The 57671-nt window shown below is 48.9% G+C and carries 51 protein-coding genes, 3 tRNA genes and 2 pseudogenes (1 of these 56 running past the window's edge); 12 read left to right on the top strand and 44 right to left on the bottom strand.

Annotation, left to right across the window (positions count from 1 at the left end; all coding sequences use genetic code 11):
* The 11 genes from DW769_RS04875 to DW769_RS04830 all read right to left on the bottom strand — a co-directional run.
* A protein-coding gene (locus DW769_RS04875; RefSeq protein ID WP_118750042.1) for a metallophosphoesterase family protein crosses the window boundary here: on the bottom strand, positions 1-388 show its 5' portion. 302 nt of this gene lie to the left of the window's left edge; only the first 388 of its 690 coding nucleotides appear in the window; the start codon lies at positions 386-388; its stop codon lies off the left edge, out of view.
* 125 nt (positions 389-513) lie between these two features.
* Positions 514-2343, bottom strand: a complete 1830-nt coding sequence (locus tag DW769_RS04870) for a DUF2201 family putative metallopeptidase (RefSeq protein ID WP_118750041.1) — start codon at positions 2341-2343, stop codon at positions 514-516.
* A gap of 19 nt (positions 2344-2362) precedes the next feature.
* A complete protein-coding gene (locus tag DW769_RS04865) occupies positions 2363-3418 on the bottom strand; it encodes an AAA family ATPase (protein WP_118666513.1) in 1056 nt (351 codons plus the stop codon).
* Between the two features lie 136 nt (positions 3419-3554).
* Entirely contained in the window at positions 3555-4337 is a 783-nt protein-coding gene (locus DW769_RS04860; RefSeq protein ID WP_118750040.1) for a metallophosphoesterase, read from the bottom strand.
* An 18-nt stretch (positions 4338-4355) separates the two neighbouring features.
* Complete coding sequence (locus DW769_RS04855) at positions 4356-5012, bottom strand: metallophosphoesterase (protein WP_118750039.1); 657 nt, start codon at positions 5010-5012, stop codon at positions 4356-4358.
* 194 nt (positions 5013-5206) lie between these two features.
* Positions 5207-5926: a metallophosphoesterase gene (locus DW769_RS04850; protein ID WP_055220179.1), complete on the bottom strand. Its 720-nt coding sequence runs from the start codon at positions 5924-5926 to the stop codon at positions 5207-5209.
* Positions 5927-6007: 81 nt separating this feature from the next.
* Positions 6008-6109 (bottom strand): DUF6783 domain-containing protein, encoded by a 102-nt coding sequence (locus tag DW769_RS17395; RefSeq protein ID WP_442857760.1) that lies wholly within the window; start codon positions 6107-6109, stop codon positions 6008-6010.
* Positions 6110-6583: 474 nt separating this feature from the next.
* Positions 6584-8071: an FGGY-family carbohydrate kinase gene (locus DW769_RS04845; RefSeq protein WP_117509783.1), complete on the bottom strand. Its 1488-nt coding sequence runs from the start codon at positions 8069-8071 to the stop codon at positions 6584-6586.
* Positions 8072-8390: 319 nt separating this feature from the next.
* Positions 8391-9323, bottom strand: a complete 933-nt coding sequence (locus tag DW769_RS04840; RefSeq protein WP_118750038.1) for a transketolase family protein — start codon at positions 9321-9323, stop codon at positions 8391-8393.
* Positions 9320-10153 (bottom strand): transketolase, encoded by an 834-nt coding sequence (locus DW769_RS04835; protein ID WP_118750037.1) that lies wholly within the window; start codon positions 10151-10153, stop codon positions 9320-9322. The genes DW769_RS04840 and DW769_RS04835 overlap by 4 nt, the downstream gene beginning before the upstream one ends.
* A 5-nt stretch (positions 10154-10158) precedes the next feature.
* Positions 10159-11559, bottom strand: coding sequence for an L-fucose/L-arabinose isomerase family protein (locus tag DW769_RS04830; protein WP_118750036.1), 1401 nt, complete (start codon positions 11557-11559; stop codon positions 10159-10161).
* A 351-nt stretch (positions 11560-11910) separates the two neighbouring features.
* Here DW769_RS04830 and DW769_RS04825 point away from each other — a divergent pair, with 351 nt between their 5' ends.
* The 4 genes and pseudogenes from DW769_RS04825 to DW769_RS04820 all read left to right on the top strand — a co-directional run bounded on the left by DW769_RS04825 (position 11911) and on the right by DW769_RS04820 (position 14856).
* Positions 11911-12924 carry a LacI family DNA-binding transcriptional regulator gene (locus tag DW769_RS04825; RefSeq protein ID WP_118700031.1) on the top strand — a complete coding sequence of 338 codons (1014 nt, stop codon included), beginning with the start codon at positions 11911-11913 and terminating at the stop codon, positions 12922-12924.
* Positions 12925-12934: 10 nt separating this feature from the next.
* A pseudogene (locus tag DW769_RS17390) lies at positions 12935-13024 on the top strand (DUF6783 domain-containing protein); the annotation flags it as partial.
* Between the two features lie 22 nt (positions 13025-13046).
* Positions 13047-13172 (top strand): DUF6783 domain-containing protein, encoded by a 126-nt coding sequence (locus DW769_RS17385; protein WP_416822207.1) that lies wholly within the window; start codon positions 13047-13049, stop codon positions 13170-13172.
* Positions 13156-14856, top strand: coding sequence for an ABC-ATPase domain-containing protein (locus DW769_RS04820; protein ID WP_118750035.1), 1701 nt, complete (start codon positions 13156-13158; stop codon positions 14854-14856). Before DW769_RS17385 ends, DW769_RS04820 begins: the two co-directional genes overlap by 17 nt.
* Positions 14857-14965: 109 nt before the next feature.
* Here DW769_RS04820 and DW769_RS04815 read toward each other — a convergent pair whose 3' ends face one another.
* From DW769_RS04815 to DW769_RS04780, 8 genes are all read right to left on the bottom strand, one after another.
* On the bottom strand, positions 14966-16375 hold the full coding sequence (locus tag DW769_RS04815; protein ID WP_118750034.1) for a Sapep family Mn(2+)-dependent dipeptidase: 1410 nt from the start codon (positions 16373-16375) through the stop codon (positions 14966-14968).
* A 101-nt stretch (positions 16376-16476) separates the two neighbouring features.
* Entirely contained in the window at positions 16477-17235 is a 759-nt protein-coding gene (locus tag DW769_RS04810; protein WP_117802335.1) for an ABC transporter ATP-binding protein, read from the bottom strand.
* Positions 17236-18018, bottom strand: coding sequence for an ABC transporter ATP-binding protein (locus DW769_RS04805; protein ID WP_117802393.1), 783 nt, complete (start codon positions 18016-18018; stop codon positions 17236-17238).
* A gap of 28 nt (positions 18019-18046) precedes the next feature.
* Positions 18047-19624, bottom strand: coding sequence for an ABC transporter substrate-binding protein (locus tag DW769_RS04800; RefSeq protein ID WP_118750033.1), 1578 nt, complete (start codon positions 19622-19624; stop codon positions 18047-18049).
* Positions 19625-19642: 18 nt separating this feature from the next.
* Positions 19643-20506 carry an ABC transporter permease gene (locus DW769_RS04795; protein ID WP_118594801.1) on the bottom strand — a complete coding sequence of 288 codons (864 nt, stop codon included), beginning with the start codon at positions 20504-20506 and terminating at the stop codon, positions 19643-19645.
* Entirely contained in the window at positions 20503-21447 is a 945-nt protein-coding gene (gene nikB / locus DW769_RS04790) for a nickel ABC transporter permease (protein WP_118750032.1), read from the bottom strand. Before nikB ends, DW769_RS04795 begins: the two co-directional genes overlap by 4 nt.
* Positions 21440-21703 (bottom strand): hypothetical protein, encoded by a 264-nt coding sequence (locus tag DW769_RS04785; RefSeq protein WP_118594800.1) that lies wholly within the window; start codon positions 21701-21703, stop codon positions 21440-21442. Before DW769_RS04785 ends, nikB begins: the two co-directional genes overlap by 8 nt.
* 43 nt (positions 21704-21746) lie before the next feature.
* Positions 21747-24215, bottom strand: a complete 2469-nt coding sequence (locus tag DW769_RS04780; protein WP_118750073.1) for a methyltransferase domain-containing protein — start codon at positions 24213-24215, stop codon at positions 21747-21749.
* Positions 24216-24359: 144 nt separating this feature from the next.
* Between DW769_RS04780 and DW769_RS17380 the strand changes: the two are divergent.
* Positions 24360-24515 (top strand): annotated as a pseudogene (locus DW769_RS17380) (electron transfer flavoprotein subunit beta); the annotation flags it as partial.
* Between the two features lie 120 nt (positions 24516-24635).
* Here the strand turns inward: DW769_RS17380 and DW769_RS04770 are convergent.
* From DW769_RS04770 to DW769_RS04755, 4 genes are all read right to left on the bottom strand, one after another.
* The gene (locus tag DW769_RS04770; protein WP_082424953.1) at positions 24636-25910 is read right to left on the bottom strand and encodes a transglutaminase domain-containing protein; all 1275 of its coding nucleotides are present in this window, start codon (positions 25908-25910) and stop codon (positions 24636-24638) included.
* Entirely contained in the window at positions 25807-26598 is a 792-nt protein-coding gene (locus DW769_RS04765) for an N-acetylmuramoyl-L-alanine amidase (protein ID WP_070103232.1), read from the bottom strand. The genes DW769_RS04770 and DW769_RS04765 overlap by 104 nt, the downstream gene beginning before the upstream one ends.
* An 82-nt stretch (positions 26599-26680) precedes the next feature.
* Positions 26681-27688 (bottom strand): hypothetical protein, encoded by a 1008-nt coding sequence (locus tag DW769_RS04760; RefSeq protein WP_055228103.1) that lies wholly within the window; start codon positions 27686-27688, stop codon positions 26681-26683.
* Positions 27689-27748: 60 nt separating this feature from the next.
* Positions 27749-29449, bottom strand: a complete 1701-nt coding sequence (locus DW769_RS04755) for a glycosyl hydrolase family 18 protein (RefSeq protein WP_158579795.1) — start codon at positions 29447-29449, stop codon at positions 27749-27751.
* 695 nt (positions 29450-30144) lie between these two features.
* Between DW769_RS04755 and DW769_RS04750 the strand changes: the two genes are divergently transcribed.
* Positions 30145-30894 (top strand): adaptor protein MecA, encoded by a 750-nt coding sequence (locus DW769_RS04750; protein WP_055220132.1) that lies wholly within the window; start codon positions 30145-30147, stop codon positions 30892-30894.
* A gap of 68 nt (positions 30895-30962) precedes the next feature.
* On the opposite strand, the gene DW769_RS04745 is transcribed toward DW769_RS04750, so the two are convergent.
* Positions 30963-31133 carry a DUF362 domain-containing protein gene (locus tag DW769_RS04745; RefSeq protein ID WP_022461616.1) on the bottom strand — a complete coding sequence of 57 codons (171 nt, stop codon included), beginning with the start codon at positions 31131-31133 and terminating at the stop codon, positions 30963-30965.
* A 206-nt stretch (positions 31134-31339) separates the two neighbouring features.
* Here DW769_RS04745 and DW769_RS04740 point away from each other — a divergent pair, with 206 nt between their 5' ends.
* Positions 31340-31543 carry a DUF1858 domain-containing protein gene (locus DW769_RS04740; RefSeq protein WP_022461615.1) on the top strand — a complete coding sequence of 68 codons (204 nt, stop codon included), beginning with the start codon at positions 31340-31342 and terminating at the stop codon, positions 31541-31543.
* Between the two features lie 63 nt (positions 31544-31606).
* Here DW769_RS04740 and DW769_RS04735 read toward each other — a convergent pair whose 3' ends face one another.
* From DW769_RS04735 to srtB, 10 genes are all read right to left on the bottom strand, one after another.
* The gene (locus DW769_RS04735) at positions 31607-32203 is read right to left on the bottom strand and encodes a MerR family transcriptional regulator (protein WP_055220134.1); all 597 of its coding nucleotides are present in this window, start codon (positions 32201-32203) and stop codon (positions 31607-31609) included.
* 157 nt (positions 32204-32360) lie between these two features.
* On the bottom strand, positions 32361-33695 hold the full coding sequence (gene dnaB, locus DW769_RS04730; protein WP_022461614.1) for a replicative DNA helicase: 1335 nt from the start codon (positions 33693-33695) through the stop codon (positions 32361-32363).
* 4 nt (positions 33696-33699) lie between these two features.
* On the bottom strand, positions 33700-34146 hold the full coding sequence (gene rplI / locus DW769_RS04725) for a 50S ribosomal protein L9 (RefSeq protein ID WP_022461613.1): 447 nt from the start codon (positions 34144-34146) through the stop codon (positions 33700-33702).
* Position 34147: 1 nt separating this feature from the next.
* Entirely contained in the window at positions 34148-36193 is a 2046-nt protein-coding gene (locus DW769_RS04720; RefSeq protein ID WP_117802327.1) for a DHH family phosphoesterase, read from the bottom strand.
* 189 nt (positions 36194-36382) lie between these two features.
* The gene (gene rpsR / locus DW769_RS04715) at positions 36383-36631 is read right to left on the bottom strand and encodes a 30S ribosomal protein S18 (RefSeq protein WP_022461611.1); all 249 of its coding nucleotides are present in this window, start codon (positions 36629-36631) and stop codon (positions 36383-36385) included.
* A gap of 20 nt (positions 36632-36651) precedes the next feature.
* Positions 36652-37113 (bottom strand): single-stranded DNA-binding protein, encoded by a 462-nt coding sequence (locus DW769_RS04710; RefSeq protein ID WP_055220137.1) that lies wholly within the window; start codon positions 37111-37113, stop codon positions 36652-36654.
* 11 nt (positions 37114-37124) lie between these two features.
* The gene (gene rpsF / locus DW769_RS04705) at positions 37125-37412 is read right to left on the bottom strand and encodes a 30S ribosomal protein S6 (protein WP_022461610.1); all 288 of its coding nucleotides are present in this window, start codon (positions 37410-37412) and stop codon (positions 37125-37127) included.
* Between the two features lie 147 nt (positions 37413-37559).
* Positions 37560-37751, bottom strand: coding sequence for a DUF951 domain-containing protein (locus DW769_RS04700; protein ID WP_022461609.1), 192 nt, complete (start codon positions 37749-37751; stop codon positions 37560-37562).
* Positions 37752-37783: 32 nt separating this feature from the next.
* Positions 37784-38518 (bottom strand): NAD-dependent protein deacylase, encoded by a 735-nt coding sequence (locus DW769_RS04695; protein ID WP_117509769.1) that lies wholly within the window; start codon positions 38516-38518, stop codon positions 37784-37786.
* Positions 38519-38544: 26 nt separating this feature from the next.
* On the bottom strand, positions 38545-39396 hold the full coding sequence (gene srtB / locus DW769_RS04690; protein WP_118750030.1) for a class B sortase: 852 nt from the start codon (positions 39394-39396) through the stop codon (positions 38545-38547).
* A 207-nt stretch (positions 39397-39603) separates the two neighbouring features.
* On the opposite strand from srtB, the gene DW769_RS04685 reads away from it, so the two are divergent.
* Positions 39604-40668: a PTS transporter subunit IIC gene (locus tag DW769_RS04685; protein ID WP_117509767.1), complete on the top strand. Its 1065-nt coding sequence runs from the start codon at positions 39604-39606 to the stop codon at positions 40666-40668.
* Positions 40669-40755: 87 nt separating this feature from the next.
* On the opposite strand, the gene DW769_RS04680 is transcribed toward DW769_RS04685, so the two are convergent.
* From DW769_RS04680 to DW769_RS04650, 7 genes are all read right to left on the bottom strand, one after another.
* A complete protein-coding gene (locus DW769_RS04680) occupies positions 40756-42639 on the bottom strand; it encodes a serine hydrolase domain-containing protein (protein ID WP_158579794.1) in 1884 nt (627 codons plus the stop codon).
* Between the two features lie 176 nt (positions 42640-42815).
* On the bottom strand, positions 42816-44438 hold the full coding sequence (locus DW769_RS04675; protein ID WP_118750028.1) for an extracellular solute-binding protein: 1623 nt from the start codon (positions 44436-44438) through the stop codon (positions 42816-42818).
* Between the two features lie 21 nt (positions 44439-44459).
* Positions 44460-45359, bottom strand: coding sequence for a carbohydrate ABC transporter permease (locus tag DW769_RS04670; protein ID WP_022461726.1), 900 nt, complete (start codon positions 45357-45359; stop codon positions 44460-44462).
* 11 nt (positions 45360-45370) lie between these two features.
* A complete protein-coding gene (locus DW769_RS04665; protein ID WP_243030545.1) occupies positions 45371-46357 on the bottom strand; it encodes an ABC transporter permease in 987 nt (328 codons plus the stop codon).
* Positions 46358-46609: 252 nt separating this feature from the next.
* Positions 46610-48322 (bottom strand): sensor histidine kinase, encoded by a 1713-nt coding sequence (locus DW769_RS04660; protein WP_117509764.1) that lies wholly within the window; start codon positions 48320-48322, stop codon positions 46610-46612.
* Complete coding sequence (locus DW769_RS04655; protein WP_118750027.1) at positions 48300-49796, bottom strand: response regulator transcription factor; 1497 nt, start codon at positions 49794-49796, stop codon at positions 48300-48302. Before DW769_RS04655 ends, DW769_RS04660 begins: the two co-directional genes overlap by 23 nt.
* A gap of 66 nt (positions 49797-49862) precedes the next feature.
* A complete protein-coding gene (locus DW769_RS04650) occupies positions 49863-51494 on the bottom strand; it encodes a glycoside hydrolase family 13 protein (RefSeq protein WP_118750026.1) in 1632 nt (543 codons plus the stop codon).
* Positions 51495-51595: 101 nt separating this feature from the next.
* Between DW769_RS04650 and DW769_RS04645 the strand changes: the two genes are divergently transcribed.
* From DW769_RS04645 to DW769_RS04635, 3 genes are all read left to right on the top strand, one after another.
* Complete coding sequence (locus tag DW769_RS04645; protein ID WP_055220149.1) at positions 51596-52558, top strand: AraC family transcriptional regulator; 963 nt, start codon at positions 51596-51598, stop codon at positions 52556-52558.
* A gap of 150 nt (positions 52559-52708) precedes the next feature.
* Positions 52709-52780 (top strand) — tRNA-Glu (locus DW769_RS04640).
* Positions 52781-52783: 3 nt separating this feature from the next.
* Positions 52784-52855 (top strand) — tRNA-Cys (locus DW769_RS04635).
* A gap of 110 nt (positions 52856-52965) precedes the next feature.
* Here DW769_RS04635 and DW769_RS04630 read toward each other — a convergent pair.
* Both DW769_RS04630 and DW769_RS04625 read right to left on the bottom strand, forming a co-directional pair.
* Entirely contained in the window at positions 52966-53850 is an 885-nt protein-coding gene (locus tag DW769_RS04630; protein ID WP_118750025.1) for an SH3 domain-containing protein, read from the bottom strand.
* Positions 53851-54047: 197 nt separating this feature from the next.
* Positions 54048-56243: an alpha-galactosidase gene (locus tag DW769_RS04625; RefSeq protein WP_118750072.1), complete on the bottom strand. Its 2196-nt coding sequence runs from the start codon at positions 56241-56243 to the stop codon at positions 54048-54050.
* Positions 56244-56368: 125 nt separating this feature from the next.
* Here DW769_RS04625 and DW769_RS04620 point away from each other — a divergent pair, with 125 nt between their 5' ends.
* Positions 56369-57226 (top strand): AraC family transcriptional regulator, encoded by an 858-nt coding sequence (locus DW769_RS04620; protein ID WP_118750024.1) that lies wholly within the window; start codon positions 56369-56371, stop codon positions 57224-57226.
* 158 nt (positions 57227-57384) lie between these two features.
* Here the strand turns inward: DW769_RS04620 and DW769_RS04615 are convergent.
* A tRNA-Asn gene (locus DW769_RS04615) sits at positions 57385-57456 on the bottom strand.
* Positions 57457-57671 lie beyond the last annotated feature (215 nt).

Here is a 57671-nt window from a genome sequence, read left to right as displayed (position 1 = left end):
CCGCGCGGGACATTTTGTCGATGCTGTAAGCACCTCCGAAGGTAAAGAATTTCAGCCCGTCAATCGTAAAGATCTGGCCGCGCATCAGATGGATCATGTTGTCCTCAATGATATGCACCTTTCCGCCGTTCCACTGCTCCACGGCGTAGGAGTTCAGCTGTTCGAAGTTCTCATGATTTCCGTCGATAAACAGTGTCGTCACCGGCAGACTTCGGAAAACGGCTCTCGTATTCGCCTCGTATGCTGCAGAAAAGCCGCAGATTCCGACATCTCCGCAGATGATCAGATAGTCATCCCGGGTGTACTCGTCTTCGTGCTCGTTAAAATAGCGTACAACTTTTCCAATATCAAAGGTGCCATGGGTATCGCCTGTAATGACAATGCTCATTCTCAGCGTCTCCTCTCGTGTTCTCTGTTTCTGTTCTCTAAAGTATCGCAAAACATCATCCGCAAATTCTGTCCGCTTTCTCTGCCGCTGCTATCGTTTCTTGCAGAGACACAGACTACGCCGCACTATTCCCGAAAATAAAACACTTCTCCCCGTGCCCGGAACGGCAGCCGGTTTCCTCTCGGAAGCAGAAATGCATGCTCTCGTCTTACCTTCAGGTCATTCTCAATCTCCCCGTCCGTAATAATCAGAATCGGCCCGTCCTTTGGAAAATCGTTCGCCTGTTCCAGACAATCCACGCCCGGCTGCAGTATGGTTCCTCCTCGTCCCGTGACTTTTACCCGGCCGGCAATATCTTCCGGTGCCAGATATCCCGCATCCGTCGCTTTGGCATCGCAGAAAATGATTCTCACGAACGGAACATCTTTCGCCGCGGCATAGCTGGCGATGGAGCCGAGTGCCATACCGATCTGTTTTGCACTCATGGAACCGGATGTGTCCACGACCACACCGAAGGTCCGGCTCTCCAGATCCTGCTCGTAATACGCATATCCTGGCCTTGGAATATCCGGCGTGGCACCCTGCCGTCTGCTCGGCCGCGCATAGGTGCGGTGTTTTTCCAGCGGTGGAAACTGTACGTCAAACCACTTCGCCAGCGCGGCATCCCAGGGAATGGCCGGCATCGCAAGCGCCCTGATTTCCTGTACCAGCCCGGCCGGCAGGAAACCACGATTGTGCTCCTGATGGTAATCCAGTCCCTCCCGCAGTGCGTTTTTCAGCAGTTCATCCAGGCTGACCCCGTTTTCTCTTCCAGTAAAATGCGGTCTGTTTCCGTTAAACATATCACCTCTGCCAAAGCCCCGGAAGGTGTTTAGTTTTTTGTACTTTCGGATCTCTTTCACGATCAGATCATAGATACTTTCTGCCGATTTGTTGTGAAGTGTTTCATCATACAACAGCCCATCCGGCGGCATTCTGCCGATCTCCATTTCGTGCAGCCAGTCGTTGATGACGTAGTCGCAGGCGATGTTCCACAAAAAGAAGTCACGCCCATTGCACCGTTTCTGGTGCTGCAGTCCGGCATGGAGATATTCATGCGCGAGAACAAAAATCCACTCTTCCTCCGAAAATCCGCACGACGGATTGGCATAAATGATTCCCTGCTCTGCGTCAACCGCGGCAATGTGGATTTCATACCGATGGCACAGTTCAATGTCCTCCACAATTTTAAATGTAGCTGCAAGACCTCCGAGCAGCGGATAATGGGACAGGAACCATTCTGCTGCTCTGGAAATGACGGTATTCTTTTTCGTTTTAAGATCGTATCCTCCCGCATCGCAGAGTGCAGATTTGATGGAATGAGTAACTGCATAGGAAAATTTTTCAGCATATGCATTTCTTTCTCCCTTTTTATAAACGATCGGCCGTTCTACCCCGATCATATCCTTTAATTTTTCAGAGTTTGTCCCGCAGATCTGCGCACCATTATCCTGGTGCTTCAACAGATATTCATAAATTTTCTGCTCGCTGTTCAGTTTGATCGGATATGCTTCCGCCGGATCTGCGCAGATCGGCTCGCCGAGGCGGATGTCATAAAGGAATCTGGTAATGTAGATATCACAGGCTTTGTTCCAGAGTGCCGGAACAAATTCGCAGTCGGAAGGGATGCTCGCTTTGTCAAAGTGGCCGAACGCCAGGTGCAGAAGGTTGTGTGCCATCACATAGCACCATTGTTCCGGCGACAGGTTCGCCCGCATGTTGACGTAGATATTTCCATCTTTCATAACACAGGCCAGACTTCCTTTTGCATTCAGATGGGAGGGCTTTGCAGTGATGTACCCATCCAGTTGATGAAACAGTGTATTTTTTTCCAGCAAACCAAAGCCGGCCTCCACTCTGCGGTACCCGGCCGGCTTTTCTTCTTCGCGGTAATACCGGCTTCGAACGTATGGCATCCTTTTCTCCTTCCTTTTTTCATCCGACGAGCCGCGGCAGATCGCGGATGATTTCCATCATAAACCAGTCCGGCAGTGCCTCCGCTCCATCAGCTGCGACGGTCATCTGGGCGATTTCGAAATTGATGACTGCGAGTTCTTTGATCATGCCCTTGGCGCGGTACGCAAAGGAAAGCATGCCGCCGGAAATTCCCTGTTTGCTTTTCGGCAGTTCTGCAAGCAGTCTGGCGCGGAAGGACTGTGCGAGAAAATACAGCACATCCCGGTTTTCCGGCTTGTCCGGCCATTTTGCTTTCTGCGCGATAATGTCATCCAGGAGATGTGTGTTGCGCAGTGTTTTTGTGTAAGCAAGAAACATCCCCGCATGCTGTTCCAAGAGGCAGGCGTACGCCATCATTTTTAATGTTTCCTGCGAAATATTCTGCTCCCCGGCCCGGTATTCCTTCAACGCATCGCTCAGCATGTGCCAGGAACGCGGGGTGGAAAACGGTTCTTCGGTTTTCGGCGGTTCGGAAAAGAGGTGATCCGGCCGCTGGATGATATAGTCAATGACCCACGGATGGAGTCCTTCTGCCTGCGCCCACTTGATCCACTGTCCCACATCCGCTTTCAGCTGCACATGGAACATACGGTTTAAAAGGGCGGACGACATCGTTTTTACGATCGCGCTGTCCTCGGCACGGTTTCCTGCTCCGATCACAATGCTTCCCTCCGGAAGATGGTATTCTCCGATCCGCCGCTCATGGATCAGAGAATAGAAGGCTTTCTGCACTTCCTGCGTACAGGCGTTGAGTTCGTCCAGGAACAGGACATATGGCTCTTTTCTGGCGATCATTTTCGGCGGAAGGAATTCCGATGTCTCGCCCCGGATCTGCGGAATGCCGATAATGTCCTCCGGCGCGAGCTGGCTTCCGAGGAGCGACACGCACGGCAGGCCGACTTCGTCTGCGAATTTTTCCACTAACGCGGATTTTCCGATGCCGGGTGCACCCCAGATAAAGACCGGCCGTACCGGCGCAACCTGAAGCAAAACTTCTAATAATTCATCCTGTGTCACACTGATTGGTAAATGCATCTGATGTACTCCCTTCTGTTTCGATCCTGTATCTTTTCAAAGCGGATATCCGCAATCCACTTTACCACTTGCTTAATTTGACTAAATCACTTTTTCTGCCCTGCCGTGATCTTACTGTACTGCATTACAACGTGTCTCACCATATTTCTCTGTATTTTTCAGTTTCACTGTCATATTCCAGCACCGGAATTTTTCCACTCCGCCAGGTGGTTCCGTCGAGATAATAATGACTCTGACCGTCATGCCAGATACCGTCATATATTCTGTTTCCACTGATTTTTGCCGTGGAAATGTGGCCCGCAATCACATCCTTATAGAATGCTCCGCGGCTTACCGTTCTTTTCCCCACCATCAGCTCCTCGCTGGTCACGCACAGCCAGTCTTTACCGCCCCATTCGGCAATTCCGGCGTGCACCAGAATCTGGCGCTCTGTTTCATAAAAATAAGGAAGATGGCACATCCAGGTAATCAGTTCCCCCGCATCTTCGAGCATCAGCCGTACTGCTTCTGCATTTCTGGAATCCTCTGAGAGGTGTGCTTCTTTTTCCAGAAACTCTTGAAAATGTTCTTCTTTCAGAAAGCTGTGCAGCGTTTCATAGTCTCCATCTGCATCCGATGCCAGCCATTCCCGGCTGCGATATCGCTCCACACTGCCGATATGCCGGTTGACATCCGCATATTCTTCCAGCCAGTCCAGCAGTGCTTTTTCATGATTTCCCATCAGGGCAATGACTTTTTCCGAACCATATTTTTCCTGCAATGCCCTGACTTTTTCCAGCACCGCCCGGCCATCTGGCCCATAATCTATGTAATCGCCCAACAGAATCAGCTGGTTTTTCCCTGAAAGGTCTGTTTTTTTCAGAGCTTCCTCGAACGCCTCCAGAAATCCGTGAATATCTGACATCATATATCGCTTCATTGCTTTTCCTCTGTTTGTTTATACATAGAAAGTTTCTTTCGTTTCCAGGCAAAGGCATCCCAGTCTTCCATTCTCAAAGCCGCAGCCACAATCACACAGATAGACGTTTCCTTTTTTATTTTTCCAGATGGATCCATTTCCCATGTTCTGATGGCCGCAGACGGAAATATATCCATGCACTCCCTCATGAAGAAAAACCTTGTACCACAAATCCCCCATCAGATAATAGTTGTCCAGTTTCCATTTTCCCGGTTCTGCCGTACAGGCATGAGCAAGCAGATACGGCTGACCGTCCACCTCGATTTCCACCTGTACCGGCCAGGAAAGGATGCGCTCTGCGAGCTGCTTTAAATCAACTTCCGTCAGGCGTTCCTGTAAAAGATGGAAGGAATTGTACGGATACGACTGCAGGAGGACGCGGTCTCTCTCATCCATCCCGTAATAGCGGAAAATGTAATTGGCAAGCCAATGATCGTGGTTGCCGCGGATCACAGTACATTTTTTCCCCAGCTTCAATACCTGAAAATACACGCCCGCCGGGTCTGGATGATCCATGCAGCGGTCAAACAAATCACCAAGCAGATACAGGTGATCGTCCTCTTTGAGATCAATTTTTTCCAGCAATTTCATGAACCGCCAGCTGTCGTTATGTATATCAGTAATAATATAGTGCATCCAAAATCTCCTTTTCTTTCGCAGCTTTCGTGTCTGCTCCTGCAATCTTCAAAGCTTCCGTAATCCGCCCATTTTTCCAAAACGGCTTTCCTGCTTGTGTTTTGGCATGTCCTGTTTCAAAAATCTTCCCGCTTGTTCTGCTGGTTCCGGATTTCGGTCTTCTGATACTGGCATCATGGAACGTCTAAAATCTTTCACCCATTGTTGTCCGAACTGTAAAACTCTTCCCCCGTTTCCAGACAGATTGCCGCCAGCCTCCCTCCCGGGAAGCATGCGCCGCAGTCGATGGCGATGTGGTGATATTTTTTATAAATATACCCGGGATTATCATTTTCCGGAATCGTCTGCGTCGGTGTATGTCCTGTTACCAGATTTGTATCCGCAAAGTATTCCTTCTGATAATCTGGTCTGGCCCATACAAGATCGTGCAGGGAATATTCCTCGATCCTCTTTTCCGGTGTGAATCCACCCAGCCCTCCATGCACCAGCAGATACTGTTTTTCTCCCACTGTAAGCTCCTCATACAGACTGAAATCCTCCAGAAAATTCAGTACTTCCTCCCGCATCTCGGGATCCAGCGCCCGAAATTCCCGGATCGTAGCATCACCGCCGTTATACTTCCAGAGAACCAGATTGTCCAGCAGTTCAGCATCCACTTCCTCAATGGCAAGATCTGTGATTTCCTGACAGAGAAACCGCAGACATTCCAGCGCCATCACCTCATGGTTCCCCACGATACAGAACGCATTCGGCATTTCCATCAGTTTCAATATCACCTTAATCGGATGCTCACCCCGGTCTAAAACATCACCCAGAACATAGAGCGTATCTGTATCTTTCAACTCGATTTCTTCCAGCAGCTCCATAAATCTCTCATACTCACCATGAATATCCGAAATAACGTAAGTAGCCATAAACAGAATCCTCCCTTTTTCATCCATACGAATCTGCATACGTTCTCCATTACCAGCTTATCTTACCATACTTCCTGTTTTTTACCGGACAAACTCTTGTCCCTCCTCTTTTTTCATAATGTACTCTCTAGAGCGTGTCTGAAAAAGGCTTTTCGTAAGCTGCGAGTCCCAGTTTGTGGAAATGATTTTTCAGACACGCTCTAATACATCTTCTATTGAACTTTCCTTCATGCGAAATCCCTTTTTCTTGATACTATACCACATCTATTTTTTTCTTCATTGAACTACAAGTTTAATCCTCTTTTTCTTGCTGTTTTCTCGCATTCTATCAGCATTACGCGCTGTTTATACAGCGCCTTTTATTTCTGTACAATTTATTCTCTATATGCAAAAAAGGAACGTTCTATCCAAATCGTTCCTTTTTGTTTGTAGATTATTTTATTTTTCAAATTTCTCAATCACGCACGTATGCGTCTTCGTTTTCTTATCGCAAACGCGTATTTGCCGAGTGCACAGTAATGCCCGCGTCCCCCCTTCGTCATCCCACCGTCAGGCGCAAAAAATCTCCCGCCGCACAGAGCCTCTTGCCCTCCGAAACAGTGCCTGTCCGGGGACTTGTGCTCTGTGGGGCGGGAGGCCTTTTACACCGTCCGTCCCCTATTTACTTAATACCCCGTCGACCGCCGCTTTCCATCCGGCATATTTTTTCTCCCGGATTTCATCGTCCATCTTCGGTTCATACACACTTCGTTTCATATTTCCCGCGAGCTTCTCCAGATCATACACACCTGCCGAAATACCCGCCATATAAGCCGCTCCAATCCCGGAAAGCTCCTCCGCGTCCGGAATATTTACGCGTTTATTCGTAATATCACTCTGGAACTGCATCAGATATCCGTTTCGTGTCGGGCCGCCGTCTACACGGAGTTCCTCGATCCGCATGCCGGTATCCTGCTCCATCGCACGGACAAGGTCGGTGATCTGGTAGGCAATGCAATCGAGTGCCGCTTTTACCACCTCAGCTTTTCCTGTGGTGCGGGTAATTCCGCTGATCGATGCCGTTGCTTTCTCATCCCAGTACGGCGCGCCAAGCCCGGTAAATGCCGGAACCAGATACGTGCGGTCTGCCGGATTTGCCTCCCCTGCCAGTCCTTCCGTCTCTTTTGCCGAAGAAATCAGCTTCAGGTCATCCTTCAGCCAGGTAATCACAGCTCCGGTGTAGTTCAGGTTGCCTTCCAGCACATAGTCCACCTTGCCGCCTCTTCCCCACGCAAGCGAAGTCACAACGCCGTGGCTGCTCTGAATCGGCTTGTCTCCAATGTTCATCATCAGCGAAGAACCCGTTCCGTACGTCGCCTTGATCATGCCCGGTTTTAAACAGCCCTGTCCGAACAGAGCCGCATGAGAGTCGCCTAATACACCACAGATCGGAACCGGCTCGGAAAACAATCCTTCCATCGTCGTGGTTCCATACACCGCATCGGAATCACACACCCTGGCCAGCGCACAAGCCGGAATCCCGAACATCTCGCAGATCTTCTCATCCCACGCCAGTGTTTTCAGATTAAACAACTGCGTTCTCGACGCATTTGAAAAATCCGTCTTAAATGCATGATCCCCCGTCAGCTTGTAAACCAGCCAGCTGTCGATGGTGCCAAGGCAGAGCTCCCCGTCTGCAGCACGTTTCTGTCTTTCTTCTCCGCCGTTTCGAAGCAGCCACGCCATCTTTGCAGCAGGAAAATAAGCCGAAAGCTGCAGACCCGTCGCCTCGCGGATCTCCTCTGCGTGCCCCTGCTCCGCAATCTCCTGCGCAATCCCGCTTGCGCGTCCGCATTGCCATACAATGGCCTCTTCCAGCGGTTTCCCGGTCGCCTTGTCCCAGATCGCCGTCGTCTCACGCTGATTGCTGATGCCGATTCCGGCGATTGTTTCCGGTGCAACACCGGACTCTGCCACCAGCATTTTTACCGTCTGTACGGTATTCCGGTAAATCTCATTCAGATCATGGGACACCCATCCCTTTTCATTGACAATCTGCCGGTGCGGCAGGTCGGTACGGCGGAGTAAATGTCCCACCCCGTCAAAGAGCAGCGCTTTCGTTCCCTGCGTGCTCTGGTCAATTCCGATGATATACCTTTTCTCCATTTTTTCAGCTCCATTCCTAAAATTTTATAAATATCCAGATTCCCATCTCGAATAACGCTGAATACACCCTGTTTTTCAACACACCATGCGTCATTTTCTATTGTCGCAGCATTCACCCTGCCCCTATAGGCAAGATCTTTGGCGATTACCACACATTCCAACATCTTCCGCAGAACGATTTATTCCTGATTATATAGAAAAAGTTCCTGCGTTCCCGGATTTTCTTCCGCCCGGGCACGCAGGAACATGGCATACGCAGACCTGCGGCAGTTTACAGTTCCCTGCGGGCTATCACATTCACCGCTGATTCCATTTCTGGTTAAGCCAGTAATTCTTTCGCTTTTTTTGCAATGCCCTCGGCATTCAGTCCATAATAGTCAAATACTTCTTTGGAAGTTCCCGTGATCACCGGCGCATCCGGCAGAGACATAGGAACGACTTTGCGCGGGCACTCCGCACCGACCACCTGGCTCACCATCGATCCAAGACCGCCGAATGGAGCGTGCTCTTCGATCGAAATGACAACTTTTGCCTTCTTTGCAGCCTCTACCAGACCCTCTTTGTCCAGCGGTTTCACACAGTACATATCGAGCAGTCCTGCGCTGATTCCCTCTTCTTTCAGCATAGCAGCTGCATCGAGCGCCGGGCGGACCATCTCACCGCAGGCTATCAGTAAAACATCGGTGCCTTCCGAGAGAACCGTCGCCTTATCCATCTCAAACGGGGTATTTTCTTCGCTGTAAATATCCGCAACGGCATTTCTTCCCACCCGGATATAAGCCGGTTTTTCATCGGTAAGAAGCGCCTCAACCAGTTTTGCTGTCTGGAAGCGGTCGCTTGGCAGATAAACGCGCATGTTCGGAATAGCTGCCATTGCTGCGATGTCCTGTGCAGAATGATGGCTCATACCGAGTGCGCCGTAGCTCACACCGCCGCTGATGCCGATCAGCTTTACATTGGTGTTGGAGTATGCACAGTCAATTTTCGCCTGCTCATAGCTTCTTGTAGAAAGGAAGCACGCCGGAGATGCCGCAAATGCTTTCTTGCCGCATTTTGCAAGACCGGCAGAAACGCTGACCAGATCCTGCTCTGCAATACCCATCTCCACAAACTGCTCCGGATACGCATTTGCAAACGGTGTCAGGGAAGCACTTCCCCTGGAATCGCTGCAGAGCACCACGATATCTTTATCCGTCTCGGCATGTTTCATTAAAACCTCGCAAATGGCCTGTCTGTTTGGAATCTTATTCATGACAGTGCCTCCTTTCTCTCATCCAGATCCTTCATGATCTGTTCTACTTCCTCCGGTGTCGGCACTTTATGATGCCACTCCGCCTTATTTTCCATCACGGAAGAACCACAGCCCTTCGTTGTGTTTGCAATAATAACCGTCGGTTTTCCCTTGCAGTGTTTCGCCAGCTCAAACGCATGAACGAGCGCGTCCATATCGTTGCCCGGTACGGAAAGAACATTCCATCCGAACGCTGCCCATCTCTCCTCCTGGCTGTCCTGTTTCATGACATCCTCGGTATTTCCGGAGATCTGCAGACGGTTGCGGTCTACAACGGCACACAGGTTGTCCAGCTTGTAGTTTCCTGCGGACATTGCGCCCTCCCAGACAGAGCCTTCTGCCAGCTCGCCGTCACCCATAACGGTGTAGACACGGTAATCTTTTTTATCCATTTTTCCTGCCAGCGCCATTCCCACGCAGACCGGAAGTCCGTGGCCGAGAGAACCGGAATTCATCTCGATGCCCGGCAGTTTATTGTTCGGATGGCCGATGTACGGACTGCCGAATTTGGAGAATTTTTCGATGACCTCTTCTATCGGGAAGAATCCCTTTGCCGCAAGTACTGCATAATATGCCTCAACGGAATGACCTTTACTCATTACAAAACGGTCGCGGTCCGGGTCGTCCATGTTCTTAGGGCTGATGTTCATCTCTTTAAAATACAGCGCTACAAGCACATCAATGACACTCATGTCACCGCCAATGTGGCCGCCCTTGCCGGAAACTACCATTTCCACTACTTTCTTCCGCAGATCATACGCCAGACAACTCAATTCCTTGTATTCACTCATGATTTTCATTCTCCTCTTAAATATGCTTTGACATCTTCCTCAATCGGATCATATAAATCCGGGGCAATGCCGATGTATTTGCATGCTTCATACAGAACCGGCACAACGTTCTCGTGGATACCGACACAGTGGTGGATGTACGGTCCTTCCACGATTTTTGCCTCCAGGCGTTTCAGGTTCTGTACCTCAACCCATACGTAGGTTCCCTTCGTATAAGGTCCCTCGACACCTTTTGCATTTCCAAGCAGCAGGGAGTACTCTCCGTTGTCTCCGTCGAAACGCGCCAGTGTCATTTCGCCTAATTTTGCCTGCGCCTCTACAGCGCCCGGATGGCTGAATGCCAGAGGATAACCGATCGTCGGTTTTTCCTGTGCAACAGAAATCGGCCACGGTCCGCAGTGCTGAAGCAGCTCGCCGTTCTCGTTGTCCGGGTGGCGCACCGTCCAGTCGGCAAAGAAGCTTCTCTTATCGTTTCTGCCGGCAGCCTCCACCATCAGAGCGGTAATGGCGCCATGGATATCGGTCTCACAGACAACCGGAATTCCCTCTTCGTTCAGCAGGGAGTTTGCCGCACACGGCATGATGCCGATCTCACCCTGCAGTGCGTTCCAGCACTGGATCGCGATAGCATTGCAGGAATATTTTGCAGCCAGATTCTTCATCGCAACCTTCAGAGCCGCTACATTTTCCAGCTCTTCCAGTTTGATCTTTACACACATATTAGTGTCGCAGTAAGCAACGACTTTTTCCACCTCGCTGCCCTCTGCTTTTACTTTTTTCATCTCCGCAGTCAGTTCCGGAAGCGGAATCGGGGAAAGCTGAATGTTGAATTTTTCCAGCAGCTCGCCCTCATTGCACATGGTGGACCAGAAATCGAACGGACGCGGTCCGATCTGAAGGATTCTGGTGTGGCGGAAGGTATCTACCACATTACATACAGCAAGGAAATCCTTGATGCCGCGCTCAAATTCCGGATCGGTCAGACGGCAGTTCGTCATATAGGTGAACGGAACACCAAAACGGCGCAGCACTTTTCCGGTTGCAAACAGGCCGCACTGGCTGTCGCGGAGACGCACACCGTTTTCATCCGGTCTCTCATCGCGCGGTCCCCAGAGGAGTACCGGAAGCCCCATTTCCTTTGCCAGTCTTGCACAGACATATTCCGTTCCGAAGTTTCCGTGCGGGAAGAAAATTCCCTTTACGTTTTCACGGCGGAATTTCTCCTGGATTTTCTCACGGTCCGCCTCATCGTAAAACAGACCCTCCTCATTGATGTCTGTGATATCGACAAATTCAACGCCGAGCTCTTTTAAACGCTCTCTCGTCAGGTTGGCGTATTTTACGGCATCCGGGGCACTGAAAATGCTTCTTCTCGTAGGTGCAAATCCGATCTTAATTGATTTCATATTCATTTCCTCCACTTAATTTTCTTTAAACTCTGCTAAATTATGTCTTGAATTTCTCTGTTCTTTATGGCTCTTATATTACTAAATTCTTTTGAACTTGTCAACATCTATTCAGCTTTATTAAATCTTTTTTAGTAATTTATACAAAAAAGAATGGCTGTTTTTATGCATTTCTTCATATTTCATTTTTTTACAGTTCAGAAGTTGACTTCTTTTTTAATTCATATTAAAATCAATGCATAAGTTTAATATTTTTCAGATAAATACTGAAATAAATTTCAACATCCCGCATGCACAAAACAAACGAAAGCACCATGCGGGCTGATTTTATCGAACAGGAGCTGAAATCTTATGAATATTTCTGCGAAAGAACTGGCAAAGCTGATCAACGTATCGCCTGCCACGGTTTCTATGGTTTTCAATAACAAACCCGGCATCAGCGATGCCACAAGAGAGCTGGTTTTAAAAACCGCAGCCGAGTATGGCTATGCGCCGAAAAAAACTGAAGCCTCCGGCGCTTCCTCCCGCATTATTCAGCTGGTCAATTATAAAAAGCACGGAAAGGTCGCTGCCGACACGCCGTTTTTCTCCCAGCTGACCGAAGGAATCTCCACCGAATGCACCCGCCAGGGCTGTGCGCTTCATATCTCCTATTTTTATGAGACCATGGATATTGACAGCCAGCTCGATGCACTCCGCGCTGTGGACTGTGAGGGCATTCTTCTTCTTGCAACCGAAATGGCTCCGTCCGATTTCCGCAAGTTCCGCGATTTTTCTGTTCCGATCGTTGTCGTGGACTGCTATTACGATGAGCTCGATTACGACTGCGTTCTGATCAACAACATCCAGGGGGCGTTCAACGCCACGAATTATCTGATTCAGTGCGGACACAAAAACGTGGGCTACTTTCACTCGAGCCTCGACATCAGCAACTTCTCCGAACGCGCCGACGGCTACTACAAAGCGCTCCGTGCAAACGGTATCAGCACCTCACATCCATATGTCCACCCGGTTTCCCCGACCTCAGACGAAGGCTACCGCGACATGCTGCGCCTTCTCGAGTCGAAAGCGCCGATCGCGGATGCTTACTTTGCCGATAATGACATCATCGCGGCGGCCGCCATGCGTGCACTGCGTGAAAACGGCTACCGCATCCCGGAGGATGTCTCTATCATCGGCTTTGATGACGTTCCGATGTGCGATATGATGGTTCCGCCACTTTCCACTATGAAGGTCAGAAAACGCGAGCTTGGAGCCACCGCTGTCCAGCGCCTGCTTGACCGCGTAGCCGATCCGAAACGCGAATGTCTGAAAATGTGCATGGCAACCAAGCTGGTGAAACGCCAGAGTGTTTCCAGACGTTAAAGCTTTTTGGATGAGGCTGTCGTCCAGCGCGTGTCTGAAAAATCATTTCCGCAAGCTGCAAGCCCCACTTTGTGGGAGATTTTGCCCTCATTCGGTTGCCGTAGCGGGTTTAAGCCGCCCTCATTCGGACAAAATCTCCCACCACCTGGAACTCGCAGCTTGCGAAAAGCCATTTTCAGACATGCTCTGTACGGCAGCCTCACCTTTTTTATTTTGAAAGGAGTTTTTTTCATGCAATCTGCAAATGACCTGAAACAGCTTTTATTCAGTATCAATCACAAAAGCTATCCCGCCTATAAATCTACCCGCGGTGCCTATCAATTTCCGCGCTACACACTCTCCATCGACCACGTGCAGGGCGATCCGTTCGCCGCTCCATCGCGCGTCAGCGTTCATGTGAATGGAAGATCTGCCGCTTTCCCGGCATCACTCTATGATACGTATGAAAAGCGCGTCGCCCTCCAGGATTACCTGCTGCGCCAGTTTGCGCGCACCATCGCACCGTATTCGTTCCGCGCAAAGGGCTCCGGCAAAAGTGGTCTGCTTGGGATAAGCCGCTGCGGGCAGGAAATTCTTGAGCGTACTGCCTGTGTTCTGAATCCTTCCGACGGCAGTCTTATCGTCAACATGGAAATCGGCTTTCCAGCCAACGGCCGCACCATCGCCTCGCAGGAGCTGATCCGCATTCTTTTCGACTTTCTGCCCGGCTGCGTAGAAAAATCGCTGTTCTACCGTGCTCTGGATCCAAAAGCATGTGCCAATGTCGCCTATCTCTGTGAGGACCAGCAGGCGATCCGCGCCGCATTAAAAGAAAAAGGACTCACTGCCTTCATCGCCGACGGCTCCATTCTCCCGCGCGAGACCGGTGTTTCCGATCTGCCGATGAAGCACGCCGTTCCGTTTATCTCACCGGAATCCCTGCGCATTACCCTTGATCTTCCGAACCGCGGACCTGTTTCCGGCATGGGAATTCCACTCGGTGTCACACTGATCGTAGGCGGAGGCTTCCACGGAAAATCCACCCTGCTGCAGGCGCTTGAGCGCGGCGTATACAACCACATCGCCGGGGACGGCCGTGAATATGTCATCACCGATGCAAGCGCCGGAAAGCTCCGCTCCGAGGACTCCAGAAGCATCAGCAACGTCGATATCTCCCTCTTCATCCACAATCTTCCCGGAAAGAGTGATACGACTTCATTCTCGACCGCCGATGCCAGCGGAAGCACCTCGCAGGCTGCCAACGTGATCGAGGGCATCGAATCCGGCACGAGCCTCTTTCTGATCGATGAGGATACGTCCGCCACCAACTTTATGGTGCGCGATGAGCTGATGCAGCGCGTCGTTGCCGACAGCGAGGAACCGATCACACCGTTTATCAGCCGCGTAAGGGATCTGTATGAGAAGCTCGGGATCTCGTCCATTCTTGTTGCCGGAAGCTCCGGTTCTTACTTCCACGTGGCAGACACTGTCATTCAGATGAAAGAATACGTTCCTTATGACATTACGGATCGCGCAAAAACCACAGCCGCAGAATTTCCGCCGTTTACTGCCTCCGTGCGCCCCTTTTCCGTTCCAGCCTTTCACCGCTGCCCGCAGCCGGGTAAAGGCCTGACGGGAAGTGACCGCACGAAAGTCAAAGTGATGGGACGAGAATCCATCCTCATCAACAAATCTCTGACGGATCTGCGCGCCGTGGAACAGCTCACGGACAGTGAACAGCTGAACGGGCTGGCTGCGCTTCTTTTAGAAGCAGCGGAGCACAAGATGGACGGTAAGAAAACACTGGTGCAGGTGGTGGATCTGCTGGAAAAACAGATGGATGAAAAAGGCCTTGCTTCTCTTCTCGCTCCTGGAAGACCCAGCGACCTGGCACGGCCGAGACGGCAGGAAATCTTTGCATGTCTGAACCGGTGCAGGGAACTGCGGTTCTGAGAAAATTTTTAGCAATTCAGAGCCATAAAAAATCTTCAGGCAAACCTTGTTCTTTTCAGAATCTATCGGTTTGGCTGAAGATCTTTTTTATCTTTTATTTTTCAATTATTTATTCCCCGCAGATCCGCAGAATCGCCTCCGCGAAGATCACAACGCATTCTTTCAGGCATTCGATTTCCACGAACTCGTCTGCTCCGTGCATACGGTTGTCGACTTCAAGGTCTGCGCATCCAAACGCAACGCCGTTTTTCAGATGATGCACATACGTTCCGCCGCCGATCGCAAATGGTTTGCCTGGTTTTCCAGTGACATCCGTGTAGCACTGCAGCAGGGTCTGGACAAACGGGCTGTCGGCCGGGACGTGGTGTGGTGGGAACATTCCGCTGCCTTCCATGGAGAAGCTGCCTTTTTTCATGTTCTGCCCGGCGGTATCGTACAGGCTTTCTTTTGTCGCGCAGATCGGGGCGCGGCAGTCGTAGGAACCGGTCAAGGTTTTACCGTCGTAGTTCATAAGGTCGAGGCTTAAGGTGAGCTCGCCGGACTCTTCATCTGACATGGCGACACCGAGGCCTGCGCCTTTGCCGTCGCCGTGCGGGTAAACTTTTGCAAGGAAACTGATGTCGTTTTTCAGTTCACTCTCTTCCATTCCAACAGATGCGAGAAGCTGCAGCAGTGCGGTCAGTGCGTTGTTACCCATTTCCGGGGTGGATGCGTGGGCGAAGGCACCGCAGGCGGTGATTTTTATATTGCCGTTTTCGGTGTCTTCCAGAACGAAGGAAACGCCGGTCTTCTGCTCAGTCTCGTCAGCGCAGGCTTTCAGGTCTTCTTTTGCCATGCCGGCAAGCTCTGCATATGCTTTGCCTGGTACAACGTTCAGTTTGGTGCCGGCCTGTAAGGATACGAGGCGCACGCCTGTCGTTCCGGCATCGGATGTTTTTTCGAAGTGGCCGCGCATGCCGCCTTTTTCAATGTTGATGACCGGGAATTCGGCATCCGGTGAGAAGGTGCATGGTGCTTCCACTTCTTTCTTATAATAATATTCGAGGTCAGAGCTTCCACACTCCTCGTCGGAACCGAGGACAAGACGGACATTTTTCTTTAATGGGTAACCGAGTTCTTTGACAGCGCGCATTGCGTAGATAGCTGCGATCGCCGGTCCTTTGTCGTCTGCGGTTCCGCGGCCGAACATTTTTCCTTCTTTGATGAGCGGGGTGAATGGATCGGTCTCCTGCCAGCCTTCGCCTGCCGGTACGACATCGAGATGGGCGAGAATATCAAGGCCCTTTTCTTCCTGATTAAAGTCAGCTGCAATCGCGTAGTTGTCGTAGTTGGTTACGGCAAAGCCGTATTTTTCCAGAATTTCGATTCCCTGCGCCAGTGCTTCTGCCGCCGGTGCGCCGAATGGTTTGCCTGGCTCTGCCGCCTGTTTTTCGCTTGGAATCCGGATCAGGCTTTTCAGGTCTTCGATCATCTCCGATTCATGGTTTTCGATATATGTTTTTAACTCTTCTTTTCGCATCGCAAGTTTTCTCCTTTTCTTTTCCGGCGCTCTTGCCGCTTTTCTCTATCATAACGCAGAAAGAGCAGAAAATCCACATTTTCTGCTCTTCCTTTCCAAACTTATAACACGGAATCTACCAGTAATTTGGTATACGGATGTTTCGGATGCCAGATCACTTCCTCCGGTGTTCCTTCTTCTACCATTTTTCCCTGCTTCATGACGAGAATCCGATCGCAGAAGGACTGTACCAGTGCCAGATTGTGACAGATAAATAAAATTGTCAGATGTTTTTCCTTCCGCAGCAGATCCAGAAGCTCCATGATCTGTTTCTGCACGGCGACATCCAGTGCAGACGTCGCCTCATCACAGATCAGAATCTGCGGCTCGATCGCCAGTGCTCTTGCAATCGCTGCACGCTGGCACTGACCGCCGCTTACCTCATGCGGATATCGTTTTGCAAACTCTTCCGGAAGACCGCACTGCTCCAGCAGCTGCCTTACCCTCTTCTCTGCTTCTTTCCGGGGAACTCCGGCATTTCTGAGACTTTCCCCGATCCCTTCCCCCAGCGTCCGGCGCGGGTCGAAAGAGCTGACCGGATCCTGAAAAACCATTTGAATTTTCCGGCAGACCTCTCGATTTTTTTTTCGTTTCGTATCTCCGATCTCTTGGCCGCACAGGGAAAGTACGCCGCCGTCCGGCTTTTCAAGACAGCACAAAAGTCTGGCCAGCGTACTTTTCCCGCTTCCGGATTCACCCACAATTCCAAGCGTCTGCCCCGGCATCATCTGAAAGGAAACATGATCTACCGCATAAAATTTTTCCTTTTTTCTGTCTTCAAACGTTTTGGTCAAATCGGAAACTTTCAAAATTGGTTCCATTTATTTCCTCCAAAGTCTGGGAACTGCCGCCAGCAGATTTTTGGTGTACTCCCGGCGCGGTTCCTTTAGCACCTGTTCTGCAGTACCATACTCTGCCACGCAGCCGTCTTTTAACACAAGCACGGTATCTGCCATGGCTGATACAACCCCGATATCATGTGTCACCAGAACGATTGCGGTTCCAAATACTTCCCGCAGATGGAGCATCTCCTCTGCCACCTGTTTCTGTACGGCCACATCCAATGCGCTTGTCGGTTCATCGGCCAGCAGAACCGGCGGCTCCATCAGCATGGCAAGGGCAATTCCCACTCTCTGCTTCATGCCTCCCGAAAGTTCAAACGGATAGCTTCTCCAGATTCTTTCCCCGTCTTCCAGGCCAATCTTTTCAAACAGCTGCAGTGCCTGCCTTTTCGCCTCTGCTTTCGTTATTTTTTTATGGACGGCCATGCTCTCCCGGATCTGCGCACCAATGGTACGTATGGGACTTAACGAAGCGCCCGCATCCTGGAATATCATGCCGATTCCTGCTCCGCAGATGGTCCGCAGCTGTTTTTCCGGCAGATCCGGTATGTCCTGCCCGCGGAAAAAAATATCTCCCCGGGTTACCATTCCGTCCCTTCCAAGTAAACCCATTGCAGCCTTCAGCAAGGTACTTTTTCCGCTTCCGGATTCGCCCACAATGCCAAGAATTTCTCCCGGATGAAGTTCGAAACTGACGTCATGTACCACGGTGTTTCCCCGAAAAGCGATATCGACATGCGAATAAGACAGCAGTTCTTCCATTCTTTCTCCTTTTTGCTCTTCCCACATATTATTCTGCCGGTTTCAGGTCTGCGGTAATCTCATAGAAATCGCAGGGATGCGCCGTCAGTCCGGTTATATCTGACCGTGAAATCATGCTCATTTTCAGATGTGAACAGAACACAAAAGCATGATTGTCCAGGATCGTCTGCTGCATCTGGACCGCCAGTTCTCCTCGTTTTTCTGTATCAAAGGTAACTGCCATTTCTTTTTCCAGCTCTTCCAGCCTGTCAGAATGGTAATGTCCGTTGTTGACCGCCGAACTGTCCAGACAGTGTGTCGTAAAGAAATACTCCGGATCTCCCGTCGGCGCCGTTACCATTGCACTTGCATAAACATCCCATGCCGTCGGATCTTTTCGCAGACTGTTATGATTTGCCGTGCTGTTGATGGACACATCGATTCCGATTTCTTTTAAGGTTGCCTGAGCCGATTCTGCAAGAAGCGGCAGTTCCTGACGGCTTGGATACGTCAGCCAGCGGATCGACAGTTTTTCTCCGTCTTTTTCCCGGATTCCATCTCCATCACGGTCCACCCATCCGGCATCCTCCAGCACTTTTTCGGCTCCCGCCGGATCATAGGATTCTGCCTGTACGGCATCTCCTCCAAAAGAGAAATTATCCGGATACGCACCGACTGCCGCATAACCGTTTCCATCCAGAAGCGTCTCAACAAACCCTTCTTTGTCGATTCCCATTGCAATTGCTTTCCGCACTGCCTCATCCTGGATGATCGGGCTTTCAAAGTTCATATGGGCAAAGAACGCACGGCTTGTGGCACAGCTCGAAAATGTGTAATCATCATTCTCAAACAGCGGGTAGCTTGCATACGGCATTCCATAGGCGCCATCAATCTCTCCGGACTGAAGTGCCATGGTAAGTGTGTCGCCGTCCGAGATGGTGCGAACCGTAATCTGATCAAATCCCGGTTCCCCATCCCAGTAGGTTTCATTTTTTTTAAGCTCCAGTTTTTCCCCGGATGTAAGAGATACGACTTGATACGGTCCGGTTCCTGTTACGATGCCATCCTCTGTAATGCCCGCCTGCATATCAATGATACATCCATACGGGTCGGAAAGATAGTTCAAAAGCGTCGGTTTTGGAACCTGCGTTTTGATTGTGACTGTCTGACCTTCTGCCGTAATGGAGTCAATCATCAGATCTCCTCTGGCACGCTCATGAACCTCGATCAGATGTTCCAGACATTCTTTTACTGCTTCTCCATCCATTTTTCGTCCGCTGGAAAACGAAACATCGTCCCGCAGTGTGATGATCCAGGTCAGATCATCCGGATTTTCATATTCGGTTGCCAGCCATGGCTCAATTTCCATGGCATCGGAATAATGAAACAGCGTTTCCCCAATTCCATATCGGATACAGGCCCAGCCGGCATAGGTATTATGCGGATTGACATCGGCTTCCTCATTTTCCGGGTTAAAAGTGGTATCACCAAATACAAATGTTTTTTCGCTGTTCTCTGTCTGCGTACTGTCCGCACTTTTCTGACTTCCACATCCGGCAAGCAGACTGCCGCTTAAACAGACTGCCGCTAAAAATGATATCGTTTTTTTCCAGTATTTTGTTTTCATGTTCCTCTCTCCCTTTCTTTATTGTTTCCGCCCATTGTGTGGATCCAGATAATCGCGCATGGCATCACCAAGCAGATTAAAAATAACAACCGCTGTAAAAATAGCAAGTCCCGGGCCAATTACAACCCATGGATACGTCTGCAGCATACTTCTTCCGCCGCTCATCATATTTCCAAGCTCCGCTGTAGGTGGCTGCGCGCCAAGTCCCAGGAATGACAGTCCGGCAAGCTCCATCATCATCGTTCCGATATCGAGCATCGATGTTACCAGAATCGGTCCGGCAATATTCGGCAGGATATGGCGCCAGATCATCTGCGCCGCAGTACATCCGGCAAGCTGGCTGGCCGCCATATAGTTTGTATTTTTTACCGTCAGCGTCTGGCTTCTTGCAATTCGGGCATACTTCGGCCAGCTGATTAACGCCAGCGCCAGAACTGCATTACTGATTCCTCCATTTAAAAGAGCTGCGATTGCCATTGCAAAAACCAGTCCGGGAAACGCAAGACAAATATCGGAAATCCGCATAATAACGGTGTCTGCAATTCCGCCGAAATATCCGCAGATCAGCCCCAGAATACTTCCCGTCACGGTAACGACAACCACCAGAATCAGTGTAGAAGTAACACTGGTTTTTAAACCCACCAGAATTCTGGACAGCATATCCCGCCCGAACCGATCTGTTCCGGCAAGATGTCCCGCTCCCGGCGGCAGTAACGCAGCCCCTGTATCCTGCGCATTGGGATCATAGGGACAGATCTGCTCCGCAAAAACAACTGTCAGCAAAAGCAGTGCCGTCAGAAACACAAAAAAACACAAACGTTTTTTGGTCCGGTCCGGCTGAATTTTCTGTCTGCGCACGGTAATGGTCTTTTCTTTTTTCATCCTTCCATTCCTCCCAGGCGAATTCTCGGATCCAGAAAACGATACGCCAAATCCGTAAGCAGGTTAACCCCGACATAAATGATCGCCATCCACATCACATATGCCTGGATCATCGGATAATCACGCATACTGATAGCATCCACCGCAAGTTTTCCAACTCCGTCCCACAGAAAAATAGATTCTACAATCGCTGTTCCTCCAAGAAGGCTTCCGATGGACAGCGTAAGCAGAGTAAGAATCGTCACAAGCGAAGCGCGGAGCACGCTCTTTACCAGCGTGGTCGAAAATGGAATACCTCTTGCTTTTGCGCCGGTTACATAACTTTGCCCCAGCTCATCCAGAACAGTTGCCCTTACCTGCCGCAGATACTTGGCAGACATGGCGATCGCAAGGGTCAGTGCAGGCAGTGCCACGCTTTGCAGACTGACTCCGTCCGAAATAACCGGAAACCACTTCAGGCGAATCGCAAAGAACAGCATCAAAAGCAGTGCCACGAAAAAATTGGGCATGCTGTTTCCCAGAAAGCTGCAGAACCGAATCAGGTAGTCAATCATCCGATTCTGTTTTACCGCCGCAAGCACGCCAAGCGGGATGGAAATGACAATCGTCAGTCCAATCGAAACGACGGTCAGAAGCAGGGTCGCCGGAAGTTTTGCCAGAAAGGTATCAAAAATATCTTCTCCTGAGATATAGCTTACGCCCATGTCCCCATGCAGCAGATTTTTCAGCCATACAACGTACTGCACCAGAAACGGCTTGTCCAGTCCAAGCTCCTTTTGTGCCTGTTCGATCACATCCTGTGACATAACCATGCCGGTATTTTCCATCTTCTGAAGTACCGCATCGCTTCCTGCCAGCCGCATCATTCCAAAAGACAAAAAGGTAATCACAAAGAGAATCGGTATCAGCTGAAGAAGCCTTTTCATCACATAGTTACGCATCTTTTTTTACTCCTTCAACCAGGAACATCGGGGTGGAAGCATTATTGATCCGTTCTTCTTTTGTCCAGACCGCTTTCCAGATTTCGGGATCGGCTTTGGCTTCCATGCCCGCCACCCGCAATACGGTAAGATCCCATTCCGGTCTCTGTTTTTCTGACAGCAGTGTCTGCCGTGCAATTGCCTCCATTGCTGCCACATCGGTTCTTCCGGTCCAGTAATGAATATTTTCTTCCTCAAAGTTTTGAAACTGTTTCATATCCTTTTCCTCCGCAAATCATTTCTTTCCGGTATGAAAACCTTCATTTTTTTACTGCACAGATCGAAAACATCGGTGCAGGATTGTAAAATTCATCTTTTTCCAGATAAATCCGTTTTCCAAGATCCGGATCAATGTGAATTTCCCCTCTGGTATTCTCACACAGAACGGCCACATCATATGCCGGCCGGTTTTTCCGGCTGATTGGAAGCTGTGCTTTGATCCGTTCGCACTCTTCAAGCATTTCATTTCCAACTTTAAAATGGGCGTGCTGTTCCGGCAGATCTTTCGTGTCAGAAGCATCGTCTTTTCCGTAATTGGCGTCGAAGTTCAGCAGGATACCGCCCGTTTTCAGCACACGCATCCATTCGCTGTAGGCATGCTCCGCATTCGGCAGGGTCCATGTCAGATTTCGGGAAATGACAACATCAAACGTTTCATCCGCAAATATCGGTTTTTCCGCGTCCATAACCTGGAACCGGCAGTCGGCGTTTTCCTCCTCGGCAAGCTGGATGGCATTCTCAATCATCTCCGGTGTCAGGTCGATGCCGAAGACCTCGTGGCCCTCTTTTGCCAGCAGGATCGAGAAAAATCCGGCTCCGCAGCCGACATCAAGGATTTTTAACCGTCTCTTTTCCGGAATCTGTTTTTCGATCTCTTTCATCCAGCGCTTCGCAATCGGGTTGGCAAGCTCCGCGCGTCTCTGCTCCAAAAAGCTCTCACTCCGCTTTTCCCAGTAATGGACAATCTGTTCTTTGCGGTCGTCATATTCCGGCTCGCGCACGATCCGTCCGTAGGCAACAACAGATCCTCCCTCGATTACCTGCAGGCTGCCCGTCTGGTACAGCACAACACCGGTGTATTCGGCGCGGCATGTCTCCCGGAGTTTTCCATTATAATCACGGATGGTTCCAAGCAGTGCACCCTTCGCAACCATGTCTCCCGGTTTCGCCGCCGGATACCACAGGCCGCTTTCCGAAGCCGCCTGATAGCGGACATCCGTCACTTCCATCGGCACGTAGTTCCGCACATCGCGGCGGATCTGATACATCCCGAGGCTGCTTAGGATATTGCGCACATCGCGCTTGTCCGAATTGACTTCCTCGGATGTCCATGCGCCCATGCCGCCGCGCTCCAGGAGAATACTTGCAATTCCTCTGGATGCCGCATAGTTGTAAGCTCCGCCCGATGATACCATGGAGCGCACCATGTACGGTACATCCACCTGCTCCGCCATTTTCCGCGAAGTCTCCATCACTTCCTGCGCCGCTTTTCCGGCGTAATAGACGTACGGCGTCAGATCCTCAAAATCGTCGCCGCTGTGGAGGTCGATATAGTAATCTACTTTCGGGAAAACTTCCTTTGTCATCGCCCACGCCAGCCGCTCCATCTCGGTTCCGTTTGGATTGCCCGGAAATACACGGTTCAGGTTTTTGCCATCGGAAAGTCCGAGACTGCCCGCACGGTTTTCAAAAGCAGGACGGTTTAAGACCTTTAAAATCACGATCGTTCCAACCGTTTTTTCCGGCTGAAGCTCCGCTCCCAGTTCCACACACGCCTGAATGCCGACGTATTCCCCGGAATGAACGCCGCCGGTGATCAGCATTGTTTTTCCCGGAAGTTTTCCACAGATAATCGTTCCCGGAAGCACGATATCCCCATTCGCAAAGGAGATATCCCCCTGATATTTTTCGCCGCGGCGGACAGTCACATCACCAAGCTGGAAGGGCTGCTCTGCGCTTTTTTCCGCACGCACCAGAAACATCGGTGTCGATGCATAGTTCAGTCTCTCTTCCTCGCTCCAGACGCGCTTCCAGATTTCGGAATCGGTCTGGATGGAACAGACGCCGAGGGATTCGAGCACCTTCGTATCCCACGCCGGCCGTTCCATCGCAGAGAGCGGCACCTGGCGCGCAATGTTTTCCATGCGGTCAATGTCCGTGCACAGATAATGGTCGTCGAGCTGCTGCTCTTCCACTTTCTTCCGGTCTGCCTCGTACGCTTCTTTTTTCTCCTCGTCATAGAGATAACCGTACCAGTTCGCATCAAAATTGAGCAACACGCCGCCCGGTTTCAGGACACGCATCCACTCTTGGTATGCCTGCTCCGGCTTTTCCAGATTCCAGGTCAGATTTCTGGAAATGACAACATCAAAGGTCTCATCCGCAAACTCCAGATTCTGTGCATCCATCCGCTGCAGCGTCACGCGCTCCAGACCGTATTTCGTATATTTTCCCAGATTCTCTTTCGCCTTTTCCAGCATCTCCTCCGTGTAGTCAACAGCCGTCACCGTATAACCTGCCTCCGACAAAATCATCGGGAAGAATCCCGGGCCGGTTCCGATATCGAGAATCTTCATCTCTTCTTTCTTTTTCTCTGGAAACTGCTCCTCTAATACATGCAGCCACGCTTCTCTCTGGCTTCCCGCCAGTTCTTTTTCATTGACCTCAGAATACCCCTCCGCACGGGTTCCCCAGTAGGAGGCAATTTCCTGTAATAATTCCTGTTCCATATCTTCCGCTTCTTTCTTCTTTTTCTTAACTTTCCCGGCGCGGCCGTTTTCCAACCGCTCAAATATCCCTTTACTCTACCAAAAATCGGCCTTTTTCACAAGCCCCCACGGGGGATATTCTTAACGCCGGCGCAGGGTATTCAGGTGATCGGCAGCGCGGATCTGATTATCTGCGGACGTCAGACAACCGACGGCGATACCGCGCAGGTCGGCCCTTCGATTGCGGAACATCTGATGATCCCGCATGCCGCCTGGGTCGCAGAGGTTACCGATGTCACGGATCATTCCATCACCGTCCGTCAGGATCTTGTGAGTGTTTCCCAGGTTTCCGAACTCCCTTATTCGTGCCTGATTACCATCGAGTTTCGCGAGCGCGAGCTGATCGACATTTTGTTTCCGGATATTTTTAAAGGAGAACCGTCATTCACTCGGTTCTCCTTTATATTGCCAGAATACCATCAGCTTTCTTGTCGCCGTATCCTCGCTGTATGTATATTTTACGGACCCGAGCCCGTAATAGCTGCAAAGATAGCCGGAAGCCTTATCGAGAAGCTCCGGTCGGGCTTCCATGACCTGTGCCATCAAATCATCGGTGGCAAATTTAAATTCGGAATACTCTTTTGTCTCTTCAATATCCGTCTCCATTTCCCACAGAATCTGCGTCGCATCAAATGTATCCATGTACCGGCCGATCTGGCGGTAATACTCGAGGTCATCTGCATTGCACGCCGGGAGCGGCAGATTCGCATCCGCCTGATGCGTGTCCGAAAATTCCGCATCGGAAACGCAGAGAAAATCGTAGTAGATCAGGTCGTCCGGCAGATTGTACTCGCCGCTCTCGCCCTCTGCGAATACCGGATCGCCCCAGGTTACATCGACGTTGTAATAATTGTCTCCGCACTTTACGATATTCCAGCCGTGCGCCTCGCCGGTGTCTGTCGTTCCCGTCACATAAATGACCGGGATGTCCAGGCGGTTCATCAGATACTGGAACGTTCTGGCATAGCCTGCGCAGACCGTCTGTCCGTTCACAAGTCCGCTGTAGAGTGTCTGATTCTCCGGCGCATCTTTCACATAATCAATCTGCCGGATACATTTTTCAAAGACAGCCTTAATCTTCCCATAGTCATCCATCGAACGGTCGATATCACTTAAGAAATCATTTCCCGCCCCTTTGACCTGGGTCTGGCGGCCTGTGATCTCCTCCGCAAAAATCGTGTATTCTGGAACTACCTCACAGTAGTTTTTCGGCTCACCGTATCCCGTGACATGTGATGCTCCGTTGATCCAGCAGTACTCCGGGTAATCCATATAGACCCATCCGTAAACCTCCGCCGTCACATCGGGATCGCCGCCTTTTGTGATGATGGTTTCCTGGTGTTCCGCGATTCCCTGCACCAGTTCGCGGTAAATCATCTGTCTGTTTTCATCGAGCTGGCTGTAATAATACCGCTTCGCCAGCTCCTCCTCATCTGTATTTTCCGCCTGAAACTGTGTTGCGCCATTTTCTGACAGACCATTGTTTTCGTCTGCCGTCTGTGAAGCAGTGCTGCTGTCCGCTCCGCTTCCGTTCTGCGCGGGATCGCTCTCATCAAATTCTCCGAATACCAGATAAGCCGCCAGCAGGGCAAGCATAAGCGAAAGCAGCGCCCGCAGCGGTCTCTTCCGTCTTCGTCTGTGTCTTCTCTTTGCCATTCTTCTTTTCTCCCAGATACGTTAAAACGCCGTCACACAGTGCATCCGCCACCTTTTTCTGGTACTCCTTTGTGTTCAGGAGCGCTTCCTCCTCCGGATTTGAGAGGAATCCGCACTCGCAGATCACCAGCACTGCGTCTGTCTTCTTCAGCATGTAATACGTTTTGTTTCCCTTGGCTTTCCTGTGATTCGCCGGATCGAGCCCCGCGACCAGTGCAGCCTGCATGCAGAGCGCCAGTTTTTCGCCTTCTTTTGAATCCGTATAATAAAACACCTGCGCCCCTTTGACCGCCGCATCCGGGTAGCTGTTCTGGTGAATGCTGATCACACAGTCCGGCTTTTTTTTATGAATCAGCTGCACGCGCCGCTGCAGATCCTGCACTTTCGCATTCACGGCTCCCGGATCGGAGAGATCATCCTCCCCTTCCCGCGTCATCACCACAAGGATTCCCTGCTTTTCCAGCTTCTTTTTCAGCAGACGGGCAATCGCAAGGTTGATGTCCTTTTCTTTGACACCGTTTGCCCCGATTTTGCCGGGATCGTCGCCGCCGTGGCCGCTGTCCAACACCACTACTTTTGTGGCTGCCTTCTGTGCTGCCACCAGCCGTGCGCCCTCGCGGGACAGAACATACGCCGCCGAAAGCAGAATCACCGCCATCAGCCATTCCAGTTTTTTCCCTTTTTCCAAATGAAAAGCCCCCTGCTGCAAATTTCCTTTCTTGGTCATTTTATGCAGCAGCGGGGCAGGTTACAACTCTTATTGCTTCCGGTTACTCTTCCTCATCTTCTTCATCATGCGCGCGATTCGGGATTTCATCCTCTTCTTCGTCGTTGTCATCATCGAGATAATCCGGCTCATTTTCGAAATCGATGACTGCGGAATTTTCGACGATTTCGTCTGCTTCTTCTGCGGTATCTTCACTGCCTGGCTCTGCGGCTGTTTCTTTTGCCTCTCCGGGAAAGATACTTTTTACCGGATCTTTCATGAAGGTTTCCACTTCCGACGCAGAACGTTTCATCTCCTCACGCATTTTTTCGATGCCGGCAAAAGTCTCCTCAAAAATTCTGCGGTTCTTCTCGAGTACACTTGTCATGGTTTCCATCTCGGCGTAAATCTTCTGGTATCTGGTGTTGGCTTTCTGCAGTTCCGCGTCCATATGGCTCTGGATTTCTTCTGCTTCGGCCTGCAGTTTTTCTTCATAAACAGCAGCCAGTTCCTCGCCCTTCTGACGTGCGCTCTCTACCATGTATTCGCACTGTTCCTTCGTCTCGCGGCGCTGCTTTGCACAGGATTCCTTTGTCTCCTCCCTCTGTTTCCGGCAGGACTCGTTTGTCTCCTCTTTCTTTTTGCAGCACGCCTCATCCGTTTCCTCCGTTTTCTCGCGGCAGGACTCGTCCGTTTCTTCGGTTTTCCGGCGGCAGGCTTCCTCGGTCTCTTCTTTTAGCTTTCTGCAGCTCTCCTCTGTTTCCTGTGTCAGTTTTTTCGCTTTCACCTGTGCCTCAAACACAAGGCCGCTGATGCTGTCATAATTGTCGATATAGCTCTGGTATTTCTCATGAATGTTTTTTTCGAGCTCCTCGATTTTATCCTCACGCTCGCGGATCTTGCGGTTCAGCTTCTCGATTTCCTGCTCTTTTTCCTCGATCTTCGCTTCCAGTTTCTTCTGAGCGGCATACGCCTGATCTTTCAGGTTCTGCACTTTCGTCATAACATCGTCCTTATCGAAACCGCCCATCAGCGTTGTTTTAAATAATTCTTCGTGATTGTTTTCTGACATGTATACTCCTCCTTCGTGCCCGGGCTTTTATCATTCCCCTTATCCTTCCCGGACTCCTCGTCAACTGTTTGTTTCAATATATTTTGAAATCAGACTCCAGACGTCTGCGCACTCGAATCCGAGCTTCCACTCTGCCACTCCGGCGAGATCGGCACTTTGGATCACTTTCAGTTTTTCCTCCATGGACTGCTCATCCTCCATCCAGATCGTGTATCTGGCATCGGAAGTTTCTACCGTTGCCACATTCTGGCCAAGGGATGCATCCCAGGTTTCTGTCATCTGATTCTCTTTGGCATAGTTTTTGGCGCCATCCATGCCCAGCACCTCGCTGGTAATGGCGCTCTGTCCGAACTTTTCCGTCCAGACACGGGTATAAAACGGGATTCCGCAGATCACCTGATCGGCAGGCATCACCCGCGTCATCTCCTCCACGGCCTGCTGTACGAACGGGAGGGATGAAACAGAGCCTGCCTCCTCGCTTCCCGCGAAATGCTCGTCATAGGCCATGACAATCATATAGTCCACAAATCTTGCCTGCTCGCCGCGCTGATAATACATCGTGTAAGCCTGCGGTACCGGCGTATCGACCGACACCACAAGATTCTGTGCATGCGCCGCGCTCGTCAGTTCCCGCAGAAACTGCAGGTAATGCGGGATTCCGGCCTCTTTCAGATTCTCGAAATCCACGTTGATGCCGTCCATGCCGCACGATGCTGCCTCGGCGAGCAGCTGCTCAATGATTCTGCTGCGCACGGATGCGTAGGCAAGATCGGTTGTTTCGTCAAATGCTTCATTAAAGTTATCAATCAATCCCCAGACTTCCCGTCCCGCGTCATGCGCCAGTTTCACGTAATCGGCGCTCGCAAGGCTGGAAATCGTACCGGTTTCGTCTGTCACGGAAAACCAGGTCGGTGAAATCACGTTCACGCCGGTCATTTCTGCTGTCATCTCTGCCATCGCGTCGTTCGACTCGGTCGATGTGCTCTGATGCCAGACCAGATTGATTTTGTGATCCCGTGTAATTCTTTCATAGGAATCTTTCTTTGCCGTCCGCGCTTCGATGGCCTCCGGCTCGGAGATATCCTCTGTCTGGATGTAGCCGGTATAGCCGTCCGCCGTCATGACTTTGCACCAGTTGTCCAGATTTTCCAGATACAGCAGGGTGTCTCCCTTCTGTACATCCGCAAGAATCAGACTCTTGATGCCGCCTTTCTGGCGCACCTGCGCGGTGTCTGACTGTACCGTCGCCTGCTCCACGCCGTCCCATTCATTCCGGATTACAACACGGTTGGGATCGCTGTAATATGCATAGTCGAGATCTGTGTATTCTTTTACGACATCCAGCGAAATGTAAACCGTTCCGTCGCTCTCCTGCTGTACGGCAGGCTGTCCGCCCGGTGTTTTGGCAACGGCCGCATCGCCCGGAAGCAGTGTCTGCACGCCGCCGCTCGTTGTAAGCAGGATTCCTTTTGTTTCTTCATCCCAGTAGAAGCAGCTGTTCAGCTGGGATTCTACATATGTGTACGCCGCATACGGCTCTCCTCCGATAAGAACGGCCTGCTCTTCCAGAAGTTCTCCGTTCTGGATCAGCGCAACGCTGTTTTCGTCTGTCAGGTTAAAATATTCGTTCCCGGCCATGTATTCGGTTCCGGGTTTATATCGGTTTATCAAAAATGAAACAATGCCTGCTGCACCGACTAGCACGATCAGAATCAGTACGACCAGTACCGGCGCTGCTTTTTTCTTCTGTTGCTCCTTCATGTGTTCTTTTCCCCTTTTCTTCGCTCTGAAGATCTCCCCACTTGCGCCCATTATAACAAAAAAAATACCCAATAGCAACCGTTATGCGCAAGGGAACCGCATGCGAGTCAGAAAGTATCGTTACAGTTCACTGGTTCCCAGCGAACTGTAACATTCGCAGCCCTCATTTAAAGTTTTGCTTCGCAAAAGGAGGGCTGCTCACACCTGAATCATGTTCTTACGCAGCGAAACAGCAGGTGTTTCACTGCTGATTGAACAGTAACGAAAGTATCGTTGCTTTTTGCTATTGGGTATTTTTCAAAAAATCTGTTTAAAAAGTTTTGTCGATTGTTTGTTTCATGGCTTATTTGCAGTTGTGACGTACAAAAAAGAAAGCCCCATAGATCCGTATGAAATACTTTTGTTTTTAGTTTCAATGATCATGTTTCACGGGGACGCCTTCTTATCCGATCCGTTTTTTCTGTGCCTGCTTCTGGCCGGAGTATGCACCCTCCGGGCAGAAGCAAAGGTTTCCCCAACTCCTATTATACTTCAAGCCGGGGGAATTACAAATAAAGTTTGTCCCTTCATTTCTGAAAAAATTATGCGAAATGTAAAAAAAATCTTAAGTTCTTTACTTCTTTCCGTGATGTGTTATACTATATTGTAAGCAGCCCTATTTATATAAGTAAAGAGTAATTAAGGACGTGAGAGTTATGAAAATAGAAAAAATCAATGATAACAAGATCCGCTGCACACTGACCAGCGCCGATCTTGCCGAAAGAAATTTAAAGCTCAGCGAACTGGCTTACGGCACGGAAAAGGCCCGCAGCCTGTTTCAGGATATGATGCTTGAAGCCAACCAGCAGTTCGGCTTCAATGTGGATAATGCCCCGCTCATGGTCGAGGCCGTTCCGGTGGCTCCGGACAGCATTGTCCTCATTATCACCAGAGTCGAGGATCCACAGGAGCTCGACACCCGCTTCGCCAAATTTGCTCCATCCGGCGACGATACGGACGGACCGGAACCGGTACAGTATTCCGGCGCGGACGACATCATCGACCTGTTCCACAAGCTCTGCGATGTGAAGAACAAGGCACAGGAAATCGCAAAGAAAGCGGCACAGAAGGAAAACGAAAAAGAGCCTGCAGCATCCGAGGAAAAGAATGTGGATCTGGTACGCACCTTCCACTTCTCAACCCTCGACGATGTCATCAGCTCCGCAAAAGCGCTGAACCAGTATTTTACCGGCAGCAATTCCCTCTATAAGAACAGGGCAGATGCCAACTATCAGCTCGTTCTGCACCAGTCCGGCTGCAAACCGGAGGAATTCAACAAGGTCTGCAACATTCTTTCCGAGTACGGCAGACAGGAATCCTTCTCCCTGGCCGCTGAAGCATTTCTGCTGGAACATGGAAATGCAATGGTAAAAGAGAATGCTCTGCAGGAGCTGGCTTCTCTGTAAGTTTTGAAACGTATGTATAAAAAAAGGAAGTCCGCGAAGGACTTCCTTTTTTGTACGTTCCGTACAAATTACTCTTCTGTGATAGCCTCGGTTGGACATACGCTTGCGCATGTTCCGCACTCAACGCATACATCCGGGTTGATTTCGTAATGGGAATCTCCCTCAGCGATAGCCTCTACTGGACATTCTCCAGCGCAGGTTCCGCAGCTTACACATTCGTCTGTGATTACATATGCCATGATCTTATCCTCCTTGTAGATTTTTTGGCCCTTTCGGTACTATCCACATTGTAAACGATTGCCCCCTGAAATACAAGTACAAAATTATAAACATTCTATAATCTTATGAATTTGTTCTTGCATTCCCCCCGGGGGTACGCTATAATCAAAATAGCCGTCAAAATCAGAACGACGGGTATATACACATTTAAAGGAGGAACTTTAAGATGGCAAAGATCTCGAAAGACATGACAATCGGCGAGTTAATCGCAATGGATACAAATATCATCGGAATCCTGATGGGAGCCGGCATGCACTGCATCGGCTGCCCTTCTGCACAGGGTGAGTCCCTGGAAGAAGCAGCTATGGTTCACGGCCTGGACGCTCAGGTTCTGGAAGACCAGATCAACGATTATCTGGCTGCAAAATAAGCCGGATTTCCGCGTGGATCCAAAAAGAACGCCTCTCACAGGCGTTCTTTTTTTCTGTCCGATTTACCCATTGTTCCGATGGCCCCGTTTTGCTTTCGTCCGTTTTCCTTTCTGCTCCAGCGTCGCCGCTGCTTCTCTCCGGCTCTGCTGGTGGCGGCGGATCGCCTCATCCACACGGCGGCTCCGCTCTTCCTGGCGCCGCTTCTGTATCATCTGATCGAGCAGACGGCCGAGCACGCGGTAAAACTCCGTCTGACGCTCCTCCTCTTCCTGCCGCATCACAGTGTCCGCCAGCTGTTCTGCTTCCCGCTCGGGCAGAAGATCGACAACCACCTCCGGCACTTCGTCCGCTTTTCCCGGTATTGCCGGATCCGGCTTCTCCTTTGCCGTCTCTGCCGCTTCCGCCGGAAACGCTTTGATCTCCGCCGTTGCCTGCACCAGCTTCGGCATCAGCTCGCGGATCGCTTTCAGGTGAAGCCCCTTTTTCTTCAGTTCCCGGATTCCCAGAAAAATCTGAATGTCCTGCGCAGTATAGCAGCGGTGTCCCAGCGAATTGCGGTGGATTTCCATGCCGAGCTCGTCCTCCCAGTACCGGAGCACATGCGCTTTCTCCCCGGTCAGCTTCTCCGCCTCCGTGACCAGATACGTTCTATTTTCCATACGGCAGCCACTCCCTTCTTCCCTTTATTATAGGATCTGTTATCCCCTGCCGCAAGAAAATCTCATCGTAATATTCCGACAAATTCATACAATTATACACAAAAAACGTGCCGCAGGACTATCCCACGACACGTTCTGACACATAAAATATTTTCTTTTATCTCTCTGCATTCGCAAATTTCGTATAATCCGGCAGCCAGACCAGATTGACGGTTCCGATCGGGCCGTTTCGCTGTTTGGCGATGATGATTTCCGCGATTCCCTTATTCTCGGAATCCTTATTATAGTAATCATCTCGATAGATAAACATAACAACGTCGGCATCCTGCTCGATCGCTCCCGACTCACGCAGGTCGGAAAGCATCGGACGGTGGTCGGTACGCTGCTCAACAGCCCGGGAAAGCTGGGACAGTGCAACAACCGGCACATTCAGCTCTCTCGCGAGTGCTTTTAAGGAACGACTGATATCCGAAATCTCCTGCTGACGCGATTCCGAGGAGCTCTTTCCGCTTCCCGACATCAGCTGCAGGTAGTCAATGATGATGATATCAAGACCGTGCTCCAACTTGTATTTGCGGCATTTCGACCGCATCTCTCCGATCGAGATACCAGGTGTATCGTCGATCATCAGTCGGGATTCACCGATCATGCCGGCGCTCTCGATCAGCTTGCTCCATTCGTCGTCTTTCAGGTTTCCGGTTCTCAGATGCTGGGAATCTACTTTCGACTCCATCGAGAGCAGACGGTTCATCAGCTGCTCCCGCGACATCTCGAGACTGAAAATCGCAACGGCTTTGTCTTTCTTAAACGCCATATACTGCGCAATATTGAGGACAAACGCCGTTTTACCCATAGACGGACGTGCCGCAATCAGGATAAAGTCAGAGTTCTGCAGACCCGATGTCTTGTAGTCCAGATCCGTGAATCCGGTCGGAATACCCGTGACATTTCCCTTCGTCTTCGATGCACGCTCGATGTTCTCCAGCGTATTGATGACAACCTGGCGGATCGGCATGAAGTCTCCGGAATTCCGCTGGCCCAATAACTGGAACATCTTCTTTTCCGTCTCCTCCATGATGACTTCCACCGGCTCTTTGTTCAGATAGCAGTCATTCTCAATCTCTTCTGTCAGCTTAATGAGACGGCGCAGCACCGCTTTCTCGCTGACGATGTTCGCATAATGGCGCACATTCGCCGAAGTCGGCACCGCATTTAAAAGATCGCGGACAAACTCCATCGAACTGATCTCCGGCGGAACATCCTTTTCACGCAGGCGGTTCTGCAGGGTGACCAGATCGACCGGTTTTCCCTCATTGAACAGCTCCACCATGGCATCAAAAATGACGCCGTACTGGTGCTGGTAAAAATCGTCGCTCGTCAGGATTTCCGATGCCGCCATGATGGCTTCGCGCCCCATCAGCATGGAACCGATGACCGACTGCTCCGCCTCGATGCTGTGCGGAAGGATTCGTTTAATCAGTGCTTCTTCCATAGAATTATGCTTCTTTTACGATAACTTTCAGCTTTGCAGTTACTTTGGTATGCAGGCGGATCGGCACTTCTGTCGTTCCAAGAACCTTGATCGGGTTCGGAAGCTGCATTTTCTTTTTGTCAATGTCGTATCCGAGCTGCTCTTTTGCTGCCTCAGCGATCTCTTTTGCCGATACACTTCCGAATACTTTTCCGCCCTCGCCGACTTTGATTGCTACGGTAACCTGTTTGTCCTCAATCTCTTTTGCGAAAGCCTGTGCCTCGGCAAGCTGCTCTGCTGCCACTTTGTCCTCGTGTGCTTTCTGCAGTTTCAGTTCATTCAGGTTCTTTGCGGTTGCCTCGATGCCAAGCTTTTTCGGCAGAAGCATGTTTCTTGCATATCCATCACTTACGTTTACAGTCTGTCCTTTTTTACCAAGTGCTTTTACGTCTTCCAGTAAGATAACTTTCATATCAGATTTCTCCTCCATCCTGCATTTCTGTTAAGGTTGATTTTAGGAGGCTGCGCGCCCCCTCCAGATCGACGGTCTCAAGCTGGCATCCTGCCATATTCAGATGACCGCCGCCGCCCATCCGCTCCATGATGATCTGTACATTGACCTCATCGATCGCGCGGGCGCTGATATAGATCACGCCTTTATACTCGGTCAGTACAAAGGACGCCTTGACACCGACAATGTTCAGCAGCTCGTTCGCCGCTTGTGCCCCGACCACCGTCGGGCTGTCCACATAGTCGCTCGGGCATTCGGAAATCGCGAACTGGCCGCGGAACAGCTCCGCATTGCGGATCGTCTCTCCTCTTGCCTTGTAATCGTTCATATCCTCACGGAACAGCTTGCGCACACGCGTCACATCCGCGCCGCAGCGGCGCAGGAACGCTGCCGCCTCGAACGTGCGGACACCTGTTTTCTGCATAAAGTTGTCGGTATCGATCATGATGCCGGCATAGATGCTGTCCGCCTCCACGTTCCGGATGCGGATTCCCTCGGTAAAATACTGGAGAATCTCGGCAACCATCTCGCTCGCGGATGATGCATACGGCTCAATATAGGAAAGCACCGAGTTGCGGATCGTATCGCTTCCCTGCCGGTGATGATCCAGCACGACGATCATTTTCGCCATGTACAGCAGATCCTCACACTGTGTGATGCTCGGCTTGTTCGTATCGACCACAACGAGCAGCGTGTTGTCGTCCATGATCTCTTTCGCCTCATGATTATTGACAAACATGTCCGCCTCATAATCCTGGTTGTCGCGGAACGTATTCATCAGCGGAATAATCGAGCTGGTCGGGTTGTCGATGACGATGTACGCTTTTTTATTCAGCGTTTTCGCCGCACGGTAGATACCGATGGCCGCACCGAACGAATCGGCATCCGGCAGGCGGTGTCCCATGACAACGACCTTCTCTTTCGTGTTCATAAACTCTTTCAGCGCGTGCGCCTTGACGCGGGCTTTGACTCTCGTATTCTTTTCCACAGCCTGCGTTTTTCCGCCGAAATACTGAATCTTCGAACCGTCCTTTAAAACGACCTGATCGCCGCCCCGGCCAAGAGCCAGGTCGATCGCGATTTTCGCATACTCGGAGTTTTTCGCAAACGATCCAGCATCTGCTCCGATACCCATACTGATTGTGACCGCCATCTCGTTTCCGATGTTGATGGTCTTGACGTCCTCGAGGATATCGAACTTTTTCTCTTTCAGTTCATTTAACGAACTCCGGCGCATGACCACGATGTATTTGTCGTTCTCATACCGCTTCACCAGTCCATCGAGATCGTTGAAATATTTGTTGATCTTTCGCTCGACCAGTGCGGTCAGAAGGGAACGGCGGACCTCCTCGACGCTCTCCAGCGCCTCGTCGTAGTTGTCCAGATACAGAAGACCGGTGACCATCGTTTCGTCCTCGAATTTCCGCATATACTCGCGGAGCTCCGTCTCATCGAACAGATACAGTGCCTGAATAAAATAGCCTTTGATATCTGTGTTGATCATCTCCGAATTCTGGATCAGCTCGTCGATGCAGACGCTTTTTACATGGGCACGGAAATTCTTTTCGCCGTAAGCCACGTTGATGTCGGTCTCCTCCTCATTTTTCGGCAGCCGCTCGACCGTCAGCTCCGGAAAAATGGTGGCGATACATTTATGATACTGTGTATCCTTCCCTGTGATTTTTGTAAACTCTTTGTTGACCCAGAGAAGTTTTCCCTGCGAATCCATAACGGCATAGGGCAGCGCCAGTTCCTGGATCAGATGCTTCTGAACCTGGCCGTATTCGGTCGCAAAGGTAATCAGCTCGTTGATCACCTGCGGACGCTGTCTGTAATAGAGAACTGCGGCTGCGATCACATAGACTGCAAAAAACAGCGTGAACCACATTCCTGCCATCACATCCACAAAATACATGCCGATATTCATCACAAGCATCAGGATGGACAAAATCAGCGGCCATCGAAGATAGCTCCGCAATTGGCCGCTCAACTTCATTTTGCTTTTCATTTCCTAACACCTTTCCAACGTTGCGTGTTGTATTTCGCTCCTGTCCTTCCGATTATACCACTTTGACCTGTACTTTGGCAACAAGATACTTCTGGATACAAAAAAGGTACCCGCCCTTTTCGGGCAGATACCTCCATTTATTTACCGATTCAAAATGAACGTTCGGACAGTGCTTAGCGCAAGTCAGAATCAATCATCTACGTACGGCATAATAGCCATATGTCTTGCTCTCTTAACGGCTACTGTTACTGCTCTCTGATGTTTTGCGCAGGTTCCAGTTACACGTCTCGGCAGGATTTTACCACGCTCGGATACATATTTTTTCAGTTTAGCTGCATCCTTGTAGCTGATCTCTTCTCCACCACAGAAAACACAAACTTTTCTTCTTCTGCGGGCCGGTCTTCTGGAAGCTGGTCTTTCACTATTATTATAAGCCATGATCAATCTCTCCTTTTCTATCAATTAAATGGCAATTCTTCGTCAATGCCATCGGGAATATTCATAAAACCATCGGCACTGCCCAAGTCAGATGTATTCGCGGACGGAGCCGGATTGTTATGCTGCGGTGCGGAGTATCCTCCGTTGTTTCCGCCTGCATTTTTGCTCTCTGCAAACTCCTGCTCTTCTACAACTACGTCTGTCGTGTAGACCTTCTGGCCTTCACGGTTGGTGTAGCTTCCGGTCTGAATGCGGCCGGTGATGGCGATCTTCGTTCCCTGACGCAGGTATTTCTCTGCAAATTCTGCCTGGCGGCCGAAAGCAACGCATCCGATAAAGTCTGCGGTTGCGGAATCGCCGTCTCTGCGGAATCTGCGGTCAACAGCCAGTGTATAACGGGCTACCGCTGTGGAGTTCTCTCCAGCAGAGTATCTGACGTCGGGATCTCTGGTCAATCTTCCCATCAATATAACTTTATTCATTCGCTTACCTCTTAAGCTTCCTTTTTAACGACTAAGTATCTCAGTACGTTATCCATAATACGCATATGGCTCTCGATCTCTGCCGGAGCTGTTGCGTCTGCTTCAAACTGAATAAAGTAGTAATATGCTTCACGCATATGCTGAATTTCGTATGCAAGGCGTTTTTTGCCCCACTCTTCTACTTCGCCAACTGTTCCGCCGTAACGGGTTACATAACCTTTGGCTTTCTCAACTACAGCTGCGCGTTCCTCTTCTTCAAGTTTTGCATTCACAACCAGTGCTAATTCGTACTTGTTCATGCTTTACCTCCTTTTGGACTTTTTGGCACCCCATTTTCATTATGGGGAGCAAGGAATTATTTTTATACGTCACAATTTGTTATTTTAACATAAAAAAGGGCTTATAGCAAGCCCTTTTTCGCGTGTTTTCTTGTTTTTTTCACGATATTACGCATCTTTTTTTCGTAATCCGCGGGTGTTTTTCTCGACCAGCTTGCGTGCTACCATGATCTGGTGGCCGCAACCGGTGCATTTGAGACGGAAATCTGCGCCGACACGCAGGATTTCCCACTCGCTGCTGCCGCACGGATGCGGCTTTTTCAGTTTTACAATATCGCCTACTTCGTAATGTTCTGCCATGTTTCTTCCGCCTTATATTTTCTAATTAAAATCTATCTTACTTTGATGCTGCCGAGCACCTGCCCGATCGGCTGCTGGATCAGAAGATCCGCGTTTTTATCCATCGGCGTTGCGCCCTTGTTGATGAGAACCAGCGCATCGCCCTCAAAATACTGGAGAAGGCCTGCCGCCGGATAAACCGCAAGTGACGTTCCGCCGACAATCAGAAGATCTGCCGCCGCAATCGAGCGGATCGCACCGTCGAGCACTTTCTCATTCAGACTCTCCTCGTAGAGTACGACATCCGGTTTGATCATGCCTCCGCATTTTTCACATCTTGGAACGCCGCTGCTCCTTCTCACCAGCTCTGTATCGCAGAATGCCCCGCATTTCATACAGTAATTGCGGTGTGTGCTTCCATGCAGTTCATACACTACTTTACTTCCCGCCGCCTGATGCAGTCCGTCAATGTTCTGCGTCACAATCGCTTTTAATTTTCCCGCCGCTTCGAGCTCTGCAAGTTTCTTATGCGCAGCGTTCGGTTTCGCGCCGACCGGAAGCATTTTGTCGCGGTAAAAAGCATAAAACTTTTCCGGGTACCGCAGGAAATAGCTGTGGCTTAAAATTGTCTCCGGCGGAACGTCATACTTCTGATGATAAAGGCCATCCACGCTCCGGAAATCCGGAATCCCGCTCTCCGTGGACACACCCGCGCCGCCGAAGAATACGATATTTTCATGCGTATCAATCAATCTCTGCAGTTCTTCGATTTTTCTTTCCTCTTCCATCTGTCATTCCTCCTTCTGACCAATCATTACCGGTTCCGCCGCACGCCCAGAACGACGAACCGTCCAGTCGTATCGCTCGCCGCACAGGTGGACAGCACAATAATATGGCTGTTTTCATCCATCTCCGGCTGCTCCACCGGGATCTCTGACCGCGCCGCCATGGTATTCAGATACTGTACAAACGCTTCACCCCCGCCGGAATACAGCGTGTAGACATCACTGTCTGCCTCCGTATAAAAGGCAGAAAAAATCTGGTACACATCGTTTGATTCCGGCGTCAGCATCCAGAAATAGACGCTGTCCCTATATTTTTCCTGCTCCTTCATCTGTTTCAACTTTCCGAACATGGAGAGATTCTTCATATTATGACCGTAAACGATTGTGTTTCCATCACTGAAATCACCCTGATTCTGGTAATCGAGGAAAATGGAACCCGCAAAGTTGCTCGTTCCCTCATACGTCGTATGAAGATACGCATCGTTGTCCGGCCCCTGTACGACCGGGTAACTGATGTCAAGAGCTTCGATATAAAGCCATCCCTTCACATCCGGGTTAATCGCTTTTAGGGATTCAAAATCGACGGCAAGCGGCGGTTCTGTCGGATACGACAGTGGTTCCGGCTCCGGTTCGGAAGGCTCCGCCGGTTCGGATTCCGCCTGCGGCTCCTCCGTTTTCTTTGGTGCCTGTGTCTCCGATGTTTTTGTAATTTCCGTCGTATACTGCTGCAGATCCCGGTATTCATCCGTACCGGTCTTGTAATCCAGGTAAATGCCGATCAGCTTATACCCGGAAAAGCAGAAAACAGCAAGTGCCGCTAAAAATACCAGAGTCCAAAGCGGATTGCCGCGTTTTTTCTGTTTCTTTTTCTGTTTTCCCATGCGTCTCCTTTATCACTTTTTTACTGTCTGCGCTGTTTTCTGGAAGCGCTCTGAATTTGTCTCAATTATAAGCGTGCCCCTTTCTTTTGTCAACTTATGCCCCCGGAAAAGGATTGCACCCGCCCCCATCTTATGATAGACTAAAAGTCGACTGACAAGTCACTTGTGAATACAGTAACACACCACATACATGAGGAGGAATTCCATATGCGAACAATCAAAAAAGTCGCCTCGCACATCTTCATTGATGGCTTCGGCGGCATGACGCAGGGTCTTTTTGCAACCCTGATTATCGGTACAATGATTCAGCAGATCGGTCTTCTGATCGGCGGTTCGACTGGAAATGTGATCTATCTGCTTGGAAAAGCTGCCGCAGCCCTGACAAGTGCCGGTATCGGTGTCGGCGTGGCAGTGAAATATGGGGAAAGCCCGCTTGTCACGGTTTCTGCAGCCGTCGCCGCCATGGTCGGCGGTTATGCCGGCAAGATCACCGGCGGCACATTCTTTGTGGACGGAAATGCCGTTCTGGCAGGACCTGGCGAACCGCTCGGCGCTTTCATCGCAGCTTTCGCAGGCATCACCTGCGGCCATCTGGTTTCCGGCAAGACCAAGGTTGATATCATCGTGACACCGGTCATCACCATCGGAGCCGGTTCCGTTGTCGGACTGCTCGTCGGACCGCCGATCTCCCAGATGATGACAGGCCTTGGAAGCATCATCAACTGGGCAACGGAACAGCGGCCGTTCATCATGGGCATCGTTGTTTCGGTCGTCATGGGTATGGTTCTGACACTGCCGATCAGCTCCGCTGCACTCGGCATCATTCTGAATCTTTCCGGTCTTGCCGCCGGTGCCGCAACGATCGGCTGCTGCTGCAACATGGTCGGATTCGCGGTTGCAAGTTATCGGGAAAACAAATTCGGCGGCCTTGTCGCACAGGGTCTTGGAACCTCGATGCTTCAGGTGCCGAACATCATGCGTCATCCGCTGATCTGGCTGCCCGTCATCTTCTCGAGTGCGATTTTAGGACCCGTCTCCACAATCCTCGCCAATATGCAGAATAATGCAACGGGAAGCGGCATGGGTTCCGCAGGTCTTGTCGGACAGATCACGACGTATCAGACGATGATCGCTTACGATGATCCGAAGCTCGTCATCATCAAAATCATTCTGCTCCACTTCGTGCTTCCGGCTGTGATCACCTTGTTCTTCTCAGAGGTATTCCGCAAGGCAAACCTGATCAAATCCGGCGATATGGCTTTGAATCTGTAATCTGTATTTTTAAAAGGGAATGGAACTGCGCATCCGGCAGCTCCATTCCCTTTTTTATCCACATTTCTCTTCTGATTTTTTCTGTTTTTACACCGTTTCTTCTGCGTTTTCCGCATTTTCCACTGCCGCGGCCGATTCAGCTTCCGCTGCCGCTTCTTCTGTCTCCGTTTCTTCCCCCGGCCGCACGCGGTGTGCCTCTACCATTGGCTCAATGGTCTGTGCCATCAGCAGATGGATCATGTCAAGGCTCCGCTCGCGGAACCGCGACGGCAGAAGCGGTGCAATCGCCACATCCGTCACGAGGGATTCAAGGCCCTCGATAATCAGATCCTTGCCCGGCGTCTCATTCCACTCCAGTCTGATCCGCTCGAAATCACGCTGGAAAATGATTTTGACCCTCCGTCTTGCGGCCTCTTCCAGAAATGCAAACTCAAGCTTCAGCACCAGTTCGCCGTCTTCATTCTCCGCAAACTGTCCCGTCGTTCCGAGCAGATACAATTCCTCGTTTTCCACCCATTCTACAACTTTGGACCCCGTAAGACCGATCTCAATGCGCTGTGTTTTTTCTCCCTCGGTCAGCTCGACAAAGAAACGGCCTTTTTCATAGAAGAAACCGATGCGGCGGATGCCGTCGGAAAAGTTGTTGTGGAAGACCTGCAGCGTCAGCGGAAACATGCCGACATGCGTGTCCTCCATTTTATATTCTTTTCCGTGCAGAAGCTGCGCCATGTCGATCTGACGCGGTGTTCCGCTGTTCCGCGGCCCCGGTGTTCTCCGCTTCCAGCCGCCGCGCAGAATTCTTCCCGGTGTCTCTTTCGCGCCCTCCAGATCACGGCAGGTCTGCACCAGCTTCTGATATGCCATCGGGCTTTCCGCCTCGCCGGATTTCAGCTCTGCACCAAATTCCGCGCCGAAATACTTCCGCACAATGTCGAGCATCTCACACGTCTGGAACAGCTCGTTGCTGCCCGCATTCGTCACAATCACCACGCCGGTATCCGGATAACCGAGCACGTTCTGCCCCAGCATGCCATTGAACGCAAAGCTGCCCGGCCGCTCCTCCATCCAGACCTGGTAACCATAGCCATATTTTCCCATCTTTTCCGGCGGTGTCGCATGAACGGAGGTGGACGCTGCGACCCATTCCGCCGGGACGATCTGTTTTCCTTCGAATTTTCCGCCGTTCACGTACATCACCCCGAGCTTGGCCGCGTCCTCCGGGCACAGGAAGAGGCCCCAGCCGCCTTTCGTAATCCCTGCCGGGCAGCTCTCCCAGAAAACTTTCCGGATGCCGAGAGGCTCAAACAGACGCGGCCGCAGGTAATCTACCATTTTCATGCCGGTGCGCTCCTGTATGATTGCAGACAGCAGATACGTGTTCATACTGTTGTACTCAAACGCTTCGCCCGGTGTTCCCTTGACCGGCGCATTTAAGAAGCTGTCCACCCAGTCGTTGCCGGAAACAACGCCCATCTCGTTGAACTGTACGCCGCTCTTCATCGTCAGAAGATGCTCCACGGTCAGATTCGGGCGCAGGATCTTCTGCAGCAGACCGTTTCGTTTTTCAAAAATATCATAGACGTTCTCGTCCAGGGAAAGTTTTCCTTCACTGATCAGAAAACCGACCGCCATGCCGGTGATGCTCTTGCACATCGAATACGTCGCATGCCAGATGCCGCTCCGGTATGGAGCAAAATTGCATTCGCAGATCACGTTTCCATGCCGCAGCACCATCAGGTGATGCATGTCCGTATGGCATGCCGCGGCAAGTTCCCGGAGCATCTGCGTCAGCTTTGCCGAGGAAATCCCCTCACTCTCCGGTACCGCCCGCGGAAAATACGTCTCCGGCGACGAGAAATCCCCGAACGCTTCCTTCTGCGGCGCAAAGTCCGTCTTTCCCATATGTCCTGTCGTCCCACTCATAAATCCCCAGATCATTTCCATTGCGGTTAACTGTTCTTTCGCTGCCATGTACGATGCCTCCTGTCTCATGCGGTTGGATTTCCCTGTTTTTCCAGTTTTCCTCATTATATCCAGATTCCTTGAAAATCGCAATGCTTCTTCTGATAAAAAAGAACCGACATAGAAATCTGTATTTCAATTTCTGCCGGTTCTTTTCCGTGTGTGATTTTTTATTTTACTTTAGCTTACTCATTCCAGAGTTTCATACGCTCCTGATAATTCTGTGTGATAACTTTTTCTACATCTTCCAGTCCTGCGTCATTCATTTCGGAAATCATCTTGTCGTACTCTTCCATTGCCGCATCGTGGCTGTCTGCATTCACAATCTTCGGATATTCCTGATCGTAGATATCCTGGATTTTCTGCCATTTCAAGCCATCCGGAGTGCTTCCTGCCGGGGTAAGGCCTGCAAATTCTGCGGTATCCCATCTGTCGTTCTCACCAAAGTGATTCATAGCCACCTGCCGGGTCTCTTTTACTTTATACTGTGATACATCGTATGGAGTTCCGTCTGTACCATTTCCGTTCTTTACAAACCAAGTCCATTTGCGGACGCCGGTATCCAGTTTTGTTTTGTCAAAATCCGTCTGGAATCCTTCAATCAGATCATCGTTCGGAACGTGTTTTCCATCTTCCATATTCCAGTTGGTTCCCTCAATACCCCACATCAGAAGATACTGTCCTTCTTCGCTTGCAAGGTAGTTGATCATCTTCATGGCTGCTTCCGGATTTTTACAATTCTTGGTGATCGCGATTGCATCCCAGCCAAGTGTACTTCTTCCGGAGTAAGTAGTTTCATCTGCACTGATTTCGTTTCCAAGGATTTTATAGGAATAGAATTTTGCATCTTCTCCTACAGAAGAAGCAAGTGCTGTATTTGCTGCATCGGTATCCCAGTAGGAAGCAAAGGTACTGAATACGTTGCCTGCAGACAGTTTCTGCGTCCACTGATTTTTCTTGTTGACAACCCACTCTTTGTCCAGAAGGCCTTCGGTATACAGTTCATTGGCAAAGGACATCATCTCTTTGAAGTTTGGTGCTTTGGCAACATGTTCCAGATTGTCCCCATCCTGATAATATGTTTTCAGACCATACATTCCTTTTAATGTTCCATCGTAGTTTTTGGATTCTGCATCAAAGGTAATGGCAATACTCTCTTTTCCGTCAATGGTCGGATGAAGTTCTTTGAATTTCTTACAAATGTCAATATACTCTTCCTGTGTAAATGGCTCATCGCTGTCTGCGCGGTCTTTTCCAACGATTTCGCACAGATAATCATAGCGCATCAGAACACCGGCTACCGGATCCGGATCTTCTCCGTACCAGTTATTCAGATAGTAATTTTTTCCATCGGTATAACGACTCTTGTTTAAGGTTTCCCCGTACATCTCTTTTACATCCGGGCCGTACTCATCGATCAGATCATTCAACGGAAGCAGTGCGCCTGCCTCAATGTAACGGTTTACAATATCATTTCCACGATCCATCAGGACGATATCCGGGTAATTCTGACCGGTCAGCATCAGGTTCAATTTTTCCAGCGGATCTCCGGTTGGATTTTCTACCTGAATTTTGACACCTGTTTTTTCCTCAATTGCTTTTGCAACTGGATCATCAAAGGTATTGCTTCCGGAGTTTTTGTCAAAGATAGAAATCGTAACTCCGTCTGTTGATACCTCGCCCGATGCAGATGATGCACTGCCGGATGCAGTACTTGATGATGTACTGCCATTTGATCCGCATCCTGCAAGCATTCCCGCTGCCATCAGGACACTCATCGCCATTGCGATACTTTTTTTAAACTTCATTTTCTTTTCCTCCTTCTATCATCAGCTCTTTACAGATCCGAGCATGATTCCTTTAACAAAATATTTCTGAATAAACGGATAAACCATGATAATCGGAATGGTCGCAATCATCGTAGCAGCCATTCGAATGCTGTCCGGTGTAATGGTCTGTGACGCCTGATTTGCCGCCTGGTTCGCTGATGAAGTCTGATACTGATTCAGAATTTCAACCAAAATGGACTGCATTGTTTTTAAAGACTGTGCATTCGTAAACAAATATGCATCGAACCAAGAATTCCAATGTGTAATTGCAACAAACAGTGCAATAGTCATAATAATCGGCTTGGACAATGGAATTACCATTTTAAAGAAAACTGTCAGATCATTTGCTCCGTCAATTTTCGCCGATTCAAAAATCTCTGCCGGCATTCCCTCTATATAATTCTTTACCAGAATCATATTATAAACACTTACCAGGTTCGGGAAAATAAATACAATGAAATTATTCAGCATTCCAAGGCTCTTTAATACCATATAATACGGAACCATTCCGCCGCCAAAATACATGGTGAAGATAAAGAACAGGTTCAGCTGTTTCCGGAACAGCAGCTCTTTTCTGGAAAGCACATAGGCAAGTGCTGTCGTGACAAGGACCGCCAGCGGTGTACCAATTGCAGTACGAAGTACAGTGATCAGAATGCCATGCAAAAATGTGGCACGTCCCAGAATATCTTTATAACTTGCCAGACTCAGTTTTCTCGGCAGAAAGTAGAGCCCGCCGCGCAGTGCATCGGTTGCATCGTTAATGGATACCACAAAAATGTTCCAGAACGGATACACACAGATCACAGTAACTAACACCAGAAAAACCACTTTGAAAATATCAAGAAACCAGTCACTGGCACAACGTTTTCTTTTGATTTTAATTGCTTTTTCTCTCATTTTCCTTCCTCCTAAAACAGTGCCGTATTATCATCACTGAATTTCTTCGAAAGTGCATTTGCACTGATGACCAGAATGAAGGAGACTGCGGATTTAAAGAATCCTACTGCAGTACCGTAAGAATACATTCCGTTTTTCAGACCATAGCGGTATGCATACGTATCAAGTACATCAGAATAATTTAAAATAGCATCATTAGACATCAACAGCTGCTGCTCATATCCTGTATTCAGAACACCTCCGATTGCCAGAATCAGAAGAATCATAATGGTCGGCTTTAATGCCGGAAGTGTGATATGCAGAATCTTCTGCATTCTCGTCGCACCATCCACATCCGCTGCTTCATACATATCCTGGCTGATGCCGGAGATTGCCGCCATATAGATAATCGCATTGTATCCAAGTACCTTCCACGCATTTGCGATCGCGATGATCCACCAGAAATATGGTCCTTTCTGGAAAAACAGAATCGACTCATCGGTTAATCCGAAGAATTTTAACAGATTGTTGATGACGCCGTCTGAAGAAAGGAATGTAAGGAAAATGTTTGCCGCAATAACCCAGGAAATAAAATAGGGAATATAAGATGCGGTCTGTACAAATTTCTTTGCCTTCTGGTTTCGAACTTCATTCAGGCAAAGCGCCAGAATGATTGGCAGCGGGAATGAGAATAACAGTGTCAGTAAGCTGGTTGCCAGTGTGTTTCTCATGATTTTTGTGAAATCTGTGGAAAAGAAATACTTGAACCAGTCAAGACCGACAAACTGCGAATTCGCCATATCCGCAAAATAGCCGCTACCCTGCGGCGTGTAGTTGATGAAGGACATATACAGTCCTGTCATTGGTGCATAGCAGATCAGAATGACCCATACCAACGATGGAATCAGCAGTAAAAACAGATATTTCTGTTTCCAGAACCGTTCCGCGAGGCTTTTTTTGTGCTTTGCATGCACGTTTTCTTTTTTCATGCCTTCTCCTTCTTTCTTCTTTTTGTTCATCTTGTACACTCTTGCTGTCTATGTTTCCATTCTAATGGATAGTCTGTCCTGCAACAATCTCACTTTTTTATGATTTCTATCTCGATTTAACGGAGTTTTATAATTCTCTTTTTTATTCTGTTGTTTTCTTACGATTTCTGTCAATATCTAACGAAACAGAAACCGGCTGACGGGCAAAATCACCTTTATCAGCCGGTTTCTGTTTCCTTTTCTATGCAAACAATACGAAGTTATTTCTGCTTTGTTGATTTTTTATTCGTTTACTGGAATTCTGACAGAAACTGTCGTTCCATATCCTTCCTGGCTTTCTATTCGGACACCATAATTCTCTCCATAAGCCAGACGAACCCTGTTTGCAACATTTCTCAGTCCATATCCTTCCTCTGAGCGCCGCAGAGAACTTCGCAGTTTAATCAGTTTTTCCGCCTCGATTCCACATCCATCATCTGTCACCTGGAATACCACATCCCTTTCTTCTTTTTGAATTCTGACCGCAATGTGGAGAACTTCTTCCTCTTTTCTCGCATGGTGAATGGCATTTTCAACCAGCGGCTGCAGAAGAAGTTTAATGGTTCGATATGTCAGTACTTCTCTTGCAATCTCATACTCCACCTGTACGCTGTCCCGAAAACGCATCTGCTGGATTTTCAGATAGCTCTGCAGCAGTTCCACCTCTTCCTGGATGGAAAGCACCTGTTTTCCCTTATTCAGGGAAATCCGGTAGAAGCTGGACAAATTTTTGACCGCCTGCATCGTCTGTTTTCCACCTTCCCGCATCGCCAGTGCTGAAATAACCGCAAGTGCATTGTAAAGAAAGTGCGGATTGATCTGTTCCTGCAGCAAATTCAGTTCGCTCGTCTGAATCCGGATTTTCTTTTCGTAATTTTCCCGAATTAGCTCCTGAATCTGATCACTGAGCTGATTAAACGCCAGCCCGATCTGTCCGATCTCATCTTCTCCCATATTTTCCAGACGGTAATCAAATTCTCCCTGTCCCATCCGTTTTGCTGCATACACCACTTTCTGCACCCGCGTGGAAAGCCATCTTGTGTAACAGATAATGCAGAGAAATACCATAGCCGCGCTGCAGAGGATCAGGAACATCATCCTTCTTGAAACAGCTTTTGCGTCTTTTAAAACCGTCTCCTTATCCGAAATCACAAGAATTTTTGTTCCGAAAACTCCGCTCTGGATATTTCCGATTTTTGAAATACCGTCACGCTCAAACTCAATCTGCGCTTTCTGCTCCAGATCCTCTTCCGGCATTCTGGTCCGGATCGGAAGGCCTGCCATTTCCGGTTCGGAAGCAGCCAGAATATATCCTTTTTGATCCACCAGATAAATTTCATCGGTGGAATTTATTGTTTCGAGGAGGGGCTGTATCTGCTGATTTTCAATCTGTAACGACAGTACGCTCTTCATCCCGCCCTGTGGATAAAAATTCATCAGACGATTCATATGAAATGCTTTTCCGTCTCCAGATGTCCCACAGAATACCGTTTCCCCTATCGCATCAAATGTCAGCACACGTTCCCTCCGATCTAGATCCTGCATGGAATAAAAATAATAATTATCCTGCGGAAGCGTTTCATTGTTGCTGTAAAAACAGATTTTGTAAATTCCTGCATTCATCAGACAGATTTCGCTGAGCTTCTTATCAATATAGTAAAACATATCTTCATAAGAATCGTTGCTGTAATCCTGAAACAAATATCCGCTCAGCATCTGATCCACATACAGCACCTCCAGAATTGTTTCGTAAGGCTCGACCATCGTAGAAAAATTTTTTTCAATTCGTTCTGCTTCCTGTTCTGCACTCTGATATGCTTCAGTAAGAAGCACGTTCCTTGTTTTTCCATAACTGTACCAGGTAACACACAGCATTGGAATCAGTGCCAGTACCAGATAGCCGATCACCAGTTTAAACTGAAAACTCCGATTTTTATACCATTTTACGATATTCATTTGGTGTCACTCCAAATCTTTTCTGAAAAACAACGCCAAAGTAAGAAACATTTTCATATCCAACCGCCAGACTCACTTCCCGTACTTTATTTTTCTTATTCTTTAACAGTTCCGCCGCCCTCTGCAGACGCATTTCCGTATTGTATTCCAAAATCGTTTTTCCTGTTGCCTCTTTAAACAGGCTCCTCAGATAATTCGGAGACAAACCGACCTCCGCGGCCAGCTTTTCGATATCTGCGCTTTCCGAGCAGTGCTCCTGAAGATATGTTTTTACCTGATAAACGGCATAGTAATTTGGATTTTGATTCTGTTCTTCAAAAAATGCCAACATCCGTTCCAGATACTGCTTCATCTTTTCCCGCATCTGATAACTGTTGTTTGCTTCAAAAATCTCATTTTCTCTCAAAATTTTTTCTGCTTCCATCCAGTTTTCCAGCAGTTCATCGCTCAAAACAAGACGGTTCCATAGATACATATAGAGATTGTAAACTTCTCCCGCAAATGTTTTCGGCGCAAGCCCCTTTAGCTGTTGAAAATAATCTTTCATGGTCTGCAGCGTTTCCTGCTTTTTCCCGTTGCTGACCAGACGACAGATTTCTTCTCTCCGCTCCTTCTGTTCCCGGAAATGATATGCTTTTTCCTCTTCCGTTTCTTTTTCATCTGCACAGAAAAGTTCCGGTGGATCCATATGAAATGCCAGAACACAACAGTTCCGAAGTTTTTCCGCCTTTTCGTACAGGCAGTCAGCTGTCCATGCTCCACTGCACCATCCAACGGCTCTCGGTGCGTCTTCTTTCAAATCATTCCAGATCTGAAATGCCGTATCTTTCACCGACAGATACCCCGCCAGCAGCAGAATGCTGATCCGTTCCGTTTTGCTGATGTAACGGATGCCCTTGTATTTTTCCTGAATTTGGCTACAGATGTTTTCTTCCGTTTTTCCATAAACCGCTATGATTCCAAACCTGCACTCTTCCAGTTCTTCTCCAAATACACCACGGAAATTTTTCCGTAAAAGCTCTGTTTCCTGTTTTTCCCGCAAAGCCATTTCCAGCAACTGCTTCGCCGCCGTTTTCCGCGACCAGTCTGCTATCTCACTTTTCTCCAGTTCACTTCTCACTTTTTTCAGACATGCTTCTACTTCTTCAATCGTAAATGGCTTTAAAAGGTAATCCACGGCATTCACCTGAAAAGCGGAATGGATATAGGAAAAATCATCATATCCTGTCAGAAAAACAATTTTGCATGGATACCCCCGGCGTACGATCGTCTCTGCCAGTTCAATTCCACTCATTCCTGGCATCTGAATATCCGTAATCACAATATCTGCCATATTTTCTTCCAGGCACTCCAGTGCCCTTCTGCCATTGCGCGCGGTAAATACTCTGGAAATCCCGTTCTTTTTCCAGTCAATATAATCCCGCAATGTCTCCAGTTCAATTTCTTCATCTTCTACAAGAAGAACGCGATACATTTTCTCCCTCCTGTTTCCAGTTGCTTCTGCAGTTTTCTTCTCCTGCTGCTTTTCATTTCCGTCTTTTTACTGCAGAAGTTCAATCATATACGCCTCATACGGCTGTAACTTCCACACTTCTTTTGTGAGACTTTCTGTATCATTATGAATCAGAACCGTTCCTTTTGTCAAATCATATCGGGCTTTCATCTCTGCCGCGGTATCCCGGAAATTGCAGAGCACAATCAGCTTTTTCTCTCCCAGATTTCTCTCATAAGCAAAAATATCCGGATTTTCTTCCTCAATCAGACGGAAATCCCCATAAACAAGAGTGTCATTTTTCCTACGCAGCGCAATTAGTTTTTGATAGAAATAGAAGAGGGAATCCGGATTTTTTCTGCTGTTTTCCACATTGATCTCCTCGTAATTCTGATTTTCCGCCATCCACGGTGTTCCCGCTGTAAATCCGGCGTGTTTTTCCGCATTCCACTGCATTGGCGTCCGCGCATGGTCCCGGCTGTTCCGTGCAAGATAGGTACGAATTTTTTCTTCCTCCCAGCCTTCTTTTTTACGGTCTTCGGCAAAATTTACAGACTCGATATCCTGATAGTCCTCGATCCGAAGCCCTGACACATTTGTCATACCGATTTCTTCCCCCTGGTAAATATAAGGAGTTCCTTTCATCCCATGGAGAAGGACAGCCAACATTTTTGCTGATTTTTCCCGATACGGTTCCCTGTCATTTCCAAAGCGCGATACGACACGCGGAAAATCATGGTTTCCCCAGAACAGACTGTTCCATCCTTTTTCTTCCAGTCCCGTCTGCCATTTTTCAAAGATCTGCTTCAGTTGCGGCAGCGTATACGGTTTCGGATCCCAGTTTCCACTTCGGATGCCGTCGATTCCCATCAGTTCAAACTGAAAAATCATACTGAGCTCCTGGCTTTCCGGATCAGAATACTGCTGTGCCATTTCTACCGTAGCACCTCCGGTTTCCCCCACTGTCAGGATCTGTTCTGATTTTCCATACGTATTCTGATTCATTTCCATTAAGTATGTATGAATCTGCTCCGAATGAGTATCATTTCCTCCATGTCCATCTTTTACAATATTGTCAATTGCATCCAGCCGGAAACCACGGATCCCTTTATCCATCCAGAACTGGATCATCCGGTACAGCTCTTTCCGAAGCGACGGATTTTTCCAGTTCAGATCCGGCTGCATTACACTGAAACTGTGATAATAATATTCCTGAACCTCCGGCACCCATTCCCAGGTGCTTCCTCCAAAGAATGCTCCGCCGCCTTCTGGCGGCTGCTCCTTCGTTCCTTCCTTCCAGATGTAAAAATCATGGTATTTACTGTTTCGATCCTTTCTGGCTTCCAGGAACCATGGGTGCAGATGGGAACTATGATTTAAAACAAGATCCATCATGACCACAATTTCCCGCTTTTCACAGGCTGCGATCAGTTCTTCCAGCTCTTCCATTGTGCCCGCTTCTTCCATTACTTTATAATAGTCACTGACATCATATCCATTGTCGCAATTAGGAGAATCGTTAAAAGGCGAAAGCCAGATGGCTCCAACACCAAGCTCCTGCAGATAGTCCAGCTTCTGCAGAATCCCTCCAAAATCGCCGATGCCGTCTCCGTTGCTGTCACAGAAGCTTCTGGTGTAAATCTGATATACGGTTAAGCTATGCCACCACTCTCTTTTCATTTCCTGTCCTCTCTTTCTTTTTTCCCATAAGAGCAGTATAATGATATTATCTTATATTTTCTAACCTGATTTTCGTATTTAATGAAAGGATTTTGACTTTTATGAAAAAAGAACGTTCAAAAGAGCTCTTTTCTCCTGAATCTTGTTCCCCTGTTCTTTCTGGCGGAATCCGGGATTTTACCGTGCATGGAACCGAACCTGTTCCGCTCCATATCTATCATCAGGATTATGCTCATGGCGGGCTCTCTGTTCCTTTTCACTGGCATAAAGAATTAGAATGGATCTGGGTTGAAAAAGGTACTCTCACTCTGACACTGAAAACTGAAACCCGGACAATTTCCGAAGGTACTTTTCTTTTCATCAACAGTCACGAACTGCATCAGCTCTGCAGCATTGGAACTACCCCTTCGGTTCACCATGCCCTTGTATTTCTTCCAGAAATTCTCTCATGTGCCTATCTGGATTCCTGTGAAGCAGACTGGATTCGTCCGCTGCTCTCTCATCAACTGCTTCTTCCGGCTTTTCCATTGGAAGAGCTTTCTGCTGCTGAAGCCTCCTCTCAGACACAGAAAACATTTGTACTGACATTATCTGAGCTTTTCCAGGAAATCCTGTATGCATACGATACCAAACCCATCGGCTGGTTTCTTCTGATCAAAAGTGACATGTATCGGATTCTTGCACTTCTGGCGCAATACCAGCTTTTTCTTCATCCGGAACCCCTCTGCACTCGTAAAAAAGAAAGATCTGATCAGTGTAAAAAACTCTTACGTTATATTCAGGATAACTATGATTCTAAAATCCGTCTTTCAGATCTTGCTGCTATACTCAATATGAATCCACAATATTTTTGTCGTTTTTTCAAAACGCACTTTCACACAACGCCTATTTCCTATATCAACCAGTACCGCGTAACCCAAGCCGCAGATCTTCTTACCGGCAGCTCGCTTTCTATCTTGGAAATTGCTCTGCATACCGGATTTGAAAGCCCCAGCTATTTTGCCAGCATTTTCCGCCGGACTTTTGGTATGTCACCGGAAGAATATCGAAAAGCCATGCCCTGACCCGGCAAATTTTTTCCTTCTGAATGCACGGCAACACAAATCTCAAAAATTTTTGATTTTTTTTCAAAAAACACTTGCCAAACTCGTTTTCTTATGATAATATACTACTTGTCGCTGAGCAAAAATCACGGCAGACAAAACAAAAACTTCGGCTCCGTGGTCAAGCGGTTAAGACATCGCCCTTTCACGGCGGTAACACGGGTTCGATTCCCGTCGGAGTCATATGGCGTCGTAGCCAAGTGGTAAGGCAATGGTCTGCAACACCAGTATCCACCGGTTCAAATCCGGTCGACGCCTCTTCTTTCCCGGAAACAGATAGTTTCCGGGATTTTTCTTTTTCAAAATTATTTCAAAAAAGCTGCCGGTTCTGTTTGCTTCGACAGCTTTTTTGAAAATATCATTCTTTTTTAATTTTCTTTTTCTTTCACATAGTCTTCGTACACATACGCCGTTTTTCCCTCATACGAAATCTTGTACCATCCGTTCTCTTTTCCGAGCATTTCCACTTCTTCCCCTGTCGTCAGAGCTCCGATGACCTGGCTTGTGCTGACGTTGGGTTCTGTACGTACATTGACCGGTGAGATACAGGTGACGGTTTTCTTTCCTTTCTGCTTTTTCACGCCATCCGAATTGTTTTCTGCTTCCAGCGCACTTTTCTGCTCCTTGCAGGCTGTCTGAAGTGTTTCTGTCAGCAGCTCATTGTCCGGAAACTGCAGAGACTCCAGTATTTCCGGCACGATTTGCCGTGTATCGTTGCTGCCGCTTCCTTTTTTCCATATGATCTGATACCCTTCATTCTCCGTTTTCACCCCGCAGAAAAATGCAATCGGAATCTGCTGGGAATTTTTTACCTGGAAACGATAAAAGGAACTCTCGTTATCTTTTCCTTCGTTAGCTGTTTTCACCATAAAATCGCTGATGCTGTTTTCCCCTGTTATTTCATTCGGATAGAGCAAATTTTCAGCGCTCTCTTCGTCCTCCGGAAAATCCATAAGTATCACTTTTGCCATTCCTTCCCGATACGATATCTCAAGACTTTCTCCATCTTCCGATATGAAACTGCATTGGATTTTTTCATCTCTCATTACATTCCAGCCTTCTGGAAGTGTGATTATAATATTCTGGTATGTAGAAAGAAACTCTTTTTCACCATCTTCTGACTCATCCTGGACACTGGGTGCTCTTTCGGAGACAGCCGATGGATTCTCCTTTTCCACCTGCTGATTTCCACATCCCATTACCACAATAGTTGTCATCAGAAGAACAGCTAAACAGTTTTTTCTGTTTCTCATGTACAATTTCCTTTCTTGACAGTTCCGTCTTTATTTTCTGTCAGAAAATTTCTTTTGCTTATTGTATCACAACTATTTTTGCACTGTAAAGAGTACGTTCCTTCCCTCCTGCTTTGATTTTCTTTATGCAAAAAAAATCTCCAACCAGATTGAGGTTCCCTCCCCCTCAAATCCAGTTGAAGATTTTTCTTATCTTTTTATTTTACTTCTGTAAATTCGACCCGGATACTCTCATACTCTCCCAGCACCTGATGCAGGGTCAGCCCCGCACGGTTCCAGGTACGGCCAAGGCGAACTTCCTGGTCCAGGCTGCAGCGGTACAGCTTATCCTCTGCAAGACCGCACACTTTCGTGTGAACCGGAAGCATATTTCCTTCTGCGTCAGTCTTTACGATCGTAAGCAGTGCGCGGCTCTGATCCTCTGCCACGAACTCCCATGCCATGAAATCCTGTTTTTTCAGTCCGGTCAGACGGTAATACAGGCCTTCGTGTGTGAGCTCGTAATATTCATGCATCGCAGCAACCTGCTCTTTTACCATCTCTTTTTCTTCCTCTGAAATCTTATTCAGATCCATCTCATATCCAAAGCTTCCTGCCAGCGCCACATCGCCTCTTGTCCGGAACGGTGTCACACGGCCGGTCTGATGGTTCGGGCATACAGAAACGTGGGAACCAACGGTACTGATCGGATAGAAGAACGAGCTTCCGTACTGGATAGACAGGCGGTTGATCGCATCGGTATTATCGCTGCACCAGATCTGCGGGGAATAATACATCATACCGGCATCATATCGTCCGCCTCCTCCGCTGCAGCCCTCGAGCAGCAGATTCGGGCATGCGGCAAGGAATCTTTCCATCAAATCGTAAACACCGAGCACATAGCGGTGATACAGCTCTCCGTTCCGGCTCTGTGCTGCCACATGGCTGTAAACATCGCAGACGCTGCGGTTCATATCCCATTTGACATAATCAATCTTTGCATCATGAACGATGGTTGTCAGACGCTCCAGCAGATACTCACGCACATCCTCACGCGTCATATCAAGTACAAGCTGATTTCTGCTGTGGTTCGGCACACGGCCAGGAATTGCAAATGCCCAATCCGGATGTGCACGGTAAAGATCACTGTCCTCGGAAATCATCTCCGGCTCAAACCAGAGACCGAATTTCATGCCCATCTTGTGAATTTTTTCTGCAAGCTGCGCCATGGAGCCGTTCATCTTTTTCTCGTTGACGAACCAGTCACCGAGACCACTGTTATCATCCTCTCGTTTTCCAAACCAGCCATCGTCAAGCACCAGCATCTCAATGCCAAGCTTTTGCGCCTGTTCTGCAATTTTCAGAATTTTTTCTTCGTTGAAATTAAAATAGGTTGCTTCCCAGTTGTTGATCAGAATCGGTCGCTTGGCATGCTTGTATGCGCCACGGCAGATATGCTCGCGGATGATCTCATGATACTGCTGTGACAGTTTGGTAAGACCGGTTCCGGAATAGCTTAAGATTGCCTGCGGGGTATCGAACGCCTCTCCTTTTTCCAGATGGAAGCAGAAATTGGTCGGATGAATGCCCATCTGAAAACGGGTCTGATTTTTCTGATCCTTCTGTGCTGCCGCAACAAAGTTTCCGCTGTAAACGAGGCATGCGCCGATGCAGGAACCGTGTGTCTCACCCGCACCCTCCTCGCAGAGGATCACAGCCGGATTGTAATGATGGCTCGATGTACCACGGGTGCTGCCGATCTCGACTTTTGCATGCTGCACCGGAATCCGCTCCGCCGTACGCTCCATCGCATGACGACCCGAGAAATAGATCATCTCATAATTTTCATACATCAGATCCATGCTGAATGACAGCATTTTTTCCAGCTCAATCGTCGTTTCTCCGTGATTTTCGAGTCTTGCCGCTCTCGTAATTACATTTTCATTTTCAAATACACCGTAAAACAGTTTCAGAACAATATCGGAAGCCTTCTCCGTCATTGTAATAACAAGAGTCTCACCTTTTTCTTCCTCTGTATCGTACAGCGCCGGCATTCCGGGAATAGCATAGGAATGATCCAGAATTTCGTACGAATCGAAACGGAAATCTGCTGCAAAGCTGCCGTCCGCGTGGCGGATCTCAATCATATCATCACGGAAATCACCGACACCACTTCCCGGAATTTCCTGCGGAAGTGTATCAAGAGAATATTTCCGGTTAGGGCCTGCTTCCTCCGGATTTCCTGCAAATCCCATATCTGTACAGAAAATCAGACCGGAAAGATTTTCCTCACCGATTTTTTCTCCATAGTAGAGATGCAGAAGCACATTTTTGTCATCTGCGAACATCTGGTAACTGCTGTCTTTTGTCTGGAGGGTAAATAACCGTCCATTTTCACTTACTTTGATTGCCATGATTTCCTCCTCCTGCGGCATCTTGCAGTATCCTGCAAAACACGATATAATTTTACTGATATTTCGGAATCTCATCCTTTGTGACATTCCAGCTTTTCTGATGATTCATTTTGTGAGGTATACTTATGGAAACTTCCTGGACACTTCCTGTCCCAAAGCATAAATTTTCGGATCTTTATCTCTGCTTCTGCGGCTACGAAGCCTGCCAGCCGTTCCACAGCTACGGCCCGGCTGTCCGCCCCAATTACGTGATCCACTATATTATTTCCGGGAAAGGCACTTTTACCATCGGAAACCGCACTTACCGTTTAACCGCCGGACAGGGCTTTTTCCTGATGCCAAATGTCCGCACCTACTATGAAGCCGATGCGGATGATCCCTGGACCTATCTCTGGATCGGTTTTGACGGCGAAAAAGCTGCCTCTTATGTACAGGAACTCGGTCTTTCCGAGGAACACCCTGTCTACCAGTGCAACTTTTCCGGTGAACTGCAGTCCCTCTTGTTTCAAATGCAGAAGCACAATACCTATGACACCTCTGACCAGTATCTTCTGGAAGGCTGTCTGTACCAGTTTTTCTCAATTCTTTCCCGCGAAATCACGCTTGCCGATCCTTCTGCACGGGAGATCGGCAATCTTTACGTGGAAAAAGCCGTTGAGTTTATCCGAAATAATTATTCCAATGAAATTCTTGTCTCGGATATTGCCAGATATGTATGCATCAACCGGAGTTACCTTTATACCCTGTTTCAGAAATATCTCCATACCTCACCGCAGGACTATCTTTCTTCCTGCCGGATCACGCGTGCGCTCGAGCTTTTATCGTATACGGATCTCTCCATCGAAACGGTCGCTTTTTCCTGTGGTTACCGGAATGCCGAAGTTTTTACCAAAGCCTTCCGCCAGAAGCAGGGCATGACGCCAAGCGCCTATCGGAAAAAGTTCCGCCTTGACACGACTCCTGACTCTGCACATGTTCCGTGATCTGTCTGATTTTATTATAACGAAATCTTTCTTCCATGAACAGGAAGAAATGTTATGGAAAACCGTCAAAATGTTAGATGGCGTTTCTTAATGGCTACAGACAGCAAAAAAGCGATACAGTCATGATTTCTCATTTCTGTATCGCTTCTTCATCTTAGCTCCCCGAGTTGGGCTCGAACCAACAACCCTTCGGTTAACAGCCGAATGCTCTACCATTGAGCTATCGAGGAATATCTCAGGAATCTTTTCCTGACAATCGTTACTATAACACAATCTTTTTCGAAAAACAAGTATTTTGCGGAAAATAATTACAAAAGGCCACCGGATCTCTCCGATGGCCTTTCCGATATACCTTCAAAACCGCACATACTTTACATCTATCATTCCATTTCTGTGAACACAACCAATTAGGTCAAGCCCTCGACCGATTAGTAACAGTCAGCTC

This window comes from Blautia sp. AM29-29 (assembly GCF_003480555.1).
GTDB lineage: Bacteria > Bacillota > Clostridia > Lachnospirales > Lachnospiraceae > Fusicatenibacter > Fusicatenibacter saccharivorans.
Note: the sequence above shows the minus strand (reverse complement) of the source record. Positions and strands in the feature narration are given on the sequence as shown.

Bases quoted from the DNA above. Each gene is read 5' to 3' on its own strand.
- DW769_RS04870 (WP_118750041.1), bottom strand. From the start codon at position 2,343: ATGCCATACGTTCGAAGCCGGTATTACCGCGAAGAAGAAAAGCCGGCC.
- DW769_RS04865 (WP_118666513.1), bottom strand. From the start codon at position 3,418: ATGCATTTACCAATCAGTGTGACACAGGATGAATTATTAGAAGTTTTG.
- DW769_RS04860 (WP_118750040.1), bottom strand. From the start codon at position 4,337: ATGAAGCGATATATGATGTCAGATATTCACGGATTTCTGGAGGCGTTC.
- DW769_RS04855 (WP_118750039.1), bottom strand. From the start codon at position 5,012: ATGCACTATATTATTACTGATATACATAACGACAGCTGGCGGTTCATG.
- DW769_RS04850 (WP_055220179.1), bottom strand. From the start codon at position 5,926: ATGGCTACTTACGTTATTTCGGATATTCATGGTGAGTATGAGAGATTT.
- DW769_RS04845 (WP_117509783.1), bottom strand. From the start codon at position 8,071: ATGGAGAAAAGGTATATCATCGGAATTGACCAGAGCACGCAGGGAACG.
- DW769_RS04840 (WP_118750038.1), bottom strand. From the start codon at position 9,323: ATGAATAAGATTCCAAACAGACAGGCCATTTGCGAGGTTTTAATGAAA.
- DW769_RS04835 (WP_118750037.1), bottom strand. From the start codon at position 10,153: ATGAGTGAATACAAGGAATTGAGTTGTCTGGCGTATGATCTGCGGAAG.
- DW769_RS04830 (WP_118750036.1), bottom strand. From the start codon at position 11,559: ATGAAATCAATTAAGATCGGATTTGCACCTACGAGAAGAAGCATTTTC.
- DW769_RS04825 (WP_118700031.1), top strand. From the start codon at position 11,911: ATGAATATTTCTGCGAAAGAACTGGCAAAGCTGATCAACGTATCGCCT.
- DW769_RS04820 (WP_118750035.1), top strand. From the start codon at position 13,156: ATGCAATCTGCAAATGACCTGAAACAGCTTTTATTCAGTATCAATCAC.
- DW769_RS04815 (WP_118750034.1), bottom strand. From the start codon at position 16,375: ATGCGAAAAGAAGAGTTAAAAACATATATCGAAAACCATGAATCGGAG.
- DW769_RS04810 (WP_117802335.1), bottom strand. From the start codon at position 17,235: ATGGAACCAATTTTGAAAGTTTCCGATTTGACCAAAACGTTTGAAGAC.
- DW769_RS04805 (WP_117802393.1), bottom strand. From the start codon at position 18,018: ATGGAAGAACTGCTGTCTTATTCGCATGTCGATATCGCTTTTCGGGGA.
- DW769_RS04800 (WP_118750033.1), bottom strand. From the start codon at position 19,624: ATGAAAACAAAATACTGGAAAAAAACGATATCATTTTTAGCGGCAGTC.
- DW769_RS04795 (WP_118594801.1), bottom strand. From the start codon at position 20,506: ATGAAAAAAGAAAAGACCATTACCGTGCGCAGACAGAAAATTCAGCCG.
- nikB (WP_118750032.1), bottom strand. From the start codon at position 21,447: ATGCGTAACTATGTGATGAAAAGGCTTCTTCAGCTGATACCGATTCTC.
- DW769_RS04785 (WP_118594800.1), bottom strand. From the start codon at position 21,703: ATGAAACAGTTTCAAAACTTTGAGGAAGAAAATATTCATTACTGGACC.
- DW769_RS04780 (WP_118750073.1), bottom strand. From the start codon at position 24,215: ATGGAACAGGAATTATTACAGGAAATTGCCTCCTACTGGGGAACCCGT.
- DW769_RS04770 (WP_082424953.1), bottom strand. From the start codon at position 25,910: ATGGCAAAGAGAAGACACAGACGAAGACGGAAGAGACCGCTGCGGGCG.
- DW769_RS04760 (WP_055228103.1), bottom strand. From the start codon at position 27,688: ATGTCAGAAAACAATCACGAAGAATTATTTAAAACAACGCTGATGGGC.
- DW769_RS04755 (WP_158579795.1), bottom strand. From the start codon at position 29,449: ATGAAGGAGCAACAGAAGAAAAAAGCAGCGCCGGTACTGGTCGTACTG.
- DW769_RS04750 (WP_055220132.1), top strand. From the start codon at position 30,145: ATGAAAATAGAAAAAATCAATGATAACAAGATCCGCTGCACACTGACC.
- DW769_RS04745 (WP_022461616.1), bottom strand. From the start codon at position 31,133: ATGGCATATGTAATCACAGACGAATGTGTAAGCTGCGGAACCTGCGCT.
- DW769_RS04740 (WP_022461615.1), top strand. From the start codon at position 31,340: ATGGCAAAGATCTCGAAAGACATGACAATCGGCGAGTTAATCGCAATG.
- DW769_RS04735 (WP_055220134.1), bottom strand. From the start codon at position 32,203: ATGGAAAATAGAACGTATCTGGTCACGGAGGCGGAGAAGCTGACCGGG.
- dnaB (WP_022461614.1), bottom strand. From the start codon at position 33,695: ATGGAAGAAGCACTGATTAAACGAATCCTTCCGCACAGCATCGAGGCG.
- rplI (WP_022461613.1), bottom strand. From the start codon at position 34,146: ATGAAAGTTATCTTACTGGAAGACGTAAAAGCACTTGGTAAAAAAGGA.
- DW769_RS04720 (WP_117802327.1), bottom strand. From the start codon at position 36,193: ATGAAAAGCAAAATGAAGTTGAGCGGCCAATTGCGGAGCTATCTTCGA.
- rpsR (WP_022461611.1), bottom strand. From the start codon at position 36,631: ATGGCTTATAATAATAGTGAAAGACCAGCTTCCAGAAGACCGGCCCGC.
- DW769_RS04710 (WP_055220137.1), bottom strand. From the start codon at position 37,113: ATGAATAAAGTTATATTGATGGGAAGATTGACCAGAGATCCCGACGTC.
- rpsF (WP_022461610.1), bottom strand. From the start codon at position 37,412: ATGAACAAGTACGAATTAGCACTGGTTGTGAATGCAAAACTTGAAGAA.
- DW769_RS04700 (WP_022461609.1), bottom strand. From the start codon at position 37,751: ATGGCAGAACATTACGAAGTAGGCGATATTGTAAAACTGAAAAAGCCG.
- DW769_RS04695 (WP_117509769.1), bottom strand. From the start codon at position 38,518: ATGGAAGAGGAAAGAAAAATCGAAGAACTGCAGAGATTGATTGATACG.
- srtB (WP_118750030.1), bottom strand. From the start codon at position 39,396: ATGGGAAAACAGAAAAAGAAACAGAAAAAACGCGGCAATCCGCTTTGG.
- DW769_RS04685 (WP_117509767.1), top strand. From the start codon at position 39,604: ATGCGAACAATCAAAAAAGTCGCCTCGCACATCTTCATTGATGGCTTC.
- DW769_RS04680 (WP_158579794.1), bottom strand. From the start codon at position 42,639: ATGGCAGCGAAAGAACAGTTAACCGCAATGGAAATGATCTGGGGATTT.
- DW769_RS04675 (WP_118750028.1), bottom strand. From the start codon at position 44,438: ATGAAGTTTAAAAAAAGTATCGCAATGGCGATGAGTGTCCTGATGGCA.
- DW769_RS04670 (WP_022461726.1), bottom strand. From the start codon at position 45,359: ATGAGAGAAAAAGCAATTAAAATCAAAAGAAAACGTTGTGCCAGTGAC.
- DW769_RS04665 (WP_243030545.1), bottom strand. From the start codon at position 46,357: ATGAACAAAAAGAAGAAAGAAGGAGAAGGCATGAAAAAAGAAAACGTG.
- DW769_RS04660 (WP_117509764.1), bottom strand. From the start codon at position 48,322: ATGAATATCGTAAAATGGTATAAAAATCGGAGTTTTCAGTTTAAACTG.
- DW769_RS04655 (WP_118750027.1), bottom strand. From the start codon at position 49,796: ATGTATCGCGTTCTTCTTGTAGAAGATGAAGAAATTGAACTGGAGACA.
- DW769_RS04650 (WP_118750026.1), bottom strand. From the start codon at position 51,494: ATGAAAAGAGAGTGGTGGCATAGCTTAACCGTATATCAGATTTACACC.
- DW769_RS04645 (WP_055220149.1), top strand. From the start codon at position 51,596: ATGAAAAAAGAACGTTCAAAAGAGCTCTTTTCTCCTGAATCTTGTTCC.
- DW769_RS04630 (WP_118750025.1), bottom strand. From the start codon at position 53,850: ATGAGAAACAGAAAAAACTGTTTAGCTGTTCTTCTGATGACAACTATT.
- DW769_RS04625 (WP_118750072.1), bottom strand. From the start codon at position 56,243: ATGGCAATCAAAGTAAGTGAAAATGGACGGTTATTTACCCTCCAGACA.
- DW769_RS04620 (WP_118750024.1), top strand. From the start codon at position 56,369: ATGGAAACTTCCTGGACACTTCCTGTCCCAAAGCATAAATTTTCGGAT.